The organism is Pandoraea cepalis (assembly GCF_902459665.1).
Classification (GTDB): Bacteria; Pseudomonadota; Gammaproteobacteria; order Burkholderiales; family Burkholderiaceae; genus Pandoraea; species Pandoraea cepalis.
Genome location: NZ_CABPSL010000020.1, coordinates 57,672 through 99,358 on the forward strand (window position 1 = coordinate 57,672; position 41,687 = coordinate 99,358).

The following is a 41,687-nucleotide window of genomic DNA, read 5'->3' on the forward strand; positions in this document are numbered from 1 at the left end:
GTCGGCAAACGCCTCCCCGGACGCTGACCGCTATCGAACCAAACCTGTGCGCTATCGAGCGAACATTGCCCTGCGCGCTGACACACGGCGAAGGCGTCCTGAACGGCAGACGTCTGCGTGTCACCCAGCGCAATGCCGATCTCTCCATTGACTGCACGCACGACCGCCCAGTAAGCCGGCCCATTACCGGACATCAACACGTCGCATCGCCCGCCCCGGCGACCGGAAGCCAGTTGGGCTCGGCAACGATCCAGCGCGGCCACCTTGGCCTTTGCCATCGACGTCTGGTCGGTCACCGACACATACCGAATCCCGCTCGCGGTCCGCACCCCGGCCACCGCCGACGCCGCGACACTCGGCGTGCTGGCGATCGCCAGCACGCTCGCGAGCCCTACTGTGCAAATCAAGGGATAGAAACGCCGCCACAAATTCTTGACGGGACCGTTGCCGCGGGATTTCCAAAAGTCGAGATTCATACGGCATCAGATCACATCGCCCGAACCGACGAAGCCTCAAGCAGAAGGGAAATCAGCCGCCATATGGCCTCGCCGCAAGGCCGTTCGGTCACGCCGCAATCAAGTGACAACGCACCAACGACGTGCACTCAAAACAAAACAGGCGGCGCATCTCACGATGTCACCGCCTGTTTGTCGGGGTTCCGCCCTTGCCGAACGCCGCCGAGCGGCATGTTCGGCCATCCCGTCGTCGCTCAGGTGCCGCGCTTGATCCACGCCGACAAATTGTGCGGACGCAGCGTGTCGTACTCTTCGAACGGCTGGTGAATCCACGGATTCGTCGGCAGGAAATCGACCGCGTAATCGGGCGCCACTTTCGAACACGCCTTGTGCCACAGCACCGCCGAGCGCACGTCTGTCACCTTTGGGAAACGCTCCTTGAGGTGCTTGCCAACGCGCTCGAGCGTCACGCCCGAATCGACCAGGTCGTCGACCAGCAGCACGCGACCTTCCAGCTCGCCGCGCGTGATGGTGATGAAGTGAGCGATGTCGAGGTCACCGCGAACGGTCCCTTCGGCTTCACGATAGGAACTGGTCGCCAGAATCGCGAGCGGCACGTCGTAGATGCGCGCGAGTTGATCGCCCACACGCAAGCCACCCCGGGCCAGGCACAGGATCTTGTCGAACTTCCAGTTCGATTCGTAGACCTTGAGCGCAAGTCGCTCGATGAGCCGATGATACTCGTCCCACGAGACCCAAAGGTTCTTGTCGTCGTTTTGGGGTAGATTCATGGTGTGCTGTGCCAACGCTACGGTGCTTCAGTGCTTGAACGGATGACGCAACAAGATGGTTTCGTCACGATCCGGGCCGGTCGACACCATGTCGATCGGAATACCGCTCACCTCTTCAATGCGCTTCAGGTAGTTCTGCGCCTGAGCCGGCAATTGGTCCCATGCCGTCACACCCACCGTGCTCTGCGACCAGCCGGGGAAGTCTTCGTACACCGGCTCGCATCGCGCCACATCCACCGCACCACGGGGCAGGATGTCGACCGTCTTGTCGCCAATCTTGTAGCCGACGCACAGACGCACCGTGTCGAGACCGTCGAGCACGTCGAGCTTGGTCATGCACAGGCCGGTCACGCCGTTGATCTGAATCGAGCGCTTGAGTGCTGCGGCATCCATCCAGCCGGTACGGCGCGGGCGGCCCGTCACCGAACCGAATTCCTTGCCGACCGTGGCCAGTTGCAGACCGATCGCTTCCTGACGGGCGGGGTTGTCCGCATCGTACAGTTCGCTCGGGAACGGCCCCGCACCCACGCGAGTGCAATAGGCCTTGGTGATGCCCAGCACGTAATGGAGTTGTTGCGGACCGACGCCCGCGCCAGCCGAAGCGGCACCCGCGACGCAATTGCTGCTGGTCACAAACGGATACGTACCGTGATCGATGTCGAGCAACGTGCCCTGGGCGCCTTCGAACAACAGGTTCTGGCCTTCCCGGTTGGCCGCGTAGAGCATCTGCGACACGTCGGCGATCATCGGCTGCAGACGCGCAGCGTAGCTCAGCATCGTATCCAGCGTTTCCTGGAAGTCGACGGCCTTCGCGCCCAAATACTGCGTCAGGACGAAGTTGTGATAATCGAGGGTTTCACGCAGACGCTCGGCGAAAGTCTCCGGATCGAAGAGATCCTGCACGCGCAGCGCACGGCGACCGACCTTGTCTTCGTAAGCCGGGCCGATGCCGCGACCGGTCGTACCGATCTTGCCGGCGCCGCGACGGGCTTCACGCGCCTGATCGATGGCGACGTGATACGGCAGAATCAGCGTACAGGCTTCGGAAATGCGCAAACGACCGCACACATTCAGGCCCGCGCTTTCCAGCTCCTCGATTTCCTTGAACAGCGCTTCCGGCGAGAGCACCACGCCGTTGCCGATGTAGCAGGTGACGTCCTTGTGCATGATGCCCGAGGGAATCAGGCGCAGAATTGTCTTCTTGCCACCAATGATGAGCGTATGTCCGGCATTGTGGCCACCTTGAAAACGCACCACGCCTTGCGCGTGATCGGTCAGCCAGTCGACGACCTTACCCTTACCTTCGTCGCCCCATTGAGTTCCGATAACGACGACGTTGCGCCCCTGATTCAAAGCATTGCCGGACATAACAATAGTTGGTTTGGTTAAAAACGTATTCTACCCGTGTTGGCGTAGGCTAGTGCCGCTTTTTTCAGCGACGTTCACCGGGGTGTCACAACCCATTGGCCCGCTTTTTCGACAAGGACGCGGTCGCCCGTGAACTCCTCGAAATCCTGATCGTGGCCCGGCAGCATGCGAATAACGACTTCACCCGCGTTGCGCAGGCTGTCGATCTTCGCGCGCAGCCCCGGCACATCGTCAGCCGGCGCCAAAATCGCGTTACTCCGCGCTTCGACCGGAGAAATCGCGGCCAATTCACGCAAATCCAGCGAAAAGCCCGTTGCCGGACGGTCTCGACCAAACGCCTGGCCCACCTTGTCGTAACGGCCGCCGCGCGCAATCGCATTGGGGATGCCGTCGACATAGGCCGCGAACATCACGCCGCTGTGGTACTGATATCCACGCAAATCGGCCAGGTCGATCGACAATACGGCCGGCCCGTCCTTGCTTTGCGCCGCCGCCAGATAGGCCAGATCGTCGAGTGCCGCCCTCACGCCGGGCAGGTCCGGCAACGCCTTGCGGGCACGAGCGAGCGTCTCGGCCGGTTCGCCATACAGCGTGGTCAGCGCCAGCAAGGCATCGCGCAGGCTCGCCGGAAGATCGCGGGTCAACGCCTCGAGCTGCGGCACGTCCTTCGTGGCCAATGCCCCGAACAACTCACTCTCGATGGCCTCAGCGGCCGGCACGCCCTCGATGAACGCTTCGAGCACACCGGCGTGGCACAAATCGATACGAATCTGCTTCAGACCGGCAAGCTGGAGACAGTAAAGCAGCAGTTCCTGGATCTCGAGATCGGCTTCGAGCCCGCTGTGCCCAAAGATTTCGGCACCGATCTGGAATGGCTCGCGCGTTGCCAGCAGATTACGCGGACGCGTAAACAGCACGCTTCCGGCATAGCACAGCCGCGTCACGCCCTTCCGATTGAGCAAATGAGCGTCGATACGGGCAATCTGCGGGGTAATGTCCGCACGCAGGCCCATGGTGCGCCCGGAAAGCTGATCGACGAGCTTGAAAGTGCGCAGATCGAGGTCATGGCCGGTGCCGGTCAGCAGCGACTCGACGTACTCGAGCATCGGCGGCATCACGAGTTCGTAGCCGTAGGTACGGAAACGGTCCAGCATCAGCCGGCGCAGATCTTCGATCTTGCGCGCCTCGGAAGGCAGCACGTCGGCGATATTTTCGGGGAGTAGCCAGTTCGGCATGGGTATTTCGGTATTCAGGCGGCGCGAGAAAGCGCCTTTTAGTGGTCGGCCAGCAGCATCAGAATCAGCCCCAGCGAGACGGCGGCCAAACCGAAAAAGCGAATTTGGCCGGACGGCATTTCCGTTATTTTACGAAAACTTTGCCGCCACCGGTCTGGTGCGACAAACGGAAACATTCCCTCGACAATCAGCATGAGGGCCAAAGCGAGAAGAATCGTGCTGGTGCTCACAGGGGACTCGGCCAAAATGCCACCGCCCGCGATTGACGCGGGCGGTGGCAGCTACTCGGATGTCAAGGACGCTATTTTCGCGCTTTTCCGGCCGGCGCGCCAGCCGCACCGCCGGAACCACGCATGAATCGGAAGAAATCGCTGTTCGGATCGGCAATGATCACGTCGCGCTTGTCACGGAAGGTCGCCTTGTACGCTTCGAGGCTCTGATAGAACTGGGCGAACTGCGGATCGCGACCGAACGCCTGCGCGTAGATACCGGCAGCCGTCGCATCGCCCTCCCCCTTGACCTGCTGCGCCTTGGCATAGGCCTCCGCCACGACCACGTCGCGCTGGCGGTCGGCATCGGCGCGAATCTGCTCGGCCTCGGCCGCGCCGGTCGAACGCAATTCGTTCGCCACGCGCTTGCGCTCCGCCGCCATCCGGCTGTACACCGAATCGCTGATACCCGCGGCCAGATCGACCCTGCGCATCCGCACATCGACAATTTCGATGCCGACTTGCGCAGCGTCCTCGCCGACCTTCTGCTTCACCCACTGCATGACCTGATCGCGCTGCGACGACACGACCTCGGTCACGGTGCGCTTGGTGAACGCTTCCTGCAACGCCGAGCGAATCTGCTGCGTCAGACGATCCTGCGCGAGGCGGCTATCCCCCTTGAAGCTGACATAGAACTTGCGCGGATCGACAATACGCCACTTCACGTACGAGTCGACGATCAGGTTCTTCTTCTCGGCCGTGATGAAGCGTTCCGGCTCGGGATTGTCGATGGTCATGATGCGCTTGTCCAGATACAACACGGTCTGGAGCGGCGGCGGCAATTTGAATTTCAGGCCGGGCTGACTATAGACGTCCTTGATCTCGCCCAGCGAGAACACCACGGCATAACGGCGCTGATCCACCACGAACATGGTCGAGGCAAGCACGATCAACAAAACGATCAGCGCGACAATAACGGTTCCAATACGGTTCATGCGCTTATCCCCTTAGCGTGAATCGCGTTCGCGGTTGCGCAGTGCCGCGCGCGATCGATCATGGTCAACATCGCTGCCGTCATCGGCGGCGGGCGCACCCGCGGCCTTCCCCGTGCTGGCGCCCGAGGCCGGTGCCGGGGCCGACGCGTCGCTACGCGAACGCTCCATGATCTTGTCCAACGGCAGATACAACAAACTATTGTTCTTCGAATCCACCATGATCTTCGTGGTGCGCGAGTAGATCTGCTCCATCGTGTCGAGATACATCCGCTCGCGAATGACGCCCGGCGCCTTCGCATACGCTTCCTGCACCGACTTGAAGCGATCGGCATCGCCCTGTGCCTGCGACACAACGCGCGCCTTGTACCCGGCCGCCTCTTCCGTCAGACGCGACGCCGTGCCCTTGGCGCGCGGAATCACGTCATTAGCGTAGGCCTGAGCCTCATTCTTGGCACGCTCCAGATCCTGGCCCGCCTTCACTGCATCGTCGAACGCGGCCTGCACCTGTTCAGGCGGCTGCACGCTTTGCATCGTCACGCTCGTGACCAGGATGCCGGTCTTGTAACCGTCGAGAATGCGTTGAATCGAGGTGACGAGTTCATTGGCGATTTCTTCGCGGCCAGCGTAGAGCACGAAATCCATGTTGCTCTTGCCGACAATCTCGCGCACGGCCGTTTGCGCGGCCAGATTCACCGACGATTCGGCATCCACGTTATTGAACAGGAACTCGGTGGCGTCCTTGATGCGGTACTGCACGGCAAAGCGCACGTCGATGATGTTCTCATCGCCGGTGAGCATCGACGAGTCCTTCAGATCGGTGTCGCGAATGGTGTTCGAGCGGCCGATTTCGACCGAACGGATCTGCGACATGTTGACGATCTCGACCGCCTGGAACGGATACGGCAGGCGCCATTGGATACCCGACGTCGTGGTGTACTTGTACTTGCCGAATTGGGTGACGACGCCGACCTGCCCTTCCTGGACGATGAAGACGCCCGTTGCCAGCCAGATCAGGAATGCCAGCGCGACGACCACGCCGACGCCGATACCCGAGCCACGCGAGCCCCCGGCGCCGCTACTCGAGCCACCGTTACCGCTCCCGCCGCCCTTGCGGCCGAAGATACGGTTAAGACGCCGATTGAAATCGCGCCAAAGTTCGTCGAGGTCGGGCGGGCCGTCCTGCTGCGGACCTTGCGGTCCGCGCTGCGGCTCCTTCTGATCCTGCGAATTCGGATTGTTCGAACGATCGGGGCGGTTCGGTTCCTGATTACCGGACGGCGTATCGCCGCCGCCGTCCCGCCCCCAGCGCGGGTCGTTCAGGGAGAAGATCAAGCCAACTCGTCGCATCAAAGCTTTTGGAAGCATAGGTAGAAGCGTGGTGACTGAAGCGGTCTTGGCGTTGCGACCGGCGCGCCCACTTCGGAGTGCGCATGCTGCCGGTTCGCGCGTGGTTCCCGAATCTGGTATGCCGATCGGCGGCCTTGACCGGCCTCCGTCTGGTCTCTTGCCAGGTCGTCGCCCTCGTTGGGCCGTGCTGCCGGAAATCCCCGTGGCAAGCTCCGCCCTACATGGTGCGACGTCTCGTGTTATCTGTCTTCTGCGCGCGGCGCATCGGTCCAACGGTCGATAAGCCGGACATCGGGCGCTTCTTGCAGCGATTGTAACCCACCCGTGCCGGCCACAACCGCCTCGCTGATGGCCTCGCGCAGCAGGTCGAGCCCTTCGCCGGTGCGCGCGCTCAAAAAGACTCGCGTGATGCGCCCGGCTTCATCCCGTTCGATTCTCGGGCCTTGCGCGGCCAGTTCCGGCACCGCATCGATCTTGTTCCAGACGAGAATCTGCGGGATGTCCGCCGCATCGATCTCCGCCAAAACGGCGTTGACCTCGGCCATCTGCTCCTGACGCACCTGACTCGAGGCGTCCACCACATGCAACAGCATGTTGGCGTGCACCGTTTCCTCAAGCGTCGCCCGGAATGCCGCCACCAACTGGTGCGGCAGCTCGCGGATGAATCCGACAGTGTCAGACAGCACGATGTTCCCGACTTCGCCAAGATAAACGCGACGCGACGTCGTATCGAGCGTGGCAAACAGCTGATCTGCGGCGTAGGCGTTGGCTTTCGTCATCGCGTTGAACAGCGTGGATTTGCCTGCGTTCGTGTAGCCCACGAGCGAAATCGACATGGTGCCGCTGCGCTGACGCGCCCGTCGCTGCGTGTCGTGCTGGCGCTGAAGCCGTTCGAGACGCGCAGAAAGCGACTTCACGCGCTCGCCGAGCAGGCGACGATCGGTTTCCAACTGCGTTTCACCCGGCCCGCGCAGACCGATACCGCCCTTCTGACGTTCCAGGTGAGTCCAGGCGCGCACGAGGCGCGTGGACAAATACTGCAACTGTGCGAGTTCGACCTGCAGCTTGCCCTCATGACTCTTGGCGCGTTGGGCAAAGATATCGAGGATCAGGCTGGTACGGTCGACCACACGGCACTGCAGCAGGTGTTCGAGGTTACGCTGCTGACCGGGGGTCAGGGCGTGATTGAAAATCACCAGTTCGACATCGTACTCGTGGATCGCGGCACGCAGTTCTTCGGCTTTGCCACTGCCGATGAACAGCTTCGCGTCCGGGCTACGGCGACGGCCGGTAACGGTCACGACAGGCGTGGCGCCTGCGGATTGCGTCAGAAGGTCGAGTTCTTGGAGACTGGCTTCGAAATCGAGTTTGCCGAAATCGATGCCGACGAGCGCGGCGTTGATGGTCAAGCTACGCGGGGAGTGGGTATTGGGGCTGTTGGACAAGAGCGGGCGATGGGGAAGAGAAATTCGCCCGGCCGGAGTGACTCCCGGTCGGGCGAGCCTGAATCAGGACTGCTCGGCTTCCGGATGGAAATTCACCGGACGCGCAGGCACGACCGTCGAAATGGCGTGCTTATAAACCATTTGGGTGACCGTGTTGCGCAGCAGGACGACATACTGGTCAAACGACTCGATGTTTCCCTGCAGCTTGATACCGTTGACCAGATAGATCGAGACGGGAACATGCTCCTTACGCAAGGCGTTCAGAAACGGGTCTTGTAGAAGTTGCCCTTTGTTGCTCATATATAACTCCGTTGTATTTTTAGCAAATGACCGTAAGTCAAGGCGTGTGCGCGCTTCCCGCCTTGACTTCCACACTATAGCTGATTTTGCTAGCGTCGCCAGCAAAACCCCGCCCGGGTTTGGCTTTCATTCGCCCTTGGCGTAAGGGTTCGCGCTGTTGCGAAACTCTATGCGTAATGGAGTGCCCTTCAACTTAAAAGTTTCCCGGAAACGATTCTCCAGATAGCGGCGATAGCTGTCGGTCACGCCATCGAGACTATTCCCGTGGATGACGATGATCGGCGGATTCGAGCCCCCTTGGTGCGCGTAGCGCAACTTCGGACGCGAGAACCCGGAACGCCGGGGCTGCTGGTGCTCCACCGCCTCGTTGAGGGCGCGCGTGAGCTTCGGCGTCGGCAACTTGGTCATGGCCGCCGCGTACGCATCGTCCACCGAGCGCATCAGCGGGCCAATGCCCGTGGACTTCGTCGCCGAGATAAAGTGAAAATTCGCAAAGCCAAGGAATTTGAGTTTTCGCTCAAGCTCCTGCTTGATCTGGTCGCGCGAATACTCGTCCAGCCCGTCCCACTTGTTCACGCCGACGACCACCGCACGTCCCGACTCGACGATGAAGCCGGCAATGTGCGCGTCCTGATCGGAGATGTCCTGACGGGCATCGAGCATGAGGATCACCACGTTCGCATCGGCAATCGATTGCAGTGTTTTCACGACCGAAAACTTTTCAACCGCTTCGAACACCTTGCCACGACGACGCAGCCCGGCCGTATCGATCAACGTGTAGTTTCGCCCCTGACGCTCGAATTCGATGTGGATCGAATCGCGCGTGGTCCCCGGCATGTCGAACGCGATCACGCGCTCTTCGCCGAGCAGCGTGTTGACCAGTGTCGACTTGCCAACGTTAGGACGCCCGACGATCGCGATCTTCACTCGCCCGTCGTCGCGCGTGCTGTCCTCGTTCTCGTCCTGATTGGCATAGAACGGCGCGATGGCTTCGTCGATGACTTCCTTGACGCCGTCGCCGTGTGCCGCCGAGATCGCCAGCGGATCGCCCAGGCCGAGTTCGTAGAAGTCATTCGCGACCGCACTGTACTTCATGCCCTCGGCCTTGTTGACCACGAGCATGATCTTGCGTCCCGTCTTGCGCAGATAGTCCGCGATGATCTGGTCTTGTGGCGTCAGGCCCTGACGCCCGTCCACGATATAGATCACCACGTCGGCCTCGACCACGGCCTGGCGCGTCTGCTTGGCCATTTCGTGGAAAATGCCGTCCTTGGCCACGGGTTCGAAGCCACCGGTGTCGATCACCAGGTACGGATGCTCGCCAACGCGCCCCTCGCCATAGTGACGGTCGCGCGTGAGCCCGGGCATGTCGGCGACGAGCGCGTCGCGCGAGCGGGTCAAACGGTTGAATAGCGTCGATTTGCCGACGTTGGGGCGCCCTACGAGCGCGATCACGGGTTTCATGAATAAGCCTAAAAACGAAGACGGCCGGCGCGCTGCCGGCCGTTCCCGGAAAATGCCCGGGTGCTGCCGGTCACCGGTTAATCCGGACGGAAGCCGTAAATGTTGCCGTCGCGCGTTTGCACGACCAGCGTCTGGCCGGCGAGAATCGGCTGTGCGCTGATCGCACCACTGAGCTTGACGCGGGCGAGCAGTTCGCCGTTCTCACGCGACAGGAAATGCAAATAGCCCTGCTTGTCGCCCACCACCACGACACGGCCGAGCGCCAACGGCGCCGACAAGTCGCGATACTTGAGCTTGTCGTTCTGCCACAGTGTACTGCCATCGGCAGCGTTGAAAGCGTAGACGGCGCCGTCGGTGTTGACCGCCGCCACGACACGCTCGTCCTGCGTCACACCATTCGGCGACGAAAAATCACGCGCCCACAGGCCATTGCCGGTCTGCACATCGGCGCATCCCACCCGGCCCTGGAACGTGGCGCCGCACACCTGGCGGCCGAAGACGACCGGCGTGCCCGTGACGTCGTTCACACGCTCCACCTCGGTCACGCCCTTCGGGTACGACAGCGGCGTGACCCAAAGCGGGTTGCCGGTGTTGGCATCGAGCGCCACCAGCTTGCCACCCGGGAAGCCCGTCACGACCGCACGATCGCCCAAAAACGTCATGCCGGTCCCGGTGCGCAGTGTGAGCGTCGACGTCGGCTGCGAGTACGACCAGCGCACCGAACCGGTGGCGGCGTCAAACGCCGTCACCCGGTTGTTGATCGCGCGCACGACGACCAGACCCCGACCGACCAGCGGCGCCGTGAGCACTTCGCTACCGGCGTTGGCCTTCCAGGACGACTTGCCGTCGTGATCGAACGCGATCACGTCGCCCTTGTGCGTGGCGACGACCGTCGTCTCGCCATCGCTGCCCGGACCGGCGGTGATGTTCGTATCCGCCTTGGCCGACCAAGTCGACGCGCCCGTGTCGGCATCCACGCGCACGATGCTGCCGTTGGCGCCCGCCGCGAACACGGCGTTGCCCACGGCGACCGGTGCGAAGCTATAGGCGCCGGACTTACCGACGCTCGCCGTCCAGATCTGCTTGACGTTCAGCGCCTGCTTGATCTCCGTGAGCGGCGTCGGCTCGTGCGCCGGCTTGCTGCCAAAGAGTCCACACCCTCCCAGCGTACCCAGCACGGCCAGCATCGTCACGGCGCTGCCCGCGCGCTTGAAAATGCCACGGCGCGTCGAGACGGACTGTGACATGGCCATCGTTTGCGGCATCGATCGACGGAAGTCGTTAAAGATCATCATGTACCCGATTTTGCGTTATGGGAGGGTAATACTTGCCAACGGAATGCCGACGCGCGTCATGCCCCCAGCGCGTCGAGCTTGAACTGAACGAACTGGCGCATGCCCGAGTCCTGCTTATCGAGCTTGTCGAGTGCCAGCTTGTATGCGGCCCGCGCGTCGGCCATCTTGCTCTGTGCGACGAGCACGTCGCCACGGCGATCGGCAAACAGCCCGGCATACGGTGCCGGCGGATTGTCGAGCAGCTTGAGCGCCTCGTCGTACGCCTTCTCGTCGAGCAGCACACCGGCCAGACGCAGCTTGGCGAGTTGCTTGTACTCGTCGTCTTTCGCGTTCGACACAGCCCATTGCAGTTGCGCCTTCGCGAGCGCCACATCGCCCGCGTCCGCCAGCGACTTGGCCGCCAGTAGCGCCGTCATCTGGGCGTAAGGCGTGCCGCTGAACTTGCTTTCCATGTCCGACGCGATACGCGCCACCTTCGCCTTGTCCTTGGCGTCGATCGCGGTTTCCAGCTCGCCGTAAAGCACACCGGCCTCGACAGTCTGCTTGCGGTCGTAATAACGCCACAGGTTCCAGCCACCATAGGCCAGCATGATGACGACCAGCATCCAGACAACGTAATTGCCGTACTGCTTCCACCAGGCCTTTACGTTCTCGATCTGTTCCTGTTCCTCGTGATAGCTGCTCATTCGCCGGGGTTCTCCGTGTCTGGCGTCTTGGGTTAGTGAAGCGTCGTGTTCGCCGTGCCGTCATCGGCCAGGCTTTCGTTCACGCTTTCGTCGGCACTGGCGACGATGGCGTCGATCAGGTGTTCCGCGAGGGCCTCGAACGCCACGCTCGTCTGGTTGTTCGCCGGATCGGCGGCACGCAGATGCTTGACGACGACGGTACCCGACGCCACCTCGTTTTCACCGACGATGATGGCGAAGTTCGCGCCGCTCGCATCCGCTCGCTTCATTTGCGACTTGAAGCTGCTGCCCTTGCCGTCCGGGCTGCAATGGAACACGACGTTCAACCCGGCGTCGCGCATGCGTTCGGCCGCGATCAAGGCCGGCGCAACCGCCGCCTCACCCTGGTGCACGACGTAGACGTCGGCCCCTTCGGCCTGCGGCACGAGGTCGTCTTCGCGCAACAATTCGAGAATGCGCTCAACGCCCATCGCCCAGCCGCACGCCGGCGTGGCGTCGCCACCCAGTTGCTCGACCAGCGGATCGTAGCGGCCGCCACCGGCGACCGTACCCTGCGCGCCGAGCTTGTCGGTCACCCATTCGAACACGGTCAGGTTGTAGTAATCCAGACCGCGCACCAGACGCGGATTGATCGTGAACGGAATGTTGTTCGCCTTGAGCAGCGACTGCACGCCTTCGAAGTGCTTGATCGAGTCCTCGCCGAGATAATCGATGAGTTTCGGCGCCCCTTCGACCATCGCCTGCATCGCCGGGTTCTTCGTATCGAGCACGCGCAACGGATTCGTGTAGAGACGGCGCTTGCCGTCTTCGTCGAGCAGGTCGACGTGCTTCTCGAGATAGGCAATCAGATCGGCGCGATGACGCGCACGCTCTTCGCCCTGGCCCAGCGAGTTCAGTTGCAACTGGATGCCGGTCAGGCCGAGATCGTCCCACAGGCGCTGGCACATCAGGATGATTTCGACGTCCGCATCCGGGCCGGCAAGCCCCAGTGCTTCAACCCCCACCTGGTGGAACTGGCGATAGCGGCCGCGCTGCGGCTTCTCGTGGCGGAACATTGGCCCGAAGTACCACAGGCGCTTCGGGCCGCTGTACAGCAAATTGTGTTCGAGCGTTGCGCGAACAGCCGCAGCCGTTCCCTCAGGGCGCATCGTGAGCTGCTCGCCGTTGAGCGAATCGGTGAAGCTATACATCTCCTTCTCGACGATATCGGTCACTTCGCCAATACCGCGCGTGAACAACGACGTATGCTCGAGGATCGGCGTGCGGATCTGCTGATAGCCATACGCGCGCAGCATGGCGCGCACCGATTCCTCGAAAAACTCCCACAAGGCCTCATCCTGCGGGAGGATGTCGTTCATGCCTTTGACCCCGGCCAGTTTGGCGGGGCGCTTCTTCTTTGCGTCAGTCATATTTTCTTGTGTCCTGCCTGCTTAGGCGGTGACCGCCCCTTCGGTCTGAGCGTAGCGGGTCTTCACGTACTCGTCGACGATCTGCTGGAACTCTTCGGCGATGCGATCGCCGCGCAGCGTGCGGACCTTTTCGCCATCGACAAAGACCGGCGCGGCCGGCGATTCGCCCGACCCCGGCAAGCTGATGCCGATGTTCGCGTGCTTCGATTCCCCCGGACCATTCACGATGCAGCCCATCACCGCCACGTTCATGGTCTCGACGCCAGGATATTGAGCCTTCCATACCGGCATTTGTTCACGCAGATATGTCTGAATACTGGAAGCGAGTTCCTGGAACACCGTGCTCGTCGTGCGGCCGCAACCCGGGCAGGCGATGACCATCGGCGCGAACGCACGCAGGCCCATCGTCTGCAGAATTTCCTGCGCCACGACAACTTCCGCGGTACGCGCACCGCCCGGCTCGGGCGTAAGCGAGATGCGGATCGTATCGCCGATCCCTTCCTGCAGCAGCACCGACAGCGCCGCCGTCGACGCCACGATACCCTTCGAGCCCATGCCGGCTTCGGTCAATCCCAAATGCAGCGCGTAGTCGCACCGCTTGGCCAGTTCGCGATACACGGCGATCAGGTCCTGCACGGCGCTCACCTTACACGACAGCAAGATCTTGTCGGCCGACAGACCCACGCGCTGCGCCAACGCCGCCGACTCGAGCGCCGACGTGATGAGCGCTTCGTACATCACGCTTTGCGCGTCCCAGGGCTGGGCGCGCGCAGCGTTCTCGTCCATGATGCGCGCGAGCAACGCCTGGTCCAGGCTGCCCCAATTCACGCCGATTCGCACCGGCTTGTCGTACTTGATCGCCATTTCGATCATCTGCGAGAACTGCGTATCTCGCTTGGCGCCCTGCCCGACGTTCCCCGGATTGATACGGTACTTCGACAACGCCTCGGCGCACGCAGGGTAGTCGGCGAGCAGCTTATGGCCGTTGTAGTGGAAGTCGCCCACGAGCGGCACGGCCACGCCCATGCGATCGAGTTGATCGCGAATCGCCGGCACCGCGGCGGCCGCTTCGGGGGTGTTCACCGTGATGCGCACCAGTTCCGAGCCCGCCTGCGCAAGTTCCTTGACCTGAATGGCCGTACCGATCGCGTCTGCGGTATCGGTGTTGGTCATCGATTGCACGCGAATCGGCGAGTCGCCACCGACCGTCACGAGCTGGCCGCCCCAGCGAATGGCGACCTTACGCGACTGACGACGAGGTGCCGGACCGCCGATGATCGGCATGCATTCTACAGAAGCCATGATTACCCTCTTTCGGTCTCACTGCAGCGTCAGACGCGCCACGTTACCCGCATTGCGGGACTTGATCTCGACCGGTTGACCGTTGAATTCCAGCGAATCGACGCCCGCCACGTTGCCCACAACGATCTTGAGCGGCGCATCGCCTGTAATTTCCTGTGCGGTACCCGCGCGCATCAGCTGGGAGAACAGCACCTTGCCGCCCTTCGAACGCACTTCGACCCAGCTATCGGATTTCAACCGCAACGAAATCTTGCCGGTCCCGGGCGCGACCGCGCTGACCGCAGATGCCGGCGTGGGCGCCGCCGCCAAAGGCGAACTCGCCCCGGCGAGCCCGGCAACCACATGCGTCGGGTCGGCCGCAGCGATCAGGCCCGGGCCCGCCGCCGTCGTGGCCGAAGCGCTGTCGACCGTGCTTTCCGTATTTCCGATGTTCGCGCTTTCCGCGCCCGGCGGCGTGCCATTGGCGTCGGTCACCACGGGCTGGCTGGCGGGCTCCGCCCCCTGCGCCGACACAGCGCTGGCCAGCTCGGCCGGCTCGACCGACCCACGGCCCGCCTTGTGGGCGTTGCCGAAGTACCACGCGGCGCCCGCGATCACGACCAGAGCCACCAATGCCCAAGGCCATTTGGCCTGCGACGCGGCGACCGGCGAGCGGAAACGCACCGGGCTCTTCGGGATGCTGGGCTGGCCCACCGGCGCCTGCGGAACGTCGACGGCAGCGGCGCGGCCGAAACTGCGCAGCGGCTCGACCATCGGCTCCGGGTCGGCCCCGAGCATACGTGCATAACTGCGCACGACCCCCAGAATAAACGGGATTTCCGGCAGCGCTTCCCACTCGCCGGTTTCCAGGCGCTTGAGCTTTTGCACCGAGATTTTCAGGCGCGCCGACACGTCTTCGATCGACATGCCGCGCTTCTCGCGCAATGCGGCCAGTTGCGCTCCCACCTGCGCCCCCAGCTCAGCCCATCCGGCGGCCGCGCCCTGTGACGCGCCCGGGCCCTGAGCCTCGGCTTGCCCGCCGGCTTGCGCCTGATTCTGGTTATCCATCGATACGCCCCCGTTCGTAAGCAGCCGCCCGCAGCGGCTGAGGATATGCTGACCACAATTCCCCACCATCACCTGCCGTGCGCGCGGCGTAAGAATCTGCTCGGCGCATCAGAAGTTTCTGCAAGGAACTGAAGGAATTGCGCAGGACACAAAACGCGCCCTGCGCAAGGAATGCTGTCGTGCGAGACAGATCCGACGAGCGACATGGCACGCGCGGGGCCGACGGCCCTCGCCACGGTCCGCGCTCGCCCATGCGCAACGTCATACGGTACGCACCTCGACCGCGATTTTCCCGAATTTTCCGCGTTGTGCAAGTCGCGTGCGATCCTGCACCTCGCCGGCGAGTTGACCGCAAGCGGCGTCGATGTCGTCGCCACGCGTCTTGCGCACGGTCGTCACGAGGCCCGCGTCGAGCAGAACTTGCGCAAAGCGCTTGATCTGCGGATCCTTCGAGCGCAACAGCCCGGACTCGGGAAACGGATTGAACGGGATCAGATTGAATTTGCACGGCACGTCGCGCGTCAGCGCAACCAGCTCGCGCGCATGCGCCTCGGTGTCGTTCACACCGTCGAGCATGCAGTACTCGAACGTGATGAAATCGCGTGGCGCCACTTCCAGGTAACGCTCGCACGCGCCCATCAGCTCGCGTAACGGATATTTCTTGTTGAGCGGCACGAGGACATCGCGCAGCGCGTCGTTCGGCGCATGCAGCGACACCGCCAGCGCCACGGGCAACTCCTGGCCCAGCCGATCCATCATCGGCACGACACCCGAGGTCGACAGCGTGACACGGCGACGTGACAACCCATAGGCGTTGTCATCGAGCATCAGGCGCATCGCCCCCACAACATTCTCGAAGTTGAGCAGCGGCTCGCCCATGCCCATCATCACCACGTTGGTGATAACGCGCTCGTTCTTGCCCTCGCGTCCGAGGTCGCGGCGCAATGCGAATTCGGCCATCCACAACTGACCAATGATCTCGCCGAGCGACAGATTGCGAGAGAAACCCTGCTTGCCGGTCGAACAAAACCGGCAATTGACGGCGCAGCCCGCCTGCGAAGAGACGCAAAGCGTGCCGCGCGTTTCCTCGGGGATGTAGACCGTTTCGACGGCATCGCCGTTGCCCACGTCCAGCAGCCATTTGCGCGTGCCGTCAGCCGACAGGTGGTCGGTGATGACATCGGGCGACGCGATCGTTGCGCGTGTGTGCAACTTCTCGCGCAGCGACTTGGCCAGATCGGTCATGCCGTCGAAATCGGCGGCGCCCATCTGGTGGATCCAACGCTGGAGCTGGCGGGCACGGAACGGCTTCTCGCCGAGCGAGCCGCAATAGGCGGCCAGACCGTCCGGATCGTAATCAAGCAGATTCGTGAGGTTGGTCATGACCTGGGTCCTTCAACATCCCTTCGGTAACTTCCTGCCATGGAGCGGCTAAACGCGGCTTAGCGCGCGTAGACGTTCATGCCCGGGAAGAAAAACGACACTTCCACGGCAGCCGTTTCAGCGGCGTCCGAGCCGTGCACGGCGTTGGCGTCGATGCTATCGGCGAAGTCGGCGCGGATCGTGCCCTTCTCAGCCTTCTTCGGGTCGGTGGCACCCATCAGATCGCGATGCTTCGCCACGGCGTTCTCGCCTTCCAGAACCTGGATCATCACCGGGCCCGAGACCATGAAATCGACCAGATCCTTGAAGAACGGACGTTCCTTGTGCACGGCGTAGAATTGCTCGGCTTCGGCGCGCGACAGATGCACCAGCTTGGCAGCAGCGATCTTCAGGCCCGCGTTCTCGAAGCGGCTATAGATCTGGCCGATCACGTTCTTGGCAACGGCATCGGGCTTGATAATCGACAAAGTGCGTTCGACTGCCATGAAAAACTCCAAAAAATTAAGCAGTTATACAACCAACATGAACCCGTGATTGTAGCACGAAGGCTGTTATGATGGGGATGGAACCTACAGTGCGCATACCGCTCAAACGCAGGACGGCCGGGACGATCCGGCTTGTCGTGAAGTCAGGATCATCGCGGGATTCCGACACCTTCCCTACATAGGAGGGTTGGACAACGGCGAGGCGGATTGAAATTCAGGCATTCGCCCTGACATTTTGAGAAGCGTCCGAGCGCTTTCCCCGCCATCTTTCGGTATCCTGTGGCTTCGACGACGAGCCAGACGAATGGCTGCGGGGGATCGACCGGCGACTAAAGCCGGTCGTCGTAAGCGTCAAGAGGCGCTTGCCGGCCCCGCCGGCGGGCACAATGACCACGGAGAACACAAGATATGAACCAGGATTTCCAACGTTTCGGCTACGGCGGGATGCGCGACGTCACGACCGTACAGATGCGCAACAAGGTGCTGCGCAATACGTACTGGCTGCTCGCCTTGTCGATGCTGCCGACGATTGCGGGGGCCTGGCTGGGCGTGAACTATGGCTTCGCGCTGTTCGCGGGCAGCCCGATGGTCAGCATGATCGCGTTCCTCGCGATCGCATTCGGCTTCATGTTCGCCATTGAGCGCTTCAAGAACAGCGGCGTGGGGGTGGCGTTGCTGCTGGGCTTTACGTTCTTCATGGGGTTGATGCTCACACGGTTGCTGAGCTTCGTGCTGGGATTCTCGAACGGCGCATCGCTCATCATGATGGCGTTCGGTGGCACCGCCGTGATTTTCGGCGTCATGGCAACGGTCGCCACGGTCAGCAAACGTGACTTCAGCGGGCTGGGCAAGTGGCTGTTCATGGGCGTGCTCGTGATCCTGCTGGCCTCGGTCGCCAATATCTGGCTGCAACTGCCGGCGCTGATGCTGACGGTGTCGGTGATCGCCATCGCCATCTTCTCCGCGTACATCCTGTTCGATGTGCAGCGTGTCGTGAATGGCGGCGAGACGAACTACGTCACCGCGACGCTGGCCATTTACCTCGACCTGTACAACATTTTCACCAATCTGTTGGCCATTCTCGGCGTGCTCGGCGGCAATCGCAACTGACGCGACCGACAGGCGGTGCGGCGGGCAACTCCGCACCACGTCGCGGATGTGAAAAAGCCAGTCCTTCGGGACTGGCTTTTTCTTTGCGTGACGGGATTTTGCGATGTGCGGCCCACCCGATGCGCTAGTGGGCCGGGTCGCTCAGGCCTGCACTCCGCCCGCCCGGATACATCGGCCGCTGCAGCGCCGCGGCCGCCGCAACCGATGGCCAGCCGCCGCCATCACGCACGATCAGGCCTCGTCGTGAATCACGCCGTCGCCACTGGTAGCACCGGCAATCGCCTCAACGCCCTCAATGCCCTGATCGGCCTGATCGGCGGAAGCATCCGACGCCGACACCCGCACCGTCGGCACCCACGGCTGCCCGATGCTCTCATGCTCGAACACGGCCATCGACTCGACGTGCGACGTGTGTGGGAACATGTTCACCACCCCGGCCAGCGTCAGGCGATAGCCCGCCTCATGCACGAGCACGCCCGCGTCACGCGCCAGCGTTGCCGGACTGCAGGAAACGTAGACGATGCGCTTGGGCAGGCCGTCGTAGCCCTGCTGCGCCAATTCGGCGAGCGCCTTCGATACCGCCAGCGCCCCTTCGCGCGGCGGATCGATCAGGTAGCGGTCAAACGCACCCAATGCGCGAATATCCTCCGGCGTGATGTCGAACAGGTTCCGGCACGCGAATTCGGTCCGTTCGGCCACGCCATTACGTTGCGCATTCGCGAGCGCGCGCTCCGTGAGCGCGGTGCTGCCCTCGATCCCCATGACGGTGCCGGCGCGACGGGCCAGTGGCAGCGTGAAGTTCCCCAGGCCGCAGAACAGATCGAGCACACGCTCATGCGACGCCGGCGCCAGCAAGCGCAACGCGCGATGCACGAGCACACGGTTGATCTGATGGTTGACCTGCGTGAAGTCCGTCGGCTTGAACGGCATCCGGATCTGATATTCCGGCAGGGTGTAATGCAATTCCGGGTGCAGCGGGTAGAACGGCACCGCGGTGTCCGGCCCCTTCGGTTGAACCCAGAACTGGACGTGATTTGCCTCGGCGAAGGCGCGCAGAATGTCTTCGTCCGCAGGCGTGAGGGGCTCGAGAATACGCAGCACGAGCGCCGTCACCTCGGCGCCGATCGCCAGTTCGATCTGCGGCAGACGTTCCCGAATGGACAGCGACTCGACCAGGCGCCGCAACGGCACGAGCATGTCAGAAACGTGGCGGGGCAGCACTTCGCACGAGTCCATGTCGGCCACGTAGCTGCTCCTGCGCTCATGGAATCCGATGAGCACCCCCCCCTTTTTCGGGACGTATCGCACCGTCAGACGTGCGCGGAAGCGATAGCCCCAGTCTGGCCCCTGAATGGGCCGAAGGATGGCTTCGGCCTTCACCTTGCCCAGACGCGCCAGATTGTCCTCGAGCACACGCTGCTTGATAGCGATTTGTGCGCGCGGCTCGAGATGCTGCATCGAGCACCCACCGCACTTGCCGAAGTGCGGGCACTGTGGCTTGGCGCGCATCGGGCTGGCGCGCAGCACATCAACGGCTTCGGCCTGCTCGAATTTGGGTTTGCGACGATAGCTGAGATAGGTGACGCGTTCGCCCGGCAGCGCGCCTTCGACAAAGATCACCTTGCCGGGCTTGTAGTCCGGTGCACCCGGCTCGCCCTCGGGCGCGGTGCGGCCGACGCCGCGCGCTTCCATGTCGAGCGATTCGATATCGATAATGCCGGGCTCGGCAGCCGGCCGGCCGCGTGAGGAATTTCGGGAGGAGCGGGTCACGTCGTTGTTCTCATGTGCGACAGCAAACCGGACATTTTAATCGATTCGCTCGCCACTGACGTACGCTCGTTCGCGCAGCGCCGACATCCCCCGGCCCCAAACTCAGGCGATCACGCCCAGGCGGCGAGATATTCCTTCCAGTGCGGCGCCGCTTCCGCTTCGAGCGAGCGTCTCACGAATTCGATCTCCTGCGCGTACTCCGCCTGACGCAAACCGCCCCGCATCAACTGAAAGCGGCAATAGACCAGATACGTGTTCACCACGTCCGTCTCGCAGTAATTGCGAATCTCCTCAAGCTTGCCCGCGCGGAACGCTTCCCAGACCTTGCTGCCGTCCATGCCGAGCTTGCCTGGAAACCCGCACAGCTTGGCCAGGTCGTCGAGCGGCGCGTTTGCACGGCCCTGATACATCGCCAGAAGATCCATCAAATCCAGATGACGTTGGTGATATCGGCTGATGTAGTTGTTCCACTTGAACTCGCGGTCGTCCTCCCCCATGTCCCAATAGCGCGGCGCGGCAATGCCGTGAATCATCGCGCGGTAATGCAACACGGGCAGGTCGAAGCCGCCGCCATTCCACGACACGAGTTGCGGCGCGTACTTCTCGATTGTGCGGTAGAAGCCGGAGACGAGTGCCGCCTCGCCATCGTCGAGCGTACCGAGGGATTTCACACGAAAGCCGTCGCGATCGCGAAACACGCACGAGATTGCCGCAACGCGCTGCAAGTGCAACGGCAGGAAGTCGTGCCCCACCTTTTCACGGCGGGCGGCAAAGGCGGCGTCGGCCACGGCATCGTCGGACAGCCCGGCGTACGCCGGCTCGAGCTTGCGCAGGCCGTCAACGTCGGGGATCGTTTCAATATCGAAGACGAGGACAGGTGATGACATGGTCAGAATGTGAAGTGAAATTCAGTGCGCGCCGCCGCATCACGGCGACGTCATGGCATGCCGCCCCCGATGACGCGGGCGGCGAATGGCGGCGGTCGTCGAGGTCGACACCAATCAGAGCACGGCGTCCTTGCGCACCCCATTGGATGCGAAATAGCGCTTGAGCTTGACGAGCGCCTCTTGCTGGATCTGACGAACGCGCTCGCGCGTCAGTCCCATTTCGTCGGCCAGTTCTTCCAGCGTGGCGGGTTCCACGCGGTTAAGTCCGAACCGTCGCTCGATGACGTAGCGATGCTTGGTGGACAGGCGCGAGAGCCAAAGGCGCATGAGGTCTTCCAGCTCGCGATGCTGCACCTCCTGCTCCGGGGCCGCACTGTGATCGTCCGAGAGCAAATCGAGCAAGCTACTGCCCGGATCGATTTCCAGCGGCGCGTCGAGCGACGCCACATGCTCATTGAGCGCGAGGATGTCGATCACCTCTTCGGGCGTTTTGCCGGTCAAATCGGCGATGTCTTCGATACTCGCGTCGCGCTGCTCGCCACCATCGACATACGCCGCACTCTTTTCAAGATGACGCTTGGCGCGCAGCACCTGATTGAGTTCGCGAATCACATGCACCGGCAAGCGTACGGTGCGCGCCTGATTCATGATGGCGCGCTCGATGCTCTGGCGAATCCACCACGTGGCATAGGTTGAAAAACGGAACCCGCGACCCGGGTCGAACTTTTCAATCGCATGCATCAAGCCGAGATTACCCTCCTCGATCAGATCGAGCAGTGGCACACCGCGATTGAGATAGCCCTTGGCAATGCTCACGACGAGGCGCAGATTGCGCTCGATCATGACCTGACGGGCCGCAAACTCGCCAGCCTGGGCACGCGTGGAGTAATCGAATTCTTCCGCGGGCGTGAGCAGCGGTTTGACGCTGATACGGTTGAGATAGTGCTGGACGGTATCCGCCGTAAGTTCGGCCTGCAGCACCGTGCCGAAGTCCTCGGCCTCGGGCTTGCGCTTGCGGCCGGCGGCACCGGCTTCGGCCGCGTCGGACGACGACGCGTCGTCGTCCTCCTCCGCCTCGCGCTCGTCGAAAGCGTCGTCCACGTCCTCGTCCTGCCGGGATTGCCGATCGTCGATTTCCTGATCGGGCTCCGGGGCAGCGAGGTCTTCCTCTTGCGAAGTGCGACGCTTTCTCTTGAGCATTCGACCCTGCCTAGTTTATTGAGGCGGCAAATACTTCATCGGATCTACAGGCTTGCCGTCGCGACGTACCTCGAAATGCAGCATGACACGATCCGCATCCGAGTTGCCCATTTCGGCAATTTTCTGACCCCGCGTGACGGAGTCGCCTTCCTTGACCAACAGTGTGCGGTTGTGCGCATACGCCGTCAAGAAGGTAGCGTCGTGTTTGATGATGACGAGGTTGCCATAGCCGCGCAGGCCAGCCCCCGAATACACGACCTTGCCCGCTCCCGCCGCATAGACAGGCTCGCCGACGGTCCCGCCAATGTTCAGACCCTTGTTCTTCGAATCGTCGAAGCGGCCAACGACATTGCCCTTGGCTGGCCACGACAATTGCAACTCGCCACTCGACACGGCGGACGGTGCGGACGGTGCGGCCGTCGCCGACGCGCTGGCCGGCGGCGTCACGACCGCCGGCGGCACCGAGGCCACATTGTTGCTGGCGAGCGGCGCCGGCAACGGCGTGCCGGTATCCCCCGCAGGTGGCTTCACACGCAAGACCTGGCCAACCTCGATCTGATCCGCGTTCTGGATATTGTTCCAGCGCGCGATATCGCGATAGTTCTGACCGTTCTCCAGCGCGATGCGATAGAGGCGATCGCCGGGCTTGACGCGGTAATACCCGGCCGGCACCGGCGTGTTGTCGATGACAGGCGCTGCGCCTGGCGCACTACCGTCGGTCGCCACACCGCCTACGGTACGGTCGACGACCGGCGCCCCGACTTGTCGCGATGCGCACGCTGCCAGCATGCTCAGCAACAGGACGCTGGCGACGCGTTGTTGGAAACCCGCTCGCAAATTCACTCAAATCCTCCGCAGAATAAGGCCCGTCGGGCTTAGATGATGCCCGATTTTAAGGGGACGAATAACACCCTATCAAGCTGGGTCTCGCGCCACTGGCGCGTACCGGTGCGCTCGATGAGGGTCAAAATCTGTTGCTCACCGCCCACGGGCGCGATGAGGCGTGCGCCAACGGCGAGTTGATCGATCAGCGCGTCCGGAATTTCCAGTCCGGCAGCGGCAATCACAATGCCGTCGAACGGCGCGACCGTCGGCAGCCCTAGCCGCCCGTCTCCGTAATGCAGGCGAATATTCGGCACCCGCAGCGGTCGCAAGTTGGCCTTGGCACGCTCATGGAGCGGACGCACGCGTTCGATCGAGTACACGTCGCGCGCCACACACGACAGGACCGCCGCCTGGTAGCCGCATCCCGTGCCGATTTCCAGCACCTTCTCCAGCGGACGCCCGCCAGCAAGCAGCAGCTCGATCATGCGCCCGACGACCGATGGCTTAGAAATCGTCTGCCCGTGACCGATCGGCAGCGCCGCGTCTTCATAGGCCTGATTGGCGAGCGCCGCGTCGACAAATCCGTGACGCGGCACCGTCGCCAGCGCCGCCAGCACGCCCGGGTGTTTGACGCCGGATGCGGCCACGCGTTCAGCCATCCGCGCGCGCACCCGCTCGGAGGTCAGTCCGATGCCATCCGGCGAATTCCCGAGCGCCGAGGCGCTCGCACGTCCCGTGCCACCCGCCGAAACCTTCGTTGCCGTCACTCCGCGCACCGCGCCCCTGGCACCGACGGCCGCGCCCGGCTGGGCATGCCCTGTCCCCGCTGTTTTGACGGTGGGCCGCGGCGCACCTTTCGCAGCATGCGGCGCGGGCTGCGCGTGGGGAGCGGACGCGGGTCGCGCAAGTCCTTTCGGTACGACCGCGTGCGGCGTCTGTGCGCCGCCGGGACGCGCCGACGCGCCGGCCATTGGCGTCGCGGCAGCCCGCAGGCCGCCGTGCGTATTCGGAGAAAGATTGCCGCCAGTCGGCGTCTTTCCGTTCCCTTGACTTGCGGGCGCCGCGGCGCGCGTCATCGCGGCAGGCGGCGCGCCGGCGGGACTGGCCCGCGACGCCTTGTCGAGCACCGGCGCCTGACGTTGCCGACGGCTCATCACATCGGCCAAGGGGAGAGGAAAACGCTTTGGCGGTGTCGTCATCGTTGGGTCACCCCTGCGCTGGCCAGCCAGTCGTGCACGACGCCAAGTCGTGCGGTATGCGTGAGATCCAGTTGCAAGGGGGTGACCGAGACGTAATCGTGCGCCACGGCGTGAAAATCGGTGCCTTCGCTGCTGTCGCGCGCGTCGCCAGCCGGCCCGATCCAGTAAATCGTTTCGCCGCGCGGATTCTCCTGACGGATCACCGGCTGCGATTGATGCCGTTTCCCAAGTCGCGTCGCCACTGCGCCCTTAAGGTGGTCGTACGGCGAATTGGGAATATTGACGTTCAACAGGAAGGGCGCGCCCAGCGGGCGCTCCATATACCGCTCGACGACCTCGCGCGCCACGCGCGCCGCGCTATCGAGGTGATCCCAGCCTTTATGGACTTGCGAGAAGGCGAACGAGGGAATCCCGAAGAGAAACCCTTCGGTGGCCGCCGCTACCGTGCCGGAGTAGAGCGTGTCTTCGCCCATGTTCTGGCCGTTGTTGATGCCGGACACAACGATATCGGGCCTTTCGTCGAGCAGCCCGGTCAGCGCTATGTGCACGCAATCGGTCGGGGTGCCGTTGATGAACGTGAAGCCGTTGCCGCCTTTGAATACCGACAGCGGCCGTTGCAGGGTCAGAGAATTGGACGCACCGCTACAGTTCTGTTCGGGCGCCACTACGGTAATGTCGCCAAGCGGTGCCAGCGCTTCGTAAAGCGCGGCCAGGCCAGGCGCCTGATACCCATCGTCGTTGCTGAGCAGGATTCGCATGCGGCAATTGTAACCGAGGAAAGGTGCCCGGATATGACGCCATCACAGCATCACGCCTGTCGTTGCGGCGATTCGGTGGCAACACAACGGCCACGGATCTGCCACAAATTTGCCGCCATGCCGTCACGACCGCCGGCGACATCGGCGTCGCCAGCGGCCGTACCTTACATCTTCTCGGTCTCGCCGGCCTGGGGCTGCCAGACGAGCAAACGCCGTTCGACCACACCGACGAGCCCGTCGAGCACGAGGGCAAACGCCGTCAGGATCAAGACGCCGGCAATCACGGCGTTGATGTCAAACGTGCCTTCCGCTTGCAGAATCAGGTAGCCCACGCCGCGCGCCGACCCCAGATACTCCCCGACCACTGCCCCGACGAACGCGAGTCCGACCGAGTTGTGCAGGCTGGAGAACACCCAGCTGGTGGCGCTCGGCAGATACACGCGACGCAGCAACTGCCGCTGATTCGCGCCCAGCATGCGGGCATTCGCCAGCACGACCGGACTGACTTCCTTTACGCCTTGGTACACGTTGAAGAACACGATGAAGAACACCAGCGTTACACCCAGCGCGACTTTCGACCAGATGCCAAGCCCGAACCACACGCCGAAGATCGGCGCGAGAATCACGCGAGGCATTGAGTTGGCCGCCTTGATGTACGGATCGAACAGCGCGCCCGCGCTCGGCGAGAGCGCCAGCCACAGTCCCACCGCCAGCCCGAACACCGTGCCGATGACAAAGGCGAGCACGGTCTCGAGCAGCGTGACGCCGAGATGCAGATAGATCTCCCCGCCGGCGAACCACTGCCAGATCTGGAGCAATACCTTCTGCGGCTCGCCAAAGAAGAAAGCCGCCTTGTCGGGGCTGTCGAAGTAGAACGCGGGGAGCAGCGTCGGGCTCGTGAGGACATACCAGACGAGAAAAGCCACCACCAGCAGCAGCCATTGCCACAACCGCAAGTGCCGCATGATCGAACGATTACGCATGACGAACAAATTCCGGGAATATCAGACGAGCGATCGGACAAGCCAATCGAACCCACCAAAGCCATCCGGCAAATCGAACCCATCCAGCCAGTCGAGCCAGTCCAGCCATTGCACCCAGCCGCACCCGCCGAACAGAAAGTCGGTGATTTGCCACATGACGTGTCAGACGGCCTTCAACTGTTGCGCATAGCCCTTGAGCACTTCCTCTCGCAGCACGTCCCAGATCTGGGCGTGCAGCTCGGTGAAGCGCGAATGCGTGCGGATTTCCGCCACATCGCGCGGACGCGGCAGATCGATGCGGAACTCCCCGATCGGATGCGTGCCCGGCCCTGCCGAGAGCACCACGACACGGTCCGATAGCGCTATCGCCTCGTCCAGATCGTGCGTGATGAACAGCACCGCCCGGCGCTTGGCCGCCCACAGATCGAGCAACTCGTTTTCCATGAGCTGACGCGTCTGGATGTCAAGCGCCGAGAACGGCTCGTCCATCAGAATGATGTCCGGATCGAGAATCAGCGTCTGCGCCATGGCCACGCGCTTGCGCATGCCGCCCGAGAGCTGGTGCGGGTAGCGATCGCCGAACCCGCCCAACCCCACGCGCTTGAGCCACTCGTGTCCGCGTGCCTTCGCTTCCTCGGCCGATACGCCACGGAACTCCAGCCCCGCGGTCACGTTGTCGATGGCGTTGCGCCAGGGCATCAGCGCTTCGGCCTGGAACATATAGCCGGCGCGCGAATTGATGCCCTTGAGCGCCTCGCCGAACACCTTGACGGTGCCGGACGACGGCGCCAGCAGCCCGGCAGCGACGTTGAGCAACGTCGACTTGCCGCAACCGGTGGGGCCGACGACCGAGACAAACTCGCCCGGCGCAATGTCGAGCGAGGTGTCGGCCACGGCCGTGTAACGCTTCGCGCGATCGTCTCGCGCGACGAACGTACACGTAATGCTGTCGAAACTCAGAGCCGGCGCTGTCATCATTTGTACTTGGCGTCGGCCTTCTTCGTGAATTCGTTCGTGAACGTCTTCGCCAGATCGATCGGCTTGCCCTTGACGGACTCGTCGAACGCCTGCAACGTGCGCAGCGCCGTGGCCGGGCCGTCAGCGGGAATCAGGCCGTCCGGGGACATGGCCTCTTTCACGCGGCCCCAGGCATCGAGGTACAAGGCGCGGTCGCCCAGCAGATAGGCGTCGGGTACCGTCTTGATGATATCCGCCGGCCCAGCCGTCTGAAGCCAGCGCAACGCACGGACCATGGCATTGGTCAGCGCCTGCGTCGTATTCGGATTCTTCTGAATAAACGATTCGTTCGTGTACAGGCACCCCGCCGGCATGTGGCCGCCGAACACCGACACCGTCTCCTTGAGCGTACGCGTGTCCGAGATCACGCGGATCTCCTTGTCGCGCTCGAGCATGGTGATCACCGGATCGAGGTTGACGATGGCGTCGATATTGCCCGAGCGAATCGCGGCGAGCGCACCGGACGACGCGCCGACACCGACGAACGCCACCTCGTTGGGCTTGACGCCGCCTTTGGCCAGCACGAAGTTCGCCATGATGTTGGTGGACGAGCCGGGCGCCGTCACGCCAATCTTCTTGCCACGCAGGTCGGCCAGCGACTTGTAATTCGGCATTGTCTTGTTCGACACGCCGAAGACGATCTGCGGGGCGCGCCCCTGCAGCACGAACGCGCGGATGAACTGGTTTTTCGCCTGCAACAGGATCGTATGTTCGTAAGCGCCCGACACCACGTCGGCGCTACCGCCCACGAGGGCTTGCAACGCCTTCGAGCCACCGGCGAAATCCGAGATTTCGACGTCGAGACCTTCGTCCTTGAAGTAATTCAGGCGTTCGGCAATCGTGAGCGGCAGGTAATAGAACAGATTCTTGCCGCCGACGGCGATCGCGACCTTGGTCTTCTCGAGTTTGCCTTGCGCGAAGCTCGGGCGAATGCCTGCGCCGATCAAGCCGGCCGCGGCCAGCGTCGTGACGAACTGACGTCGTTGCATGAGGTTTGTCTCCGTGGTTGCAGCGTTTTTTCTTGGTGTAACGTGCTTATTCGCGAGCCGCAGACGGTGCCGCGCCCCGCGGTCCTGCGCGAGATCAGCGCAGCTCAAATGACGCCGTTCTCGCGCAGTGCCTTGATTCGTTCGGCATCATAACCTAGTTGCCCGAGCACCTCTTCGGTGTGCTCGCCAAGTGCCGGGCCGAGCCATTGCGTCTGCCCCGGCGTTTGCGAAAGCTTGGGCGTGACGTTCGGCAGATCGATGGGCGTGCCGTCCGGGAACGTGTGACGCTGAATCATCTCGCGCGCGATGAACTGCGGATCCTTGAACATGTCGGCCACGGTATAGATACGGCTTGCGGGCACGTCGGCCCCTTGCAGCACGGCCAGGGCATCGTCGATCGGACGCGCGCGCGTCCATTGGCCGATGGCGTCGTCGATTTCCTGCGTGCGCGGCACGCGGCCGTCGTTGTGCGCAAGGGCGGGATCGTCCGCCAGATCGGGCCGGCCGATGGCGTGCATCAGCCGCTTGAAGATCGGATCGCTGTTGCCGCCCACCACAATCATGCCGTCGGCGCACGGATAGGTGTTCGACGGCACGATCCCCGGCAGCGACGCGCCCGTGCGCTCGCGCACCATGCCGGCCACACTGTACTCGGGCACCACGCTCTCCATGAGGTTGAAAACGGCCTCGTAAAGGGCGACGTCGACCACCTGCCCCCGCCCGCCGTTCACATTGCGGTGATGCAGCGCCATCATCGCGCCAATCACGCCGTGCAGCGCCGCGATGGAGTCGCCAATGGAAATGCCGATGCGCGGCGGTGGCAGGTCCGGATACCCGGTGATATGGCGCAGTCCGCCCATCGACTCGGCAATCGCGCCGAAGCCGGGCCGGTCACGGTACGGCCCGGTCTGCCCGTAGCCCGACAGGCGCACCATCACGAGCCCCGGATTGTCGGCCGAGAGTTGCTCGTACCCCAATCCGAATCGCTCGAGCAGCCCGGGACGGAAATTCTCGACCACGATGTCGGCCTGCGCGGCGAGCCTGCGCACGATCTCCTGCCCCTCGGCAGACTTGAGGTTGATCGTCACCGATTTCTTGTTACGGGCCTGCACGGCCCACCAGAGCGACGTGCCGCCCGCGTCGGGGTGCAGCTTGCGCCACTTGCGCAACGGATCGCCGTGCTGCGGATCCTCGATCTTGATGACTTCGGCGCCGAACTCCCCCAGCATGCGCGCGGCAAACGGGCCCGCGATGAGTGTGCCGAGTTCGAGCACCTTCACGCCAGCGAGCGCGCCGCGCGCCGGCAGACCGGCGGCGCCGCCCCCCTGCGACGAGGTGGCTTCGGAAGACGGGTCGGCGGCAGATGCCGTAGACGCCGGGGCGGAACCTTGCGGCAATACAGATTCGAACGGCTTGGACGACTTGGACAACGCGTGGACTCCTGTGCCTCGTCGACGGGCATCGCCGTCGACGCTGAGACGCCGCCGTCGGCGGCGCCTGTCGCAATGGGTGGCAAACGAAGCTCGTATAGTAATTCGACAGTCCGCGATCGGCCAACCATCGCGCAGCGATTCCCGGAAAGTTCCGGGTTGAATGGTCGCAAAATCCGATCGGGCAACCCGGGGCCGCTCGTCAGGTCTCGAACAGATGACGCGCCCCGCGCTGCGCCGCGATGTAGATCGCCTCGCCACGATTGCGGGCGCCGAGCCGCCGATACAGGGCAGACACGTGGGTCTTGGCGGTTCCCTCGGAGATCACCAGTTGCTGGCAGATCGTTTTGATGGATAAACCGCGCGATAGGAGTGCCAGAATTTCGTACTGCCGCGCGGAGATACCGAGCAGCGCCGACTCGGCCAGTTGCGTCGCCTTGTCGCCGCCCATCGGGAACACCGGCAGACGCGAGAGCGGCAGCGCTTCGCCCAGTGCCTCCTGGCGCCAAAGCACGAGCAATGCCGAGATAGCCTCGTCGGGAACGAATCGACCGCCCGTGAACGCCAGATCGAAGACCGCACGCGTGCGCGCGACCGAACTCGGCCATGGCAGACATGCCGCCGCACCAGCCTGCAGCCAGCGAATGATTTCATCGGGAAAACCCGCATCTCCGATAACGAGTACCGGGACGGGCGGCGCACAGTCGGCGGCGGTCGCACACAGACCATCGATGTCTGGCGTACGGGCCACCGACTCGGCAAGCACGAGCGCGCGACGCGACGGCAACTCGCGCAACCAAAGCCAGTCCTGCGCCGTCACCTCGTCGACATGACGCAAAACCGGCGGCGTCGCGTTCGCGTCGGTCTGCAGTGCGACCTGCAGGCCGCTCAGCCAACTGGCAGCCTCACCCACGACCAGCACACGCATGGTTTCCCCCGTCGTTCCGGTCAGCCCCCCCGGGCCGCCGCCCCGCTTGTTATCAAGCCCGATGTGCTCATGAGTTGCCCGCCTGTCGCATGCTCGACACATGCCCAGGCGGCTACGAAAACCGAAGAAACCCTCCAGCCTTCGTCATGAGGCAAACATCAGGCGTCACCTCGCTTGTAGCGCAATTTACGCACGAAACCCGCATGGCACCGGGTCCCGAACTCACGAACGCCGCTCCATGTTGCCTTCGCGCGACAAACCGCAATCTGCGTAAATTATTTACTCAATTTTCTAACATTCCGCTATTACTTTTTTCCCTTCCTTTTCTCGAATCGCGCCATAAAATACAACGTGTGCTGGGAGGACAGTCGTTGGAGGCCGGGGGGCATACCATGAACAAGAAGATCAGCGTCAAGATGACGTGCGTTGCTATGGGTTGTCTGGTGGCGGCGTGCGTTGCCGTCTCCGCGCAAGCCCAGGCGGTCGATATGCGCGGCGTTCCGGTCGCGGTCAGCGACGCCTTGCTCGCCAGCACGCGTGCGGCGAACCTGCAGCACAGCATCGTCGCCAACGTGCCGGGCATTGCGCCCGTCGCCATTGCTCCGGCCCACACCGTGGCGCAAACGGCGAACAATGTACGCCTCTGGGACGAAGTCGTCCCTCCCGCGCCACTGCCCAAACCCACGCAGGCATCGATTTCCTTGCCGAATGGGCCGCGCATGATCGCTGCGATTTCGCACGTTTCACCCCCTGCCCTGTCCGCGGGAATGCAGCCGACCCGTCTGTCCGTCAACGCAGGGGTTGGCGCTATGCCCCCCCGCTCGTCGCGCTAACCGAAGGTCGCGACGGGCCGCGCCCGTCGCTATTGCATCCGCCTTCCCTGACCTTGATTCCATGCGCGTCGTCGGTGCCGGCGACGCGCAAACCCCGTTCCTGCTGCCTTCTTCCACACCTACGCGATGCCCCCGTCATCAGAACGTGTACGGGAAGCGCAAACCGATCACGTAGTTCGGCGCGTCCGGCGACATCCCCGCATTGACGTAACCGTTGACCGTCCAGTGCTTGTTGATCGCATAGTTGATGCCGAAATTGAGCGACGCCGCGTTCGTCGAGCTGCCCGCCACCGTGGTGTAGGCGCCGCCTGGGCTGGCCGTCTTCGTCGCGCGCGAGATCGCCGTCGAATACGAGATCGACAGCGCCGTCTTGTCGTTGAGCGCCAATGCCATGCCCGCGCCCACCTGAATGATGTCGCCGAGCTTGACCTTCGCGGGTTGCGTCGTGCCTTCGACAGCAGAGACGTCGTCGAACGTGCGGGCCACGTTGTAGGTGTACGCCACGTTCGCGAACAAGACGATCGGATCGTAGGTGCGCAGGAACGACAGGCCGGCCGTGAACGCCCAGATGCCGTTGCCCGTCGGCAGTCGCGACGGCGTCGTCAGGTTGTTATTGGTCGGATCGGGCGTGCCGAGCTTGATGCCAAACGGTGACGTACCGGTCGGCGCGGTCACGCGAAACGAGGCCACGATATCGGGCCAGTTCGCGTTCTCCTTGACGAGTTGGTAGTACAGGGACGCATTCACGTCGCCGATGTTCGCCGAATTCTTGCTGATGTCGCTCACCGACGATGCCGCGCCGCCCACCCCACCCGAGATGAAGTCCGAATTGCGGTAGAGATACGGCACGTCGAACGCCACGCTCAACCGGTCATTGATCCCGTAGCGCGTGTTGACGTCGAACGTCCAGACGTTGGCCTTGGTCTCGCCGAGATTCAACTGACCGAGAAAGATGGCATCGAGGGCGAGAAAGCCGCTCAGCACGAGTTGACGCCGGTCGTAGTAGCTGTAGCTGATCCCCGTATCGATGGTCAGCTTGTGGTCGAACAGCGGCGCGTGCTGGGCCTGCACAACCGCCTCTTCGGCCGGCGTGCGCTGCGATTCGCTCGTGCTCTTTTGCATCTGCTGGGTCTCGCCGATCGGCGTGGCCGATGAGGGCCCCGCCGCGCCGGCGGCGCCGCCGCCCGGCGTGCCCGCCGAACCGGCGGCCGATCCGTCACCGGGCGAGACCTGCGCGATCTGCGCAGTATCCCAGGCGGTCAGACCGCGTCCGCGTTGCGCCATCTCGATATCCGTGAGGCGCTGCTTGAGAGAAGAAATTTCCCGCTGCTGCCGGTCGACCATGTCCATCAACATTTGCAGACGGTCGTCCGGCGATGGGTTCGTATGCTCCTGAGCCTGGGCCGATAGCGTGAAAAGCAGTACCCCCAACGGAATAGCGGCAACGGGAAAAAAGCGATGAGTGTTCATGATCCCCCCCGGGTAAAGGTGCGGACAGGCGTCCGCGCGCAATCCAACAAACACGTATTGCCAACAACGGTTGTCCTTGCTGCTCGACTGCGGGGTGATGCGTGCGAAACCCGTTCCGATCTCGGTGGACGTGCAATGCCCGGGCTCTGCCGACATCACCTTCTTGTTCACCGCAAGCGACCTGCGGCGACGCCCCACTTCTCGTTATCCTGGCGTCCGGCCAAGGGTTGCAACGTTGCCGGACACGGTTGCCGGCGTCACCCTGCGCATCCAAGGCAGCGCGGCGCCGTCACTTCACTTGCTCTTGCCTTACCCTTCACTTGCGCTTCACGTCGTCGACCTGAGTTGACGATCCTCGACCGTCATCGGCGGATCGCGGCGATGTTTGCCAACGCGCTCTGAATGCCGGCCTGATGCAGTGCGGCCGACGTAAGCGGATTCGTCTGCAGATTCAGTTGCATCGTGTTCATGACCTGCTGGGCGTTACCCGCCACCTGCACGACCTGCATGATCTGGTTCATCGCCGCACCGGCCCCGCCGCCCACGCTCTGGCCGAGATTGCCGTTCGGCGTATTCAACGTGATCTGCATGCCGGCCGACGTAATGGCCACGCTGGCGCTCAAATTGCCCACCGTGGTCTGCGAACTGTTCGCGCCCTGCCCGCCGATCGGCACCAGCGACGCGATCGTTACCCCGGGACCGAACTGAATGATGGCTTTGTTCAGGGCGTTGTTCGCGTCGCCGGCCACCTGCGTGATCTGGGCGACGCCGTTGATCAGTACACTCGACGCGCCCGACACTGACTGCGTAAGCGGCCCGGTCGCGTTGACCAGACCGGGGATAATGCCGGTCGCGGCACCGGTCTGCACCTGGACGCCGCCGCCGTTTTGATTCACACCCAGCACGCCGGTGGCCATCAGGCTCGCACCGGTCGGCATCTGCCATTGCGACTGCATGACGAGCTGAAAGCCCGTGATCATGTTCTGTTGTGCGTACTTGCCGGTCGCGTGCGCGAGCACTTCATCGCTCACAGGCGTCCAGCTCTCGGGCACCACGCTCGATGCAAATGCCGGCACGGCACTTGCAAGCAGCGGGATTGCCAGCATCGGGACAAATCGGTTCATGATGGTCTGGTCTCAAAACAGATCCGCCCGGATGATGCCGAAGTCCACCATCGGGGCCGGAGATGTCCCGGTCGCCAAGGCGCTGTCGCGCAACTTGACTGCCAGGGACTCGTTTCCTTTGAGCAGCGGTGAATCCTCCAAAAACGGCTTGCCGACGACCGCCAACACCAAGCCGTTCCATTGCTTGGCAAAATCGGCCTGCTCGATAATGCGATTGCCCAGCGCCGGATCGGACACGAACACCCGTCCGTCCTTCGCTGCCTTGATGACTACAAAGTGTTGATAGCCGTTGACGTCGATCAGCGCGATGACCGGGATGCGCAAGTCGTAAAGCGCGTTCACGTCAACTTTGAATCCTCGCCCCTCGAGTCCCAGCGTCTCCACGAATTTCTTCATGTCGAGCATCGAGAAGCCATTCTTGATGACCGTTTCCGGGTTGGAGAACGCCATCATTCGCTGGATCATTTCCGGCTCGGGTATGTCGATCCCGTAGCCGTATCGCAGCAGCGTTGCCAAGGCTGCGGATCCACAGCTGAAGTCGTATTCCTGCTGGACCAGATTCACGTAGTGCATCGACTTGAACGAGCGCATCTTCTTGACCGCCGGTACACCAGTCGAAGATTCGAGGTTCACCGATGCATACTGCGCGTGCCCGGCCACGCTTGCGCACGCCAGAGCGCAAACAGTAGCGATCCTCACTGCGGCACGACGCGCATCATTCATGTCACACCTCATGAAAAAACCGGTCCGGGAATCCCCGGACCGGTTCGGTACTTCACTTGATTGCCGAGACGGCAAGGCTGTTGCTCTGCACGTTGCCGATACCCGAAGCCACGTTCACACCGATGTTGCCGCTGGCCCACGACAGTGCGCCGTTACCCAGCGAAGCATTGGCGATGAAGTCGCCCGAAGCGTGCATCGAAGCCGACTGGTCGGTTTGCGCCGTCGAGTTGGCCGCACCGCCCTTGTACCAGCCATAACCGCTTTGCGAGACCGCGGCGGCCAGGCCGTTCTGCTGCACGTTGCCCACACCTGCGGCCACGTTCACACCCACATTCCCCGTCGCACCCGCGAGGGCGTTATCCCCCACGCTGGCGTTGACGAAGAACTGCGAGATGCTGGCCGAACCCCGCGACGACTGGTTCGCGAACACCTGTGCCGAGGCATATACCGGCTGGGCGTTGAGCGAAGCGATCGCAACGTTGTTGGCCTGCGCGTTGTCGGCACCTGCCGCCACGTTCACACCGATGTTGCCGTTGGCGTTGGCCAATGCCCCATTGCCCAGCGTGGCACCCATCGTCTGGAGCTGCGCCGTGTTGATGTGATACGTGATCGCGCCATGCACCCACGTGGTCGACTTCATGTACGTGTCGGAGAAGCCCCACAGTGCGCCTGCGGCAATCGATTCGCTATGGACCGAAGCCTGACCTTCGTTGAACAAGCCGTGGAACCCTGCGTCGAAGCTCTTCTGCGTGTTCAGGAAGCCTGCCGCGAGGAAGCCGGCAGCTTCCTGCGATTGCTGCTGGTAGGCGTATCCGCCCCATGCGGCGCCTTGGCCTGCACCGAAGTTGCCGAAGAGGTAGCCGCCGTAAACCCCACCTCCACCCGGCAGCCAGAAGTGACCGCCACCGATGGCGCCGAAGCCACCCGCAATGTTCGAATACTCATACCCACCACCGGCGATGAAACTGCCCGAGCCGGAGTGTGACTGACCCGCGATATACCCGGCACCGGCCTGGAAGGACTGGCTGGTGTTCAGGTGACCATTGGCCTCGGCATTCACCCACGACGTCGTGTTGTCGAACGACGTCCTGGTCGAGCCAGCGAGCAGGTATGCGCTACCCTGGTTCGAGACCGTGGTGGTCTTGGAATGCACGCCGTACGTCACGTCGCCCGTCACGTAGCTGCCAAGCAGCGGGCCCGTCAGGTGCACGCCGTGCGCGTCGACCATCTGGCTGCTTTGCACGACAGCGTTGCCAGTGTTGTCCACCGTGACGCAGCCGCGAATGCCGACCAGACCGAAAATGCCGACCAGGTTCAGAACGTTGGTTTCGTTGCCGATGAACGAGAAGCTGTATTGCTGGTGATGAGACGGGTACGCCATGGCGGAACCCGTTGCTACCAGCAGTGCGGCCGCTGCAATTGCTTTCGTTTTCATGACCATCTCCTTGACGAGAGAGTTACCCAGTTAAAAAGATGTGCCCGCCGGGGGACGGAGCACAAAAACATTTGCGGTTACATTGCCTATCCCAGCCGACTGGTTCACTTGGACCACACCGTTCGCACCGCGGAAGGCGTCACCGGAAATCGACGCCGTGCGGAACAGATCGTTGAGGTTGTCGTGCCCAGCCGGGCCACCCTTAGCGATCGCAGCGGATAGTGCCGTATCCGATACGCTCGCCACTCCAGCCGCATCGCCCGTCACAATGACCGTGGCGTTGCGTTGAAGATTGCCGGCACCGCTCGACTGATTGACTTGCGTCAGCCCCGAGGTGCCCGAAAATGCGTTGCCTTGAATTGCGGCGCTGGCCGCGCCGGTCGTCGTGGTGACGAGCGCCTGTTGATTCGTGCTCGATGCGCCGACGCTCACTCCGCCGCCATTGGCGATGACCGCGCTGTTGGCCTGGGCGTTGTTCACGCCGGCCGCTTGATTGACACCAAGGGCCCCGGTCACACCCACCGCCACACCGTTATCGATGGTGGCGTGCGTGCCGGCGAGTTCGCCGTTCACGATCCACACGTCTTGTGCCGACGACACTCCTGCGACGGCGCTCAGGGCGGTGGCTGCCGCCAGAGCGATGGCGCGATGGGCACGATGCGACAGGCGATGCGCGCTCATTTCGCCGCTCCTGCCGCACCAATGCTCGTGAGCGGTGCCAGCGCCGAGTTGATCACTGACGGGACGAGCGTGCCGATGCCGCCGATACCACCGCCACCGCCGACCCCGGCGCTGAAGCCACCGCCCACGCCGTTCGAGGTGTTGAGGGCGTTGCCACCGCGGGCATTGCCCACCAGCACCCCCATCACCGGGTCGATGCCGGAGCGCACGGCCCCCGTGACGAGACCGACCGAGGCGCGGCCCGTCAACTCACTATCCATGACCTGATTGACAGCCCCCATGGCGGTGTTGAACGGCCCCGTCGGGAATGCCGGTACGGCGATGCCAATCGGGTTCTGCTCACGGGGCAAGCCGCGATAGGCGACTTCCGGGCCGATATTGCGTTCGATCACCAGGTCCCCGGGCGTCGCCGGTTCGGCGTGCGCGCGGCCGGGGAGCAGCGCCGGGGTCAGTGCCACCATCATCGTGGCGAGGACACTGCCGGCATGCACCAAGGAGAATTGAGTCATCTGATTCACCGCGTGGAGTAAGTCACACGCGTCACCTGAACGTTGTTCACGCCGCTCGACAGTTGTTGCGGACGCGGCATCGGCGTCACGGCGCCGGGCAGTTCGTCCCACAACGTCACGCCGTTGGCGAGCGTCATTCCAGGTGACTGGACCATCGCGCCGCCTTGCAGATTGCGGCCGCGCTGGCTCCCGAGTTGTGCGTCGTCGACACGGGCTGCCGCAAGGGGCACCCCGGTCACGCCCATGTCCTGGACGCTGGCAATGGGACTCGTGTCGTCGCCGCCGGCCGCGGCCGGTGCTTCGTCCATCGTCGTGCGGGCCGCGACCGGGACCAGGTCGGTGACCGGTGCCACCATGGCAGGGTCGGCATCCGTGACCCGCATCGCAGGCAGCGTCGTCGAAAACGACGTCGGCACCATTGAGCCCGTCAGCATCGCCACGTGCATAAGCGGCGAGCGCGAGAATTCATGCGCTTGCGCCGGTGCAGCGCACAGACCGAACGTCGCGGCAATGGCAGCGGCCAGCGCGCCTGCGCCTTGTCGTACTCGGTACTGAATGTCGGTGGTGAGAATTCGCATCGCTGTGCCCTCCTTGCCCGGCTCAATAAAGCGACTTCCGTGCCACCCGACTTAAGTGATTGAAAACATTGACGTTAGATTTTTCGACTTGGCCGAACGCCCGGGCCAATGCGCGAAAACGTTTCAGCATTGATACGCAGGCCATGCCAGGCCGCCGGCGCCACATCACCGACGCATTCCACAAACATTCCGAACTGCGAACGATATCGGCGTCGCCAGCGACGCTTGCCTTGGAGCCCCGGTTGACAAGGGCTTCCGGTGACAGAATTGCGGCAGTTTTATCCGCCTGCGACGTAACGACACAGCGTCGTCACAGATGCCCGCGCGAGGCGCGACGCCGCACGGTGCCGTGGATGTTTCATCTTTGATCGGTCTGCGCGGCCACCGGCCACGCCCATTTTCGGCGGCGACAAAGCGCGTTCCCCCCGACCGCAGGCAGGACTTCGCGAGGTTGGGAAAGCGCAGGTGACGACGCACCGCAAACGCACGCGTACGACGCCGCGGGACGCGTTCTCTGGACAGGCGAGACAACGCAATGCGTATGGAAGACGTTCGAGAGGACTGCGGGAAGGTTCGCCGGATTCGCCCGTCGTTATTGGCGATGGCAGAAGTCGTGGATTGCGAGGACAGTGGTGAAAACACGGCGTAAAGCGGTAAGACTTGCGGGCTCAACTCGACGATATTCAGGAGCCCAAAAAGAAACGACCGCCCTGCTCATCACAGGACGGCCGCCCTCTCTTCGCCAGAAGACATCAGGCCGGCACGCCCGATTCGTCACCACGCATTCCATACCGGCACATGAGGCGGTACAGGGTAATGCGCGAAATGCCCAGCTCTGCCGCCACGTCCGTGAGCCGATGACAGTGGCGCAGCAATGCCTGCTCGATGGCCGTTCGTTCGGCCTCCGCGCGAATTTCCTCGAGCGTTCGCACGAGGGTCGGCACCCACGGCGTCAAGTCGAGATCCTTGGCCGAAATCATGCGGCCGTCGGCCATGACAATGGCGCGGCGCACGCGGTTGATCAGCTCGCGAACGTTGCCCGGCCAGTGATATTCATACATCGCCTGTACCGCGCACTGGGTGAAGCCGCGGATTTTGCGATGATTGTCGCCCTTGAAGCGTTGCAGAATATGGTGCGCGAGGATCTCGATGTCCTGCCCGCGCGCACGCAGCGGCGGTTCGTCCACCCGCAGTACGCAAAGGCGATGGAACAGATCCATGCGGAACCGCCCTTCTTTGACGGCTTCCTCCAAATCGACGTGCGTCGCCGAAATGATGCGCACGTTGACCGGAATCACTTCATGTCCGCCGAGACGCTCGATGGCGCCCTGCTGCAGGAAGCGCAACAGGCTCGCCTGGCTTTCGATCGGCAGGTCGCCGATTTCGTCGAGCAGCAGCGTGCCGCCATTGGCGGCCTCGACGCGGCCGATCTTGCGCGCATTGGCGCCGGTGAAGGCGCCGCGTTCGTAGCCGAAGAGTTCGGATTGCATCAAGTGCGGCGGAATTGCCCCGCAATTGATCGCGACGAACGGCCCCTTGGCACGCGACGAGCGCTCGTGAATCGCCACGGCACTCAGTTCCTTGCCCGTGCCCGACTCGCCCGAGATAAACACCGGCGCTTCGGTATTGGCCACTTTGCGGATCGTGCGGAAGAGTTGCTGCATCGCCTCGCACGTGCCGACCATCTCCTGATCGCCGCCGACTTGCGGCGTGACGAACGGCACCTCCGAGAGCGATGCCATGCCCCAGGCATGTCCGATCGAATGGGCGAGTTGGTCGTTCGTACAGGGAACGTTGACGTAATCGAAGCAATAGTCGCGGATCAGCCGGCGAATCGCTTTCGTCGTGAGTTGTTCGGGATTCGTCGCGGCAACCCAGCCGACCGTGGCGGGTTGCATGCAGGACTCGAATGCGCCCATCTCGCGGTCGCTATAGCCGCTCGCCAGATCGATGAGTGCTGCGCTGGTCGTCCCCGGATTCAGAATGCGACTGACGTCGCTGGCGCTCTTGGCCGGCAAGACTTGCCAGCCTTGCTCTCCCAGGAAAGACAACAGACCGTCGTTGTGCTTTCGGGAGGCGTAAATCAGGGTGCGCCCGGTATCGTTAGCCATACCTTAACTCCCTGCCTAAGCAGTGCCCGTGCGCAGTTATTGGGTCATCGACCGGATCTACGCGACGGGAATACGGCCCCGCGCCGCTCGTGAACTTTTTGAATTCCCCGTGCTGGTGGGTCATCAAGTCGGCAGGTTCAGTCTAGAAGACCGGGATGGGTGCAGAAATACCGAATAACAGCTAATCCGATTGGATGAGAGGAGCAGTACCTACGCGCAGCGTTGGAGCGCGACACGCGCGCGTCATGCTCAGAGCGTATGTCTGTCGAGCACGGCACGCGCGATCGTACCGGCGTCCACATACTCGAGTTCGCCACCGACGGGCACCCCCCGGGCCAGCCGACTCACGCGCAAACCGCGTGCCTTGAGCATCTGTCCGAGATAGTGCGCGGTGGCCTCGCCTTCGTTGGTGAAGTTGGTGGCGAGCACCACTTCCTTGACCACGCCGTCCGTGGCGCGGCGAATCAGTTGCTCGAAGTGAATCTCGCCGGGCCCCACGCCGTCGAGCGGCGAGAGATGCCCCATGAGCACGAAATACAGCCCTTTGAAGGTCAGCGTCTGCTCCAGCATGTTCTGGTCGGCAGGCGTTTCCACCACGCACAGCAGGCTCGTGTCGCGCTCGGGATCGAGACACGTCTCGCAAATCTCGACTTCGGTAAACGTATTGCAGCGCGCGCAATGACGAATCTGCTCGGCGGCATGCACCAGCGCCTCGCCCAGCCGCACCGCACCTTTGCGGTCGCGTTGCAGCAGATGGTAAGCGATGCGTTGCGCGGACTTCGGGCCGACCCCCGGCAACGCGCGCAGGGCATCGGCGAGTTCCTGCAGGCTCGAGAGCTGGGACATGCGTCGTGTGTCTCTTGAAACTGGCGGAGGACCGCTCAGAACGGCATCTTGAAGCCCGGCGGCAGCGGCAGACCGGCGGTCAGGCCGCCCATCTTCTCCTGCGCCGTCGCTTCGGCCTTGCGCACCGCGTCGTTGAACGCCGCCGCCACGAGGTCTTCGAGCATGTCCTTGTCGTCCGCCAGCAGGCTCGGGTCGATGGTCACGCGACGCACGTCGTTCTTGCACGTCATCACGACCTTGACCAGACCCGCCCCCGACTGACCCTCGACTTCGATCAGGGCAAGCTGCTCCTGCGCCTTCTTCATGTTTTCCTGCATTTGCTGGGCCTGCTTCATCAGACCTGCAATGTTTCCCTTCAGCATGGTGACTCCTGAATAAATCGTATGAGATGGGTCGGATGCCGCGCGTCTAATGCTGTACGCGCCGAGCATCGCGGTGTGTCGTCGTGTGTCGTCGTGTGTAACGCGCGTTTGAGGATTTTCTTCGAAAACCCGGCACCGAATTGCGACAGCGAACGGCCTTATTGTAACGGGCGAACGCTGCCCGGCAGAATCTGGGCGTCGAATTCGTCGATCAGTTCGCGCACGAGCGGATCGTCCGCGATCGCCTGTTCCGCCGCACTTTGGCGCGCCGCCGCCGCTTGCGCGGCGAGCGAAGCCGCTGTCGTCCCCACCTGCCCCAGCTCGACATGCAATTGCACCTCGGCGCCGAAGTGCTCGGTCAGCGTCTGACGCAGCTTGTCGGTGGTGGCCGCATCGGCCAACTGCCGCAGCGGCACGCGCAAATGCAACGCGCGACCGGCGACTTCGGTCAACTCGCTTTGAAACGCCAGTTGTTGGGCGAGACCGCGTGCCGGGAGACCCGCGGCCAATGCCGGCCATTCGCCGGTAAAGACCGGTGCGACACCGTCGGCTTCACGATAGACGCAAGCACGCGGCGTCGCCGCAGGCGCTGCCGTTACCGCACCGGCAGCCCCTGCAGGCTCGGGCTCCGGGTCGGCACCGGCTGGCGCCTCGTCGGAGGCGCGCGACGCGCTGCCGCGATGGGCGCCTGCGCCGCCGGCAG

The 41,687-nt window shown here is 63.1% G+C and carries 42 protein-coding genes (1 of these 42 only partly in view); 2 read left to right on the plus strand and 40 right to left on the minus strand.

Annotated features, from left to right (window positions below):
* From PCE31106_RS20310 to ndk, 17 genes are all read right to left on the minus strand, one after another.
* Positions 1–476: the 5' portion of a DUF4189 domain-containing protein gene (locus tag PCE31106_RS20310; protein ID WP_150564520.1), read on the minus strand. It extends 202 nt beyond the left edge of the window; only the first 476 of its 678 coding nucleotides appear in the window; its start codon is at positions 474–476; its stop codon lies off the left edge, out of view.
* A 233-nt stretch (positions 477–709) separates the two neighbouring features.
* Complete coding sequence (locus PCE31106_RS20315; protein ID WP_017231571.1) at positions 710–1,246, minus strand: phosphoribosyltransferase; 537 nt, start codon at positions 1,244–1,246, stop codon at positions 710–712.
* A 27-nt stretch (positions 1,247–1,273) separates the two neighbouring features.
* On the minus strand, positions 1,274–2,614 hold the full coding sequence (locus PCE31106_RS20320; protein ID WP_017231570.1) for an adenylosuccinate synthase: 1,341 nt from the start codon (positions 2,612–2,614) through the stop codon (positions 1,274–1,276).
* A 74-nt stretch (positions 2,615–2,688) separates the two neighbouring features.
* Positions 2,689–3,849 (minus strand): ATP phosphoribosyltransferase regulatory subunit, encoded by a 1,161-nt coding sequence (locus PCE31106_RS20325; protein WP_150564521.1) that lies wholly within the window; start codon positions 3,847–3,849, stop codon positions 2,689–2,691.
* Positions 3,850–3,887: 38 nt separating this feature from the next.
* The gene (locus PCE31106_RS20330; protein ID WP_017231568.1) at positions 3,888–4,079 is read right to left on the minus strand and encodes a DUF2065 domain-containing protein; all 192 of its coding nucleotides are present in this window, start codon (positions 4,077–4,079) and stop codon (positions 3,888–3,890) included.
* A gap of 71 nt (positions 4,080–4,150) precedes the next feature.
* On the minus strand, positions 4,151–5,053 hold the full coding sequence (hflC, locus tag PCE31106_RS20335; RefSeq protein WP_017231567.1) for a protease modulator HflC: 903 nt from the start codon (positions 5,051–5,053) through the stop codon (positions 4,151–4,153).
* Between the two features lie 12 nt (positions 5,054–5,065).
* A complete protein-coding gene (hflK, locus tag PCE31106_RS20340) occupies positions 5,066–6,418 on the minus strand; it encodes an FtsH protease activity modulator HflK (protein ID WP_026131523.1) in 1,353 nt (450 codons plus the stop codon).
* Between the two features lie 221 nt (positions 6,419–6,639).
* Entirely contained in the window at positions 6,640–7,809 is a 1,170-nt protein-coding gene (gene hflX, locus PCE31106_RS20345; protein ID WP_017231565.1) for a GTPase HflX, read from the minus strand.
* A 99-nt stretch (positions 7,810–7,908) separates the two neighbouring features.
* Complete coding sequence (gene hfq / locus PCE31106_RS20350; protein WP_010807283.1) at positions 7,909–8,145, minus strand: RNA chaperone Hfq; 237 nt, start codon at positions 8,143–8,145, stop codon at positions 7,909–7,911.
* A gap of 126 nt (positions 8,146–8,271) precedes the next feature.
* Positions 8,272–9,609, minus strand: a complete 1,338-nt coding sequence (der, locus tag PCE31106_RS20355; RefSeq protein ID WP_017231564.1) for a ribosome biogenesis GTPase Der — start codon at positions 9,607–9,609, stop codon at positions 8,272–8,274.
* A 77-nt stretch (positions 9,610–9,686) separates the two neighbouring features.
* Complete coding sequence (gene bamB, locus PCE31106_RS20360; RefSeq protein WP_435873677.1) at positions 9,687–10,862, minus strand: outer membrane protein assembly factor BamB; 1,176 nt, start codon at positions 10,860–10,862, stop codon at positions 9,687–9,689.
* Between the two features lie 98 nt (positions 10,863–10,960).
* On the minus strand, positions 10,961–11,590 hold the full coding sequence (locus tag PCE31106_RS20365) for a tetratricopeptide repeat protein (RefSeq protein ID WP_017231562.1): 630 nt from the start codon (positions 11,588–11,590) through the stop codon (positions 10,961–10,963).
* A gap of 32 nt (positions 11,591–11,622) precedes the next feature.
* On the minus strand, positions 11,623–12,999 hold the full coding sequence (gene hisS / locus PCE31106_RS20370; RefSeq protein ID WP_130025657.1) for a histidine--tRNA ligase: 1,377 nt from the start codon (positions 12,997–12,999) through the stop codon (positions 11,623–11,625).
* Between the two features lie 21 nt (positions 13,000–13,020).
* Entirely contained in the window at positions 13,021–14,301 is a 1,281-nt protein-coding gene (gene ispG / locus PCE31106_RS20375) for a flavodoxin-dependent (E)-4-hydroxy-3-methylbut-2-enyl-diphosphate synthase (RefSeq protein WP_039829649.1), read from the minus strand.
* An 18-nt stretch (positions 14,302–14,319) separates the two neighbouring features.
* On the minus strand, positions 14,320–15,348 hold the full coding sequence (locus tag PCE31106_RS20380) for a RodZ domain-containing protein (protein ID WP_174975332.1): 1,029 nt from the start codon (positions 15,346–15,348) through the stop codon (positions 14,320–14,322).
* A gap of 261 nt (positions 15,349–15,609) precedes the next feature.
* Positions 15,610–16,731 (minus strand): dual-specificity RNA methyltransferase RlmN, encoded by a 1,122-nt coding sequence (gene rlmN / locus PCE31106_RS20385; protein ID WP_017231637.1) that lies wholly within the window; start codon positions 16,729–16,731, stop codon positions 15,610–15,612.
* A gap of 59 nt (positions 16,732–16,790) precedes the next feature.
* Complete coding sequence (ndk, locus tag PCE31106_RS20390) at positions 16,791–17,216, minus strand: nucleoside-diphosphate kinase (RefSeq protein ID WP_017231638.1); 426 nt, start codon at positions 17,214–17,216, stop codon at positions 16,791–16,793.
* Positions 17,217–17,660: 444 nt separating this feature from the next.
* On the opposite strand from ndk, the gene PCE31106_RS20395 reads away from it, so the two are divergent.
* Positions 17,661–18,326, plus strand: coding sequence for a Bax inhibitor-1/YccA family protein (locus PCE31106_RS20395; RefSeq protein ID WP_369751541.1), 666 nt, complete (start codon positions 17,661–17,663; stop codon positions 18,324–18,326).
* A 231-nt stretch (positions 18,327–18,557) separates the two neighbouring features.
* Here the strand turns inward: PCE31106_RS20395 and rlmD are convergent, their stop codons facing one another.
* The 12 genes from rlmD to PCE31106_RS24410 all read right to left on the minus strand — a co-directional run bounded on the left by rlmD (position 18,558) and on the right by PCE31106_RS24410 (position 30,312).
* Complete coding sequence (gene rlmD / locus PCE31106_RS20400) at positions 18,558–20,096, minus strand: 23S rRNA (uracil(1939)-C(5))-methyltransferase RlmD (protein ID WP_174975335.1); 1,539 nt, start codon at positions 20,094–20,096, stop codon at positions 18,558–18,560.
* A 110-nt stretch (positions 20,097–20,206) separates the two neighbouring features.
* Complete coding sequence (locus tag PCE31106_RS20405; RefSeq protein ID WP_150564524.1) at positions 20,207–20,983, minus strand: 3'-5' exonuclease; 777 nt, start codon at positions 20,981–20,983, stop codon at positions 20,207–20,209.
* Positions 20,984–21,097: 114 nt separating this feature from the next.
* A complete protein-coding gene (gene rpoS / locus PCE31106_RS20410) occupies positions 21,098–22,183 on the minus strand; it encodes an RNA polymerase sigma factor RpoS (protein ID WP_150564525.1) in 1,086 nt (361 codons plus the stop codon).
* A gap of 15 nt (positions 22,184–22,198) precedes the next feature.
* Positions 22,199–22,972: a peptidoglycan DD-metalloendopeptidase family protein gene (locus PCE31106_RS20415; RefSeq protein WP_240756292.1), complete on the minus strand. Its 774-nt coding sequence runs from the start codon at positions 22,970–22,972 to the stop codon at positions 22,199–22,201.
* Positions 22,973–23,058: 86 nt separating this feature from the next.
* On the minus strand, positions 23,059–24,207 hold the full coding sequence (locus tag PCE31106_RS20420) for a protein-L-isoaspartate(D-aspartate) O-methyltransferase (RefSeq protein WP_150564526.1): 1,149 nt from the start codon (positions 24,205–24,207) through the stop codon (positions 23,059–23,061).
* Positions 24,204–24,965 carry a 5'/3'-nucleotidase SurE gene (surE, locus tag PCE31106_RS20425; protein ID WP_017231423.1) on the minus strand — a complete coding sequence of 254 codons (762 nt, stop codon included), beginning with the start codon at positions 24,963–24,965 and terminating at the stop codon, positions 24,204–24,206. The genes PCE31106_RS20420 and surE overlap by 4 nt, the downstream gene beginning before the upstream one ends.
* Positions 24,966–25,129: 164 nt before the next feature.
* Positions 25,130–25,948 carry an ABC transporter permease gene (locus PCE31106_RS20430; protein ID WP_017231422.1) on the minus strand — a complete coding sequence of 273 codons (819 nt, stop codon included), beginning with the start codon at positions 25,946–25,948 and terminating at the stop codon, positions 25,130–25,132.
* A gap of 21 nt (positions 25,949–25,969) precedes the next feature.
* Positions 25,970–26,104, minus strand: a complete 135-nt coding sequence (locus tag PCE31106_RS24505; RefSeq protein WP_017231421.1) for a hypothetical protein — start codon at positions 26,102–26,104, stop codon at positions 25,970–25,972.
* Positions 26,105–26,110: 6 nt separating this feature from the next.
* Positions 26,111–26,923: an ABC transporter ATP-binding protein gene (locus PCE31106_RS20435; RefSeq protein ID WP_026131493.1), complete on the minus strand. Its 813-nt coding sequence runs from the start codon at positions 26,921–26,923 to the stop codon at positions 26,111–26,113.
* The gene (locus PCE31106_RS20440; RefSeq protein ID WP_017231419.1) at positions 26,923–27,954 is read right to left on the minus strand and encodes an ABC transporter substrate-binding protein; all 1,032 of its coding nucleotides are present in this window, start codon (positions 27,952–27,954) and stop codon (positions 26,923–26,925) included. Before PCE31106_RS20440 ends, PCE31106_RS20435 begins: the two co-directional genes overlap by 1 nt.
* A gap of 104 nt (positions 27,955–28,058) precedes the next feature.
* Entirely contained in the window at positions 28,059–29,261 is a 1,203-nt protein-coding gene (locus tag PCE31106_RS20445) for a CaiB/BaiF CoA transferase family protein (RefSeq protein ID WP_150564536.1), read from the minus strand.
* A 325-nt stretch (positions 29,262–29,586) separates the two neighbouring features.
* On the minus strand, positions 29,587–30,312 hold the full coding sequence (locus tag PCE31106_RS24410; RefSeq protein WP_017231417.1) for a helix-turn-helix transcriptional regulator: 726 nt from the start codon (positions 30,310–30,312) through the stop codon (positions 29,587–29,589).
* 203 nt (positions 30,313–30,515) lie between these two features.
* Here PCE31106_RS24410 and PCE31106_RS20455 point away from each other — a divergent pair, with 203 nt between their 5' ends.
* Positions 30,516–31,145: a hypothetical protein gene (locus tag PCE31106_RS20455; RefSeq protein WP_150564527.1), complete on the plus strand. Its 630-nt coding sequence runs from the start codon at positions 30,516–30,518 to the stop codon at positions 31,143–31,145.
* Positions 31,146–31,283: 138 nt separating this feature from the next.
* On the opposite strand, the gene PCE31106_RS20460 is transcribed toward PCE31106_RS20455, so the two are convergent.
* From PCE31106_RS20460 to PCE31106_RS20510, 11 genes are all read right to left on the minus strand, one after another.
* Complete coding sequence (locus PCE31106_RS20460; protein ID WP_174975337.1) at positions 31,284–32,615, minus strand: porin family protein; 1,332 nt, start codon at positions 32,613–32,615, stop codon at positions 31,284–31,286.
* A 362-nt stretch (positions 32,616–32,977) separates the two neighbouring features.
* Positions 32,978–33,739: a hypothetical protein gene (locus tag PCE31106_RS20465; protein WP_150564529.1), complete on the minus strand. Its 762-nt coding sequence runs from the start codon at positions 33,737–33,739 to the stop codon at positions 32,978–32,980.
* Between the two features lie 12 nt (positions 33,740–33,751).
* Positions 33,752–34,462, minus strand: a complete 711-nt coding sequence (locus PCE31106_RS20470) for a C39 family peptidase (RefSeq protein WP_051060032.1) — start codon at positions 34,460–34,462, stop codon at positions 33,752–33,754.
* Between the two features lie 52 nt (positions 34,463–34,514).
* A complete protein-coding gene (locus tag PCE31106_RS20475) occupies positions 34,515–35,897 on the minus strand; it encodes a FapB/FapC family functional amyloid domain-containing protein (protein ID WP_150564530.1) in 1,383 nt (460 codons plus the stop codon).
* A 30-nt stretch (positions 35,898–35,927) separates the two neighbouring features.
* Positions 35,928–36,470 carry a FapB/FapC family functional amyloid domain-containing protein gene (locus PCE31106_RS20480; protein ID WP_232424475.1) on the minus strand — a complete coding sequence of 181 codons (543 nt, stop codon included), beginning with the start codon at positions 36,468–36,470 and terminating at the stop codon, positions 35,928–35,930.
* Positions 36,471–36,574: 104 nt separating this feature from the next.
* The gene (locus PCE31106_RS20485; RefSeq protein WP_150564531.1) at positions 36,575–37,087 is read right to left on the minus strand and encodes a FapA family amyloid fibril periplasmic chaperone; all 513 of its coding nucleotides are present in this window, start codon (positions 37,085–37,087) and stop codon (positions 36,575–36,577) included.
* Between the two features lie 5 nt (positions 37,088–37,092).
* Positions 37,093–37,665 (minus strand): hypothetical protein, encoded by a 573-nt coding sequence (locus tag PCE31106_RS20490; protein WP_150564532.1) that lies wholly within the window; start codon positions 37,663–37,665, stop codon positions 37,093–37,095.
* A 752-nt stretch (positions 37,666–38,417) separates the two neighbouring features.
* Complete coding sequence (locus PCE31106_RS20495; RefSeq protein ID WP_017231407.1) at positions 38,418–39,776, minus strand: sigma-54 dependent transcriptional regulator; 1,359 nt, start codon at positions 39,774–39,776, stop codon at positions 38,418–38,420.
* Positions 39,777–40,025: 249 nt separating this feature from the next.
* Positions 40,026–40,622 carry a recombination mediator RecR gene (gene recR, locus PCE31106_RS20500; protein WP_017231406.1) on the minus strand — a complete coding sequence of 199 codons (597 nt, stop codon included), beginning with the start codon at positions 40,620–40,622 and terminating at the stop codon, positions 40,026–40,028.
* Between the two features lie 35 nt (positions 40,623–40,657).
* On the minus strand, positions 40,658–40,984 hold the full coding sequence (locus PCE31106_RS20505; protein WP_017231405.1) for a YbaB/EbfC family nucleoid-associated protein: 327 nt from the start codon (positions 40,982–40,984) through the stop codon (positions 40,658–40,660).
* A gap of 158 nt (positions 40,985–41,142) precedes the next feature.
* Positions 41,143–41,687, minus strand: a 545-nt coding sequence (locus PCE31106_RS20510) for a DNA polymerase III subunit gamma/tau C-terminal domain-containing protein (RefSeq protein WP_302476064.1), incomplete at its 5' end; no start/stop codon positions are given.

Excerpts from the sequence above, each read along its gene's own strand:
- rlmN (WP_017231637.1), bottom strand. The coding sequence starts at position 16,731 with ATGACCAACCTCACGAATCTGCTTGATTACGATCCGGACGGTCTGGCC.
- hflC (WP_017231567.1), bottom strand. The coding sequence starts at position 5,053 with ATGAACCGTATTGGAACCGTTATTGTCGCGCTGATCGTTTTGTTGATC.
- ndk (WP_017231638.1), bottom strand. The coding sequence starts at position 17,216 with ATGGCAGTCGAACGCACTTTGTCGATTATCAAGCCCGATGCCGTTGCC.
- PCE31106_RS20405 (WP_150564524.1), bottom strand. The coding sequence starts at position 20,983 with ATGTCATCACCTGTCCTCGTCTTCGATATTGAAACGATCCCCGACGTT.
- PCE31106_RS20435 (WP_026131493.1), bottom strand. The coding sequence starts at position 26,923 with ATGACAGCGCCGGCTCTGAGTTTCGACAGCATTACGTGTACGTTCGTC.
- PCE31106_RS20490 (WP_150564532.1), bottom strand. The coding sequence starts at position 37,665 with ATGCGAATTCTCACCACCGACATTCAGTACCGAGTACGACAAGGCGCA.
- PCE31106_RS20320 (WP_017231570.1), bottom strand. The coding sequence starts at position 2,614 with ATGTCCGGCAATGCTTTGAATCAGGGGCGCAACGTCGTCGTTATCGGA.
- PCE31106_RS24505 (WP_017231421.1), bottom strand. The coding sequence starts at position 26,104 with ATGTGGCAAATCACCGACTTTCTGTTCGGCGGGTGCGGCTGGGTGCAA.
- PCE31106_RS20475 (WP_150564530.1), bottom strand. The coding sequence starts at position 35,897 with ATGAAAACGAAAGCAATTGCAGCGGCCGCACTGCTGGTAGCAACGGGT.
- PCE31106_RS20430 (WP_017231422.1), bottom strand. The coding sequence starts at position 25,948 with ATGCGTAATCGTTCGATCATGCGGCACTTGCGGTTGTGGCAATGGCTG.
- PCE31106_RS20470 (WP_051060032.1), bottom strand. The coding sequence starts at position 34,462 with ATGAATGATGCGCGTCGTGCCGCAGTGAGGATCGCTACTGTTTGCGCT.
- bamB (WP_435873677.1), bottom strand. The coding sequence starts at position 10,862 with ATGGCCATGTCACAGTCCGTCTCGACGCGCCGTGGCATTTTCAAGCGC.
- hflK (WP_026131523.1), bottom strand. The coding sequence starts at position 6,418 with ATGCTTCCAAAAGCTTTGATGCGACGAGTTGGCTTGATCTTCTCCCTG.
- recR (WP_017231406.1), bottom strand. The coding sequence starts at position 40,622 with ATGTCCCAGCTCTCGAGCCTGCAGGAACTCGCCGATGCCCTGCGCGCG.
- PCE31106_RS20505 (WP_017231405.1), bottom strand. The coding sequence starts at position 40,984 with ATGCTGAAGGGAAACATTGCAGGTCTGATGAAGCAGGCCCAGCAAATG.
- PCE31106_RS20415 (WP_240756292.1), bottom strand. The coding sequence starts at position 22,972 with ATGCTGGCAGCGTGCGCATCGCGACAAGTCGGGGCGCCGGTCGTCGAC.
- der (WP_017231564.1), bottom strand. The coding sequence starts at position 9,609 with ATGAAACCCGTGATCGCGCTCGTAGGGCGCCCCAACGTCGGCAAATCG.
- PCE31106_RS20465 (WP_150564529.1), bottom strand. The coding sequence starts at position 33,739 with ATGAACCGATTTGTCCCGATGCTGGCAATCCCGCTGCTTGCAAGTGCC.
- surE (WP_017231423.1), bottom strand. The coding sequence starts at position 24,965 with ATGCGAATCCTGCTCAGCAACGACGATGGGTATCAGGCGCCTGGCCTG.
- PCE31106_RS20380 (WP_174975332.1), bottom strand. The coding sequence starts at position 15,348 with ATGGATAACCAGAATCAGGCGCAAGCCGGCGGGCAAGCCGAGGCTCAG.
- PCE31106_RS24410 (WP_017231417.1), bottom strand. The coding sequence starts at position 30,312 with ATGCGTGTGCTGGTCGTGGGTGAGGCTGCCAGTTGGCTGAGCGGCCTG.
- PCE31106_RS20485 (WP_150564531.1), bottom strand. The coding sequence starts at position 37,087 with ATGACTCAATTCTCCTTGGTGCATGCCGGCAGTGTCCTCGCCACGATG.
- PCE31106_RS20495 (WP_017231407.1), bottom strand. The coding sequence starts at position 39,776 with ATGGCTAACGATACCGGGCGCACCCTGATTTACGCCTCCCGAAAGCAC.
- PCE31106_RS20420 (WP_150564526.1), bottom strand. The coding sequence starts at position 24,207 with ATGACGACACCGCCAAAGCGTTTTCCTCTCCCCTTGGCCGATGTGATG.
- hisS (WP_130025657.1), bottom strand. The coding sequence starts at position 12,999 with ATGACTGACGCAAAGAAGAAGCGCCCCGCCAAACTGGCCGGGGTCAAA.
- PCE31106_RS20455 (WP_150564527.1), top strand. The coding sequence starts at position 30,516 with ATGGCACCGGGTCCCGAACTCACGAACGCCGCTCCATGTTGCCTTCGC.
- PCE31106_RS20440 (WP_017231419.1), bottom strand. The coding sequence starts at position 27,954 with ATGCAACGACGTCAGTTCGTCACGACGCTGGCCGCGGCCGGCTTGATC.
- PCE31106_RS20460 (WP_174975337.1), bottom strand. The coding sequence starts at position 32,615 with ATGAACACTCATCGCTTTTTTCCCGTTGCCGCTATTCCGTTGGGGGTA.
- PCE31106_RS20325 (WP_150564521.1), bottom strand. The coding sequence starts at position 3,849 with ATGCCGAACTGGCTACTCCCCGAAAATATCGCCGACGTGCTGCCTTCC.
- rpoS (WP_150564525.1), bottom strand. The coding sequence starts at position 22,183 with ATGCTCAAGAGAAAGCGTCGCACTTCGCAAGAGGAAGACCTCGCTGCC.
- PCE31106_RS20315 (WP_017231571.1), bottom strand. The coding sequence starts at position 1,246 with ATGAATCTACCCCAAAACGACGACAAGAACCTTTGGGTCTCGTGGGAC.
- hfq (WP_010807283.1), bottom strand. The coding sequence starts at position 8,145 with ATGAGCAACAAAGGGCAACTTCTACAAGACCCGTTTCTGAACGCCTTG.
- ispG (WP_039829649.1), bottom strand. The coding sequence starts at position 14,301 with ATGGCTTCTGTAGAATGCATGCCGATCATCGGCGGTCCGGCACCTCGT.
- PCE31106_RS20365 (WP_017231562.1), bottom strand. The coding sequence starts at position 11,590 with ATGAGCAGCTATCACGAGGAACAGGAACAGATCGAGAACGTAAAGGCC.
- PCE31106_RS20395 (WP_369751541.1), top strand. The coding sequence starts at position 17,661 with ATGCGCGACGTCACGACCGTACAGATGCGCAACAAGGTGCTGCGCAAT.